The sequence below is a fragment of the uncultured Methanobrevibacter sp. genome (assembly GCF_905235195.1).
Taxonomy (GTDB): domain Archaea; phylum Methanobacteriota; class Methanobacteria; order Methanobacteriales; family Methanobacteriaceae; genus Methanarmilla.
In genome coordinates this window covers 1-46,696 of sequence record NZ_CAJOKH010000014.1, presented here as the reverse complement: position 1 = coordinate 46,696, position 46,696 = coordinate 1, and the positions used below count along the sequence as shown (strand labels likewise).

General features: G+C 27.0%; 57 protein-coding genes and 2 pseudogenes. 2 read left to right on the top strand and 57 right to left on the bottom strand.

Going from position 1 to position 46,696, the window contains the following annotated elements:
- Nucleotides 1-254: 254 nt before the first annotated feature.
- Complete coding sequence (locus QZ146_RS02350; protein WP_295722035.1) at nt 255-1,226, bottom strand: zinc metalloprotease HtpX; 972 nt, start codon at nt 1,224-1,226, stop codon at nt 255-257.
- 175 nt (nt 1,227-1,401) lie between these two features.
- Nucleotides 1,402-2,127, bottom strand: a complete 726-nt coding sequence (locus QZ146_RS02345; protein ID WP_295722034.1) for a hypothetical protein — start codon at nt 2,125-2,127, stop codon at nt 1,402-1,404.
- A 327-nt stretch (nt 2,128-2,454) separates the two neighbouring features.
- Between QZ146_RS02345 and aroD the strand changes: the two genes are divergently transcribed.
- The gene (gene aroD, locus QZ146_RS02340) at nt 2,455-3,144 is read left to right on the top strand and encodes a type I 3-dehydroquinate dehydratase (protein WP_295722033.1); all 690 of its coding nucleotides are present in this window, start codon (nt 2,455-2,457) and stop codon (nt 3,142-3,144) included.
- A 126-nt stretch (nt 3,145-3,270) separates the two neighbouring features.
- Here the strand turns inward: aroD and QZ146_RS02335 are convergent, their stop codons facing one another.
- The 32 genes and pseudogenes from QZ146_RS02335 to QZ146_RS02180 form a co-directional block, all read right to left on the bottom strand.
- Nucleotides 3,271-3,609, bottom strand: a complete 339-nt coding sequence (locus QZ146_RS02335; RefSeq protein WP_295722032.1) for a P-II family nitrogen regulator — start codon at nt 3,607-3,609, stop codon at nt 3,271-3,273.
- A gap of 70 nt (nt 3,610-3,679) precedes the next feature.
- Nucleotides 3,680-4,888: an ammonium transporter gene (locus tag QZ146_RS02330; RefSeq protein WP_295722031.1), complete on the bottom strand. Its 1,209-nt coding sequence runs from the start codon at nt 4,886-4,888 to the stop codon at nt 3,680-3,682.
- Nucleotides 4,889-5,236: 348 nt separating this feature from the next.
- Nucleotides 5,237-5,641, bottom strand: a complete 405-nt coding sequence (locus tag QZ146_RS02325; protein WP_295722030.1) for a thioesterase family protein — start codon at nt 5,639-5,641, stop codon at nt 5,237-5,239.
- Between the two features lie 150 nt (nt 5,642-5,791).
- Nucleotides 5,792-6,193 (bottom strand): hypothetical protein, encoded by a 402-nt coding sequence (locus QZ146_RS02320; protein ID WP_295722029.1) that lies wholly within the window; start codon nt 6,191-6,193, stop codon nt 5,792-5,794.
- A gap of 233 nt (nt 6,194-6,426) precedes the next feature.
- Nucleotides 6,427-7,299 carry a cation diffusion facilitator family transporter gene (locus QZ146_RS02315; RefSeq protein WP_295722028.1) on the bottom strand — a complete coding sequence of 291 codons (873 nt, stop codon included), beginning with the start codon at nt 7,297-7,299 and terminating at the stop codon, nt 6,427-6,429.
- Nucleotides 7,300-7,624: 325 nt separating this feature from the next.
- The gene (locus QZ146_RS02310) at nt 7,625-8,521 is read right to left on the bottom strand and encodes a PfkB family carbohydrate kinase (RefSeq protein ID WP_295722027.1); all 897 of its coding nucleotides are present in this window, start codon (nt 8,519-8,521) and stop codon (nt 7,625-7,627) included.
- A 64-nt stretch (nt 8,522-8,585) separates the two neighbouring features.
- Complete coding sequence (locus QZ146_RS02305; RefSeq protein ID WP_295722026.1) at nt 8,586-8,768, bottom strand: hypothetical protein; 183 nt, start codon at nt 8,766-8,768, stop codon at nt 8,586-8,588.
- Nucleotides 8,769-8,899: 131 nt separating this feature from the next.
- The gene (locus QZ146_RS02300; protein ID WP_295722025.1) at nt 8,900-9,583 is read right to left on the bottom strand and encodes a HisA/HisF family protein; all 684 of its coding nucleotides are present in this window, start codon (nt 9,581-9,583) and stop codon (nt 8,900-8,902) included.
- A 615-nt stretch (nt 9,584-10,198) separates the two neighbouring features.
- Nucleotides 10,199-10,381 (bottom strand): hypothetical protein, encoded by a 183-nt coding sequence (locus QZ146_RS02295; RefSeq protein ID WP_295722024.1) that lies wholly within the window; start codon nt 10,379-10,381, stop codon nt 10,199-10,201.
- 109 nt (nt 10,382-10,490) lie between these two features.
- Nucleotides 10,491-10,640 carry a hypothetical protein gene (locus QZ146_RS02290; protein WP_295722023.1) on the bottom strand — a complete coding sequence of 50 codons (150 nt, stop codon included), beginning with the start codon at nt 10,638-10,640 and terminating at the stop codon, nt 10,491-10,493.
- A 244-nt stretch (nt 10,641-10,884) separates the two neighbouring features.
- Nucleotides 10,885-11,169 (bottom strand): DUF3194 domain-containing protein, encoded by a 285-nt coding sequence (locus QZ146_RS02285; RefSeq protein WP_295722022.1) that lies wholly within the window; start codon nt 11,167-11,169, stop codon nt 10,885-10,887.
- Between the two features lie 54 nt (nt 11,170-11,223).
- A complete protein-coding gene (locus QZ146_RS02280) occupies nt 11,224-11,574 on the bottom strand; it encodes a prefoldin subunit beta (RefSeq protein WP_295722021.1) in 351 nt (116 codons plus the stop codon).
- A 182-nt stretch (nt 11,575-11,756) separates the two neighbouring features.
- On the bottom strand, nt 11,757-12,026 hold the full coding sequence (locus tag QZ146_RS02275; RefSeq protein ID WP_295722019.1) for a KEOPS complex subunit Pcc1: 270 nt from the start codon (nt 12,024-12,026) through the stop codon (nt 11,757-11,759).
- A gap of 272 nt (nt 12,027-12,298) precedes the next feature.
- Nucleotides 12,299-12,814 carry a ribonucleotide-diphosphate reductase subunit beta gene (locus QZ146_RS02270; RefSeq protein ID WP_295722018.1) on the bottom strand — a complete coding sequence of 172 codons (516 nt, stop codon included), beginning with the start codon at nt 12,812-12,814 and terminating at the stop codon, nt 12,299-12,301.
- Nucleotides 12,815-12,921: 107 nt separating this feature from the next.
- Nucleotides 12,922-13,053 carry a DNA-directed RNA polymerase subunit P gene (locus tag QZ146_RS02265; RefSeq protein WP_295722017.1) on the bottom strand — a complete coding sequence of 44 codons (132 nt, stop codon included), beginning with the start codon at nt 13,051-13,053 and terminating at the stop codon, nt 12,922-12,924.
- Complete coding sequence (rpl37A, locus tag QZ146_RS02260) at nt 13,054-13,317, bottom strand: 50S ribosomal protein L37Ae (protein ID WP_295722016.1); 264 nt, start codon at nt 13,315-13,317, stop codon at nt 13,054-13,056.
- Between the two features lie 523 nt (nt 13,318-13,840).
- Entirely contained in the window at nt 13,841-14,638 is a 798-nt protein-coding gene (gene rrp42, locus QZ146_RS02255) for an exosome complex protein Rrp42 (protein ID WP_295722039.1), read from the bottom strand.
- A gap of 6 nt (nt 14,639-14,644) precedes the next feature.
- The gene (rrp41, locus tag QZ146_RS02250) at nt 14,645-15,352 is read right to left on the bottom strand and encodes an exosome complex exonuclease Rrp41 (protein ID WP_295722015.1); all 708 of its coding nucleotides are present in this window, start codon (nt 15,350-15,352) and stop codon (nt 14,645-14,647) included.
- A gap of 38 nt (nt 15,353-15,390) precedes the next feature.
- Nucleotides 15,391-16,473 (bottom strand): exosome complex RNA-binding protein Rrp4, encoded by a 1,083-nt coding sequence (rrp4, locus tag QZ146_RS02245; RefSeq protein ID WP_295722014.1) that lies wholly within the window; start codon nt 16,471-16,473, stop codon nt 15,391-15,393.
- 63 nt (nt 16,474-16,536) lie between these two features.
- Nucleotides 16,537-17,238: a ribosome assembly factor SBDS gene (locus QZ146_RS02240; RefSeq protein ID WP_295722013.1), complete on the bottom strand. Its 702-nt coding sequence runs from the start codon at nt 17,236-17,238 to the stop codon at nt 16,537-16,539.
- Between the two features lie 27 nt (nt 17,239-17,265).
- On the bottom strand, nt 17,266-18,054 hold the full coding sequence (gene psmA / locus QZ146_RS02235; RefSeq protein WP_295722012.1) for an archaeal proteasome endopeptidase complex subunit alpha: 789 nt from the start codon (nt 18,052-18,054) through the stop codon (nt 17,266-17,268).
- Between the two features lie 448 nt (nt 18,055-18,502).
- A complete protein-coding gene (gene nifU / locus QZ146_RS02230) occupies nt 18,503-18,874 on the bottom strand; it encodes a Fe-S cluster assembly scaffold protein NifU (protein ID WP_295722038.1) in 372 nt (123 codons plus the stop codon).
- A gap of 1 nt (nt 18,875) precedes the next feature.
- Nucleotides 18,876-20,084 carry a cysteine desulfurase family protein gene (locus QZ146_RS02225; RefSeq protein WP_295722011.1) on the bottom strand — a complete coding sequence of 403 codons (1,209 nt, stop codon included), beginning with the start codon at nt 20,082-20,084 and terminating at the stop codon, nt 18,876-18,878.
- 46 nt (nt 20,085-20,130) lie between these two features.
- Nucleotides 20,131-21,428, bottom strand: a pseudogene (locus tag QZ146_RS02220) (O-acetylhomoserine aminocarboxypropyltransferase/cysteine synthase family protein).
- A gap of 250 nt (nt 21,429-21,678) precedes the next feature.
- On the bottom strand, nt 21,679-22,038 hold the full coding sequence (locus QZ146_RS02215; RefSeq protein ID WP_295722010.1) for an Rpp14/Pop5 family protein: 360 nt from the start codon (nt 22,036-22,038) through the stop codon (nt 21,679-21,681).
- Nucleotides 22,039-22,776: a ribonuclease P protein component 3 gene (gene rnp3 / locus QZ146_RS02210; RefSeq protein ID WP_295722008.1), complete on the bottom strand. Its 738-nt coding sequence runs from the start codon at nt 22,774-22,776 to the stop codon at nt 22,039-22,041. It lies immediately after the preceding gene.
- 123 nt (nt 22,777-22,899) lie between these two features.
- Nucleotides 22,900-23,352: an RNA-binding protein gene (locus tag QZ146_RS02205; RefSeq protein WP_295722007.1), complete on the bottom strand. Its 453-nt coding sequence runs from the start codon at nt 23,350-23,352 to the stop codon at nt 22,900-22,902.
- A gap of 200 nt (nt 23,353-23,552) precedes the next feature.
- The gene (locus QZ146_RS02200; RefSeq protein ID WP_295722037.1) at nt 23,553-24,104 is read right to left on the bottom strand and encodes a 50S ribosomal protein L15e; all 552 of its coding nucleotides are present in this window, start codon (nt 24,102-24,104) and stop codon (nt 23,553-23,555) included.
- Between the two features lie 338 nt (nt 24,105-24,442).
- Entirely contained in the window at nt 24,443-24,919 is a 477-nt protein-coding gene (locus QZ146_RS02195) for a ferredoxin-thioredoxin reductase catalytic domain-containing protein (protein WP_295722006.1), read from the bottom strand.
- A gap of 18 nt (nt 24,920-24,937) precedes the next feature.
- Complete coding sequence (locus tag QZ146_RS02190; RefSeq protein ID WP_295722005.1) at nt 24,938-25,216, bottom strand: glutaredoxin family protein; 279 nt, start codon at nt 25,214-25,216, stop codon at nt 24,938-24,940.
- Between the two features lie 321 nt (nt 25,217-25,537).
- On the bottom strand, nt 25,538-27,160 hold the full coding sequence (locus QZ146_RS02185; protein ID WP_295722004.1) for a right-handed parallel beta-helix repeat-containing protein: 1,623 nt from the start codon (nt 27,158-27,160) through the stop codon (nt 25,538-25,540).
- A 195-nt stretch (nt 27,161-27,355) separates the two neighbouring features.
- Nucleotides 27,356-28,555, bottom strand: coding sequence for a glycosyltransferase (locus tag QZ146_RS02180; protein WP_295722003.1), 1,200 nt, complete (start codon nt 28,553-28,555; stop codon nt 27,356-27,358).
- 118 nt (nt 28,556-28,673) lie between these two features.
- Here QZ146_RS02180 and QZ146_RS02175 point away from each other — a divergent pair, with 118 nt between their 5' ends.
- Entirely contained in the window at nt 28,674-29,087 is a 414-nt protein-coding gene (locus tag QZ146_RS02175) for a DUF3795 domain-containing protein (RefSeq protein ID WP_295722002.1), read from the top strand.
- Nucleotides 29,088-29,297: 210 nt separating this feature from the next.
- Here the strand turns inward: QZ146_RS02175 and QZ146_RS02170 are convergent, their stop codons facing one another.
- From QZ146_RS02170 to QZ146_RS02060, 23 genes and pseudogenes are all read right to left on the bottom strand, one after another.
- On the bottom strand, nt 29,298-30,296 hold the full coding sequence (locus QZ146_RS02170) for an NAD-dependent epimerase/dehydratase family protein (protein ID WP_295722001.1): 999 nt from the start codon (nt 30,294-30,296) through the stop codon (nt 29,298-29,300).
- 203 nt (nt 30,297-30,499) lie between these two features.
- A complete protein-coding gene (locus QZ146_RS02165) occupies nt 30,500-31,135 on the bottom strand; it encodes an HPP family protein (RefSeq protein ID WP_295722000.1) in 636 nt (211 codons plus the stop codon).
- A 297-nt stretch (nt 31,136-31,432) separates the two neighbouring features.
- Nucleotides 31,433-32,281 carry a 4Fe-4S binding protein gene (locus QZ146_RS02160; protein ID WP_295721999.1) on the bottom strand — a complete coding sequence of 283 codons (849 nt, stop codon included), beginning with the start codon at nt 32,279-32,281 and terminating at the stop codon, nt 31,433-31,435.
- Nucleotides 32,282-32,470: 189 nt separating this feature from the next.
- Nucleotides 32,471-33,454 (bottom strand): carbohydrate kinase family protein, encoded by a 984-nt coding sequence (locus QZ146_RS02155; RefSeq protein WP_295721998.1) that lies wholly within the window; start codon nt 33,452-33,454, stop codon nt 32,471-32,473.
- A gap of 14 nt (nt 33,455-33,468) precedes the next feature.
- Entirely contained in the window at nt 33,469-34,362 is an 894-nt protein-coding gene (locus QZ146_RS02150; RefSeq protein ID WP_295721997.1) for a formylmethanofuran--tetrahydromethanopterin N-formyltransferase, read from the bottom strand.
- A 14-nt stretch (nt 34,363-34,376) separates the two neighbouring features.
- Entirely contained in the window at nt 34,377-35,462 is a 1,086-nt protein-coding gene (locus QZ146_RS02145) for an HAD hydrolase family protein (protein ID WP_295721996.1), read from the bottom strand.
- 68 nt (nt 35,463-35,530) lie between these two features.
- Nucleotides 35,531-37,117, bottom strand: a complete 1,587-nt coding sequence (locus tag QZ146_RS02140; protein WP_295721995.1) for a 4Fe-4S binding protein — start codon at nt 37,115-37,117, stop codon at nt 35,531-35,533.
- Nucleotides 37,107-38,162 carry a 4Fe-4S binding protein gene (locus QZ146_RS02135; RefSeq protein ID WP_295721994.1) on the bottom strand — a complete coding sequence of 352 codons (1,056 nt, stop codon included), beginning with the start codon at nt 38,160-38,162 and terminating at the stop codon, nt 37,107-37,109. Before QZ146_RS02135 ends, QZ146_RS02140 begins: the two co-directional genes overlap by 11 nt.
- A 31-nt stretch (nt 38,163-38,193) precedes the next feature.
- Nucleotides 38,194-39,312, bottom strand: a complete 1,119-nt coding sequence (locus QZ146_RS02130; RefSeq protein WP_295721993.1) for a nickel-dependent hydrogenase large subunit — start codon at nt 39,310-39,312, stop codon at nt 38,194-38,196.
- A 12-nt stretch (nt 39,313-39,324) separates the two neighbouring features.
- A complete protein-coding gene (locus tag QZ146_RS02125) occupies nt 39,325-39,792 on the bottom strand; it encodes an NADH-quinone oxidoreductase subunit B family protein (RefSeq protein WP_295721992.1) in 468 nt (155 codons plus the stop codon).
- A 165-nt stretch (nt 39,793-39,957) separates the two neighbouring features.
- The gene (locus tag QZ146_RS02120; protein ID WP_295721991.1) at nt 39,958-40,335 is read right to left on the bottom strand and encodes a DUF1959 family protein; all 378 of its coding nucleotides are present in this window, start codon (nt 40,333-40,335) and stop codon (nt 39,958-39,960) included.
- 29 nt (nt 40,336-40,364) lie between these two features.
- Nucleotides 40,365-40,688 (bottom strand): energy-converting hydrogenase subunit EhaL family protein, encoded by a 324-nt coding sequence (locus QZ146_RS02115; protein WP_295721990.1) that lies wholly within the window; start codon nt 40,686-40,688, stop codon nt 40,365-40,367.
- A 19-nt stretch (nt 40,689-40,707) separates the two neighbouring features.
- Nucleotides 40,708-40,965, bottom strand: a complete 258-nt coding sequence (locus tag QZ146_RS02110; RefSeq protein WP_295721989.1) for a hypothetical protein — start codon at nt 40,963-40,965, stop codon at nt 40,708-40,710.
- Between the two features lie 34 nt (nt 40,966-40,999).
- Nucleotides 41,000-41,863, bottom strand: coding sequence for a respiratory chain complex I subunit 1 family protein (locus QZ146_RS02105; protein ID WP_295721988.1), 864 nt, complete (start codon nt 41,861-41,863; stop codon nt 41,000-41,002).
- 69 nt (nt 41,864-41,932) lie between these two features.
- Nucleotides 41,933-42,148: an SND2/TMEM208 family protein gene (locus QZ146_RS02100; RefSeq protein WP_295722036.1), complete on the bottom strand. Its 216-nt coding sequence runs from the start codon at nt 42,146-42,148 to the stop codon at nt 41,933-41,935.
- An 11-nt stretch (nt 42,149-42,159) separates the two neighbouring features.
- Nucleotides 42,160-42,823 (bottom strand): annotated as a pseudogene (locus QZ146_RS02095) (hypothetical protein).
- Between the two features lie 154 nt (nt 42,824-42,977).
- A complete protein-coding gene (locus QZ146_RS02090) occupies nt 42,978-43,658 on the bottom strand; it encodes an EhaG family protein (RefSeq protein WP_295721987.1) in 681 nt (226 codons plus the stop codon).
- The gene (locus tag QZ146_RS02085; RefSeq protein ID WP_295721986.1) at nt 43,658-44,251 is read right to left on the bottom strand and encodes an EhaF family protein; all 594 of its coding nucleotides are present in this window, start codon (nt 44,249-44,251) and stop codon (nt 43,658-43,660) included. The genes QZ146_RS02090 and QZ146_RS02085 overlap by 1 nt, the downstream gene beginning before the upstream one ends.
- 27 nt (nt 44,252-44,278) lie before the next feature.
- Nucleotides 44,279-44,539: an EhaE family protein gene (locus tag QZ146_RS02080; RefSeq protein ID WP_295721985.1), complete on the bottom strand. Its 261-nt coding sequence runs from the start codon at nt 44,537-44,539 to the stop codon at nt 44,279-44,281.
- Nucleotides 44,532-44,810: an EhaD family protein gene (locus tag QZ146_RS02075; RefSeq protein WP_295721984.1), complete on the bottom strand. Its 279-nt coding sequence runs from the start codon at nt 44,808-44,810 to the stop codon at nt 44,532-44,534. Before QZ146_RS02075 ends, QZ146_RS02080 begins: the two co-directional genes overlap by 8 nt.
- 2 nt (nt 44,811-44,812) lie before the next feature.
- Nucleotides 44,813-45,067, bottom strand: a complete 255-nt coding sequence (locus QZ146_RS02070) for a DUF2109 domain-containing protein (protein ID WP_295721983.1) — start codon at nt 45,065-45,067, stop codon at nt 44,813-44,815.
- Nucleotides 45,068-45,116: 49 nt separating this feature from the next.
- Nucleotides 45,117-45,620 carry a hypothetical protein gene (locus tag QZ146_RS02065; RefSeq protein WP_295721982.1) on the bottom strand — a complete coding sequence of 168 codons (504 nt, stop codon included), beginning with the start codon at nt 45,618-45,620 and terminating at the stop codon, nt 45,117-45,119.
- On the bottom strand, nt 45,613-45,936 hold the full coding sequence (locus QZ146_RS02060) for an energy-converting hydrogenase A subunit A EhaA (protein ID WP_295721981.1): 324 nt from the start codon (nt 45,934-45,936) through the stop codon (nt 45,613-45,615). The genes QZ146_RS02065 and QZ146_RS02060 overlap by 8 nt, the downstream gene beginning before the upstream one ends.
- Nucleotides 45,937-46,696 lie beyond the last annotated feature (760 nt).

Below are 46,696 nucleotides of genomic sequence, written 5' to 3'. Positions count from 1 at the left end.
AATTGTATTTTTACAAACAATTATAAATGAATATGATAAATATAAAAAATAAGAGATTTCAGCCCGAATTTTATTCAGAAGATTTCAGACCCCTAAATTGTTTGTAAAAATACAATTTGATTTTCATTATTTTACTTAAATAATAATTAAGAATTTGAAAAAAAAATTAATAATACGATAAATTTAATGAAATTTAATAAAAGTTTTAATATTTTCAATAAATAAAAAAAGAGTATTAAATAGCATAAAGCTATTTAATTGTTTTCTTGAATTTCAGCTAATCTTTTAACTCTGTTTAACATATCTGGATGAGTGGAAAGAAGTTCCATGATTTTATTTGTTGAAGAAATTTTAACATTAGAATTTGATAAGATTCTTAATTCTTCAGCTGCAATAACCCCATCCTCATTTAAATCAAGCTGAGATAATTCTGAAATATCCCTTCCAGCATTTGAAACATCATTTAAGAAAAATGCCTTAGACCCTTGAATATCTTTAATTTCAGATTCCGGTGCAGCAGCTGCACCGTAAACAAGTTTATATAAAGCAGATGCCAAGTGTTCAGGTTTACATCCAAGTTCTATACTACCCTCATCAGCATAATATTCTCTAATTCTTGAGACAAATAATACTAACAATTGACCAATGAAGTAGAATAATAAACCAATCATACCAATAATTATCCCTGCATTACCATTTTCATCATTTCTTGAAAATATTGTTGCTACTGCAATATAATAACAAACAACTGGAATAACACCAATGATTGTTTGTATTGCACAATCACGATGTTTAATATGAGACATTTCATGGCCCAATACTGCTTTAAGTTCATCATGATTTAATAAACCTAAAATTCCTTGAGTCACGGCAATATGACCATCTCTTCTAGTTCTACCATATGCAAATGCATTTGGAACTGAAGTATGAGAAATACCAATAGTAGGAGTTGGAATTTCAGCTTTTTGTGCTAATTCCTCAACCATTTGATGAAGTTCAGGAGCTTCTTCTCGAGAAACTGGTCTAACATGCATAGTCATTTCCACTAATTTTGGACCAGCTAAAAATTGAATCAACGTAATACCTAGAGTTATAATAAGATAAAAACTAGGTCGTGCATGTAGACCAAAAAAAGAACCTATTAATGTACAAATAGCATACAATAATACAAACATGACAATTGAAGCAAACCACATTCTTAAATGTAGTTTCCATGTTCCTTTCATAAAATCATCTCTTTTTTAGTTTTTAATTATATAATAATAGTTTTTAATATATACAATATAATAATAATTTTTAATATATAATATATATAATTATATTAAAATTTATTAAATAATTATATTTTGATAATTTAACTTTAACTACCTACTTAATATTTTACTAATTCTTATACTAAAATTATCTTAAAATTCTTGTTTTATTTTCAAAAGGTACAGCAAGATCCAATACATTTCCATTCATAAATGCACTTGCAGAAACTATTACACTACCTGGAATAACATTACATGGAGTATGGCTTTTAACAAGATAAGTATTTTTACTTGCAAGTGCTGCACCAATCATAGCAAATGCAATATTACTAACATTTTCAAGCTTATTGATAGTAACACAAATTACTGGATCATCAGTTTCATTAGATACATAACCAACACCAGGTATTTCACGAATTCTACCTGTAACCGGCCGGCATATATCAAAAACCCCCTCCATTGAACGAGCTGCAGAAAGAGCCGCATTTGCAACATCTTCAACAAATGGTTCTCCACCATAAGTATCAAAATGTAGAATTACACTATCATAAAAAACATCCGAATTCACATCTGCAAGAGCATAAGATACACCCTCACCTGCATTTTCTTTATCCTCAGAAATACCTTTAAGATCACCTAAACTTTCAGCATTATCCTTCATAATTTGAATAATTGCTCTGTTAACATCTTCAAGTAAATCATCTTCAACATAAGCAGCTATAACTAAATCATCTCCTGTAACATTAGTTAATGCGGCTTTATATGCACCTATTTTTTTAAGATTTGGAATATCTTTTTTAATATTATTTATCAAAGATTGACTGCAGGAAACATCATTAGAAGATATATCTGCACCAAATACTGTAAGTTTCACTTAAGACACCTTCTAAGCCCTATTAAATTAATAATTTTAAATAAATAAAGAAAATTTACATAAATAAAATTAGCAATATTTATTAAAATTAATATAGAATTATAAAAATTAATACTAATTAATATTAATTAGATAATTATTAATATAAATTATTTTCTTATTTGAATTTAAAAATAAAAAATACACATAAAAGGCCAAAATATTATCTAGAAAACATAGGATTAGACATTATATAAAAAATTATATAATTAATAAAATTAATAATATTAATAATATAGTTAAATATAGTAAAACTACTAAGTTAAATGAAAAAATTATTGATTTAAAATGTATTCACAAACTAAAATAGCAATACCTATTGCTCAAAAAGATAAGGATTCTGTTATTGAAATAGCAAAAGACTGTATTCGTAAGGGTGCAGATATTTTAGAGTTTAGAATTGATGCCATGGAAAATCCTAATAAGGAAACCATAGTTGAAATTGTAAAAAAACTTGATTTCCCAATCATTGCTACATGTAGAATCAAAGAAGAAGGAGGTTCATTTGAAGGTAGTGAAGAAGATCGTGTGAATCTTTTACTTGCATGTGCACCATATGTTGAATATGTTGACATTGAACTTCAAACACATGATGAATACATTGAAAAAATTAAATCAACTGGTGTTAAAACCATTATATCATATCATGACTTTGAAAAAACACCAGAACTTAGTGATTTAATATATATTGTAAATAAAGAAAAATCACTTGGAGATATTGCAAAAGTTGCAGTAACCCCTGAAAAATTAGAAGACACACTTGTTGTACTTGCAGTATTATCAAGATGTGATGAAACAATTGCTATTTCTATGGGAGAACTTGGATCATACACTCGTATTATGGCATCAAAATTTAACTCACCAATAACTTTTGCTGTTGGAAGGGATGTAACAGCACCTGGACAATTAGATATTGAAACTATGAAAATGTTATTAAACATGAATTTAATCGAAACTGATTTAAATTTAGATAAATAAAATACTTGTTTTATATAAATTGGAATTGTATATTTAAAGACAGTTTCCTAAGTAACTAAAAAAAAGAATTAGAAAAAATTAAAATAATAATAAAAAAATAATGAGGAATTTTAAAAAAAAATCTAATTATATTGCATCTTCTCCTCTTTCACCAGTTCTGATTCTAACTACTTCTTCAACAGAAGATACAAATATTTTACCATCACCAATTTCACCAGTTCTTCCACCTTCACAAATGGCTTCAATAACACTTTCAACTTGACTATCTGATACAACTAATTCTACACGTGTTTTTGGAATAAGATCAATACAATAACTAGAACCCCTATATGATTCTTTTACACCTAATTGACTCCCTCTGCCCTTAACTTCTGTTATAGTCATACCTTTACATCCTGTAGATTCTAAGCTTTTTTTAACATCCTCATATTTTTCAGATCTAATAATAGTTATAACTCTTTTCATTTTTATTCCTCATAAAATTTTTCTAAAAAATTTTTAAATTTAAATAATAAAATATCTGTTTTTAAAGGTATTAAATTCTATAACCTGATTCTTCATGAAGTTGAGTATCCAAACCTTTGATTTCAGTTTTTTCATCAACCCTCATACCCATTGTAGCTTTAATCACTCTTGCAATTATATAACTTACTATAAATGCATAAGCCATTGTTGCAATAGATACTATAATTTGTATTGTTAATTGATTTGGATTACCATATAATATTCCTGCTGCACCGTTAATTACAGGTGTTGCAAATATACCCGTTGCAATTGCACCCCAAAGTCCAGATAAACCATGTATTCCAAATACATCTAATGCATCATCATATCCAAGTTTAGGTTTAAGATAATAAATTGCAAAGTAGGATACAAAGGCAGTGATAATTCCTATGACAATCGCCCCTAAAGTATCAACAAAACCTGCAGCAGGAGTAATAGCAACTAAACCTGCTACACCACCAGATATAGCACCTAATACAGTAGGTTTTCCTTCTTTTATTCTATCTATTATTACCCATGTAATCAATGAACTTACCGCTGCAATATTAGTTACAAGAATTGCTGATGCTGCAAGACCATTAGCTGCAAGAGCAGATCCTCCATTGAAACCTAACCATCCAAACCATAAAAAACCTGCACCGAGTACTGAATATCCTAAATGATGAGGACGTAGTGATGTATCCTTACGAGAACCTAAAACTAAAACAAGTGCAAGTGCAGATATACCAGAGTTCATGTGAACAACTGCACCTCCTGCAAAATCAAGGGCTCCCATACCCATTAACCATCCTCCACCCCATACCCAGTGAGCAATAGGGATATAAACTAAAGTAGTCCATAATATTAAAAAGACAGCCCATGCAGAAGTTTTCATTCTGCCAACAACCGCACCTGAAATAAGTGCCCCAGTTAAACCACAAAAGGTTAATTGGAAAATAATAAATAAATATTTTGGAATTGTACCATATAAACTATTTACACCAATTCCCGTTAATAGGAAATGTGTAGGAGAACCAATTATTCCCCCTATTGTTTCTCCAAAAACAAATGAGTATCCGTAAGTTACCCATATTAAACTTCCAATTGCAAATGCTATAAATGATAAATATAATGTATTTAATACATTTTTACTTTTTACTAAACCACTGTAATAAAATGCAATACCTGGAATACACATTAAAAGAACTAATACTGTAGCACCTAGTACCCATGCAGTATCACCTGAACTTAAAACTACCATAATATCTTTCTCAATTATTTATAAATTTTATTATAATTTTTTTCCGACTATAATAAATTTTAGTCTTATTTTTAATTGTATCTAATAAATTTTTTAAAAGGGTTTTAATGATTAAAAATCTATATAAAGGAAGAGATTTTAAATTAAATTCTTATATTTCAATCCATATAAAATCTAGAATTATTTTTTTAAAGAATTTGTAAAAAATTTAAATTTATTATAGTCGGAAGTCGGAAACCATGTTCCGATATATTAAGATTGTTTTTGTAATATATAAATGTTTCCAAAAAATAAAAATATACAAAAATAAAAAAAACTTAAAAAAAAGTTAAAAAAGATTATAAAAAATCAATCAAGATCTACAAGATGTTTTTCTAATTCCAATCTAATATTATCTGGAATAGTAACAGATTTCTGATTATTATAATCAAAATGAACCATAAGAACCCTACCTTTACCACATAATTTTCCGTTTTGCCAAGCTTCATGATATGTAGTAAATGAACTGTTACCTATTTTTAAAACATAAGTTCTAATTTCAACATCCTTACCATAAAACATTTGATTGACATATTCATATTCAGTTTTTAAAATAATCAGAGGCCAATTATTTAAAATGACCTCTAGATTAGGATTAAAAATTTTAAAAATATCATTCCTTGCAAGTTCAAACCATAAGCCTAAAACATTATTATTTATATGGCCTAAAGCATCTGTATCTCCAACTAATGGACTTACTATAGTTTTAAACATAGTATCTCCTAATAAATAAATTCAAAAAAAAATATAAAATAAATCAATGAAAAAATAATACAACTAAAGATAAAAAATCTAATAAAACCAAATCTAATTAAATAATATCTAAAATAATAAAATGAAATAAAAAAATTGTATAAAAATATATTAATTATTATAATAGCTAGTAGTTACATAGCCATAATCATAATTATCATGACCATCATAACCATCATAACCATCATAACCATCATAACCATCATCTGTAGTGTTATTTACAATATCTTCATTAACATTCTCATAAACTTTAGTTGTAGTAGTATTATTTTTTGTAATATTGGTATCATTTACAGGAGGACTTATAACATTTATCTCAACAGTTTTAATTTGTTCAGGTGAAAAATTACCATCAGCTATAACACCTAATTTATCCGTTTTATGAGGAACAAATTTAGTCAAATACGGATCCATTACTGAACCAGTCATAGATTCGCAAACTGATGCTACAGACAAAGCTAAAATAGCTATAGTTAAAAAAATCATTAAATTAGCTTTAACTTTTGATTCCATATTATCACAACACTAATAAATAATTAATTCAAGTTTTAACTAAAAATAATTTATAATAAATCTGATTATTACTTAATTAATTTTATATCATTCCTATTATTTAAGCCTACTTAAAAAAAATGTTCTATTATATTAAAATATTTAATAGAATTTAAGATTAGTCAAATCTAATATAACTTAAATTAATAAATCTAATAAAACTTAAGATTAGTCCCATCTAATAAAACTTAATTTTAGTCAAAAATAAATTCAACTGTCTCTTCACTTATATCATAATCTAGTGATAATTTTGATAAATCATCTCTAATTTTAGTAATGTCCTCTTTTTTATTTGAATTAACCTTAAGTTTACAGGTTAATATTAAATCAATACCGTCTAAACTCCAAAGGTGAATATCTAATATTTCACTAACATTATCAATTTTTAAAATATCTTCTTTTAACTTCCTAAGGTCATATTCATCAGGGACCTTTTGAAGTAAAATCCTAAATGATTCTATTAATGTTTTACCTAAAGCATATATTAACCAAATTGCAATTACTAATGATATTAATGGATCTAAAATAGGTATATTGTAAAACATTAAAATTATGCTTAAAATCAATATAGCAAGCCATCTAAAAACATCTCCTAATAAATGGAAACTAATAGCTTTTTCATTATAGGTTTGACCATTATAAACTTTATAAACGGATATACCTTTAAAAATTATACCTAATATTGCAAAGAAAAACATTCCTTCAGGATCAGGACTAACAACTGAAAATATTCTTGTTAAAGATTCATATACAACAAGTAAGGATGCTCCTATAACAAATACTGAAGTAATGATTGCACTCAATATGGATAATCTTTGATAACCATAAGTATACTTATCATTTTTTCCCTTTAGAGAAGCTTTTTCAAGTATCCATGAAATCAAAAGACAAAAGGTATCAGCCATATCATGAATTGCATCTGAAACAATAGCTATACTATTTGTGTATAATCCTCCAAATATTACTAAAATATTAAATAGAAAGCTTAAAAGTAGTGTAATTGAAATATTACTACTTGCTTGTTTATGATAATTTTGGGATTTTTCTGTTGTACATTCTTTTACCATGGTATAATATTTAATAATTTAATTTAAAAGGATTTGTATGAATAGATTTTCATATGTTAAAAAAGACATGATTTATATTAATTTAGGTTCTAACATTTAAATTTACGCATTAAAAATGATTTATTAATATTTTTTTAAAATAAAATAATTGAAAAATAATTTAGCTTGAAAAATAAAGTATTTATAAAGTTTTAATATTTTCTACTTTTAAATGAATAAAGAAATAAAAATAAAAGATTCTAAAATTTTAATATAAATTTTTGTATCACTTGTACATTAATACTAAAAAATGTATTATAAAGAGTTTTATAAAATAATAAACTTTCTAGAGAATATCCTCATTTATAATATCTAAAACATCATTTAAAGAGTTATTAAATGGACCAATAGATTCTATTTTTAAGCTGGATATGACTGATGCAAATTTACCACTATCTTCTATATTTCCATTATTTAAACGTTTAGCAGAATATGCAGCCATATATGTATCACCAGCACCTGTTGGAGATAATATTCTTTTGACCACATACGGTTTAATATCATAATAAATGTTTTTATTATTATCATAAACAATTGAACCTTTATGATTTCTTGTAATTATAACCTCACAAATATCAAAAACATTAAAAATTGAAGAAATGTTATTAATCTCTGCTGAAGGATATATGAACTTAAATTCAAATTCATCTAAAAATAGGAAATCAATATATTTTAAAATATCGCCTAAATTTAAAGGAACTTTATATTCAACACTACCATTTAATGAAGAGTATCTTAAACTTCCTTGAAGTGATAATAGTATTGGAATATTGAATTTGGACAAGTACCTTAACAAATCCAAATCCAAATCAGTGAATACTAATGGGTTAAATAAAATTCCATCATAATCCTCAACATTAATATTTGAATTTTCAAAATCTTCAACTGTTATAGGAATATTAGCAAAATTAGATTTTTGTGTTCTTGTAGAATCATTTAGATAAATATTTTCAAACTCTAAAGTATTTTCTTTAAATACTTTAATGATCTTTTCTTTATCTGGAAATTCATCTAAAAGATATTCATCTTCTTTTTTAAGTGTAGTTAGTACAGTGTAATTTAGGTTCAAGTTTTCAAATACAAAAGATTCATAATATACAGGACCACCAATTGATATAGAAACTTTAGCTTGAAAACTATTAATATCTTTTGTAATAGGTCCTATAATTAGAAAATTCAACATAAACAACATTACCTAATATTAAAAATTAAAAAAAATAGTTTAATACCATAAGCTTATAAAAAATTTATAAAACAAATGGACGTAAGAAAATAAATGGAGTAACAGCTGCAAAAATAAATAGAAAAGCACCTAAAATAGATTTATATCTATTATTATCCATAACTCCTGAAATTAAAAAGATAATTCCAAAGAATCCAAAAATTACCGGTAAAATATGTGAAAATATTAATGATCCTCCAACTGCCATAAAATCCCATATTAAATTTATTAATAAAATTATAAGTCGAATATTAAAGTTATTATATTCAATTGTAATTATATATTAAAAATTAAGTATATAAAATTTTTCAAAAAAAATACTGTAAAATTGGAAAAACCTTATAAATTTATTGAACCATTATGTAATGATGTACCAACTAATGCTTTATTTATTCCAATTGATTCTAAATAAGCTAAATCTTCACTTTTAATTCCACCAGCAATAATAATTTTATCCTTAAATTCATAGAAAATATTTAAAAAACTCTTATCATATCCCTTATCAGTACCTACATCCGATATGTTTAACAGTATAATTTCATTTGGATTTAACTCTCTTAAAACGTCCCTAAACTCATCAAGACCCATATCGAGATTCTTTGAGTAAAGTTTTCCATCTTTTATATCAACACTTATTACAATCCGATCTTTTGGAAATGTATTGAAAATCTTTTCTATCTGGCTAATTGATTCAATTGTTTCTGTTGGAATAATTAGTTTATATGCAAATTCAAGATAAAACTTAAAAGAATCAAAATCCTTTATACCACTGTCTAAGATTACAGGTAAAATCCTATTAATATCTTTAATGGTATGTAAATTATGTCCCTGTTTTTCAATAAGATCCAAATCTGCAATATATATCTCATCGGCACCATTGATTTTAAGACCATTTGCAATTTGTACAGGATCTGAATTAGAAGCATAAATAGTATTTAAAGGAGTATAAGTTGATCGATTACCACTTTTTCCACTTACTGCCTGATTATTCATTAAATCTAAAACTGGAATTATCTTTAACATCTAATCGCCTAATAAATTATAATTAAATATATTAATTAACCTTTATTAATATTTTTCTTATAAAAAATAAAAAATCTAAACAAGATTATTATTACATTTAAAAACAGAAACAAATATTGAAACTTAAAAAAAAATTCAAATAAAAATTAGAAAAAAATTAGAGAAAAAACTACTGTTATAAAGGGGAAATAAAACCCTTAATTATTTGCCCTTTAACAATAATTATAAAAACTAAGGTTGGACCCTAACTAATAATATTCAATTCATCATATATAAATGTTACTTGAAATAAATTAAAGTTAAGTTGATAAAATTAAAAAAATTTTTAATAAAAATCAGAAAAATTTGATAAAATGAAAATCAAAAAAATATATAAAAAATTTTAAAACTCAATAAAAATAATAAAATTTATATTAAAATAAAATTATGAAACATATTAGTAGTTTTTTAGTAAAATAAATAAATATACGTATTTTTAGAACAAATAAAAATCATTAAACAAATATTAAAAAATCAAAGAAACTTTATAAATAGAAAATTTATTTAGGGGTTTGAATTTTTCACTTTCCAAATATTATCGTATAGCTGTTTTTAAGTTAAATCCTTGTAATGTAGTTAAAATTTTAAACATGAATTAAATATATGTTTTTTCAACCTATTGTATAATAATGTTAGGTTAGGAAGTTTTGATAAGACTACTGGAATAATGTCAATAGCAGCATTAGAATTTAAGCCCCATATTTGCCTTAATTGAATGGCTTCGGTATTTAACTGTTTGTCGGTTTTCAAACTAATCATCCATTTTGTTATTTAGATATATTCTATTCATACCAGCAATGCCCCTAAGTCATTAGCTTCTATACTGCTACTTCTAAGTGCAAATGTTGCTAGATCAAATTCATACTTCTCAAAGCAAATAACTTTCACTGCATCTAAAAAATGAACATAATTTATTTAAAATGGATAAATTAATATTTTTCTTACCCTTTTCCATATCAAGCAAATCTTCAAATAGAATTTCTAAATATGAAGATACTGCTTCATGAGTTAAATTCATATTATTTCTGATTTTTTCCCAAAAGATAATTTCAAAAGAACCAAAGTAAATGAGAATTATTCCATCTATTACACTATTTATGAAAAGTAAATTAAAAAGAAAAAAAAGATTTTTTTGAAAATATAAATTGCATTATTAAAAAAATTAACAAATAAAAAAAAATTCAAATAATTAGAGGCAAAATAAAGATTTATATATGAAACTTAAAAAAAATATAAAAAATAATTGAAAAAGAAGAAAAATATTATTGTCTGTAATTTTCATCAATACAAACATCTAATTCTTCATAAACTTCATCAATAATTCTTTGAACATCATCCTGTGAAAGATTTGAAAGTGCATCAACATCAATATCAATATCCAAATCAACATCAAGTTGACCATTCTCATAACTAATATCAGTTATAATATTTTGATTAATAACTTCTTTACTAGTAACATAATTTGATAATTTACGCTCTACAATATTAGATAAAAAATTAGTTATATTATCTAAATCATCTTGAGATAATTCTTTAAGTTTACTCATAAAGTCACTAAAAATATTTATTTAAAAAAAAATTAAAAAAAGCTTGAAAAATTATTAATTCATTCCTAAACCTTTCATAGCACTTTCAATACTGGTTTGCATTTCTTCAAGTTTTTTCATAACTCTTTCTTCTTGACGTTCCATTGTTTTTTGTCTTAACTGAAGAGTTTCTAAATTTTCTTTAGTTTCTTCATAGATGTCATCACGATTAACTTTAATAAGTAAGTTACCAGCAGATTTAAAAACTTCACTGTCAGAATCTGTTTTTTCAAGTTCAGCTATAGCTCTTTCAGTTTCATTAATTTGAATATCAAGATTTTGTTTTTGTACCGCTACAGCCTGAGCTTGTTGTTGTAAATTTTGAAATTGATTTAATTGTTCTTGAACATTTTGTGGAATATCCATAATATCACCTTAATTATAAATTTTTATGATTATATTAACATTATATTTTAATATTTACTATTAATCTATTATAAATTTAACTTTAACATTTTAAAATATTAAATTTTTTTAAATTTTTAAAACTACTTCTTAAATTTAATTATATTTAAATATTTTTTGAGGAATTTAGAAAAGAAATGAGATTATTCAACTAAATTATTCACTTCTAAAGCTAATTTAATCCATTTAATAGCAGAATTTATAGAAGCTCTATAACTTGTAGCATCATTTGCTTTTATATTAATAATAATATTATCTCCATCTAAATCTAAATCCATATGCGATCTGTAATCAGGGGACGTTTCAAATTCGAGTAAAACAGAATCATATATTATTTTAGCCTGATTAATACTGTCAAAATGTATTTTAATATTATGTTCTACATAATCAAGAATTTTACTCTCATTTTCCATAAAATCAACTAAATATTTTTAAAAATTAGAATCCTTAAAAAAATTGTTTAACATGTAATATATTGAAATATAATTTAATTAATATTTGAATTAACTGTAAATTAATATAAATTAAGCCTTTAAATAATTAAATAACTTAATAATATTTGAAATAACTGTAAATTAATATAAATTAAAGCTTTAAATAATTAATGCCTTAATTAAAATTTGAAATAATAATAAATTAACTATTATATTATATATTTTTGTTTAAAAAAAAGGAAATTAATCAATTAAATGTCTAAAATTTTCCTAACTGCTATTTGTAACTCTATCTTCTGACCATGTTTATTGTAAAAATCTATAATAGCAATTTTATAATCAACATAATCCTTTTCAATATATTCTTCTTCATCAAGTTGAGTATACTTATGAATATATAGATAATTTTCCTTTGGATTATCCTCTAAAGTAGCATCTAATAAATCAGCAATCATAGATAATTCTGGAACTTCACATTTCACTTTAAGATTTTCTGGATTAATATGAAGACGAGTATTTTGAGTTTTTACAGTAACAAGTATTGATAATACTTCTTTTGCTCTTGAGTAAAAGGTGATTTTACTAGGATTACCTTTTATTTCATATACAAATGCAGTTGAATCATTTCCTAAAACTGCAGATTTTAAAAGAACATCACGTATACTGCTTTTTCCTCTATTAACATACTCGCAACCTGTTGCATGCATAAGATTTTTACAAAATTTACGAGTATTTTGAGAAGGTTTACGTGATGTTGAAATAAGCATAATAATCACTAAGATTAAATATTATTTAAATCACCAATTAAACGCTTAAAAATTATTTATCAATAAATTAAATAATTTAAAAAAAAATAGAAGATAATATTTAAATATTATCTAGCTTTAACTGTCCTTTTTACAGCAGGAGTTTGTTTAAATAAAATTCTGTATCTGCATTTAGGACATTTGTTTTCTTCATAACTTTTGTGGTCCATTACATTACCACAATTAGGACATTTATACAATTAGTTTCCCCCATATCTAACATTACGTTTAGCAGTTTTCGCCATAGGAGTTTCAGGAATGTAAGCTCCACCAGTAAATACATTACCACATTTTTTACATTTCCAAATACCTGCAGCAATTCTTTTAACTCCAGGTCTGTCACATTGTGGACAAATGTGTTTTTTATTTTTGTTTTCTTCAATGATTTTAACTGATCTTTTAGCTTTTCTTCCGTATCTTGCACCGAATCTTCCAGTGATACCTACTTTTTTAGTTCTAGCCATTATATTTATCTCCAATAATTATTATATTAAAATTCATTAATCCGTATATGGACTAACTAAAACTATTAAAATAATCAATATAATCATATAAATAATTAATTAATCTTAATAGAAAAAATACTTCTTTTAAATAATAAAAGAATAATTGTAATTAAATGTAAAAAAATTTAATGAATAAGTAAATTAAACATAAAATTATCTAATATGATAATATTAGATTTAACAGTATTTAAACTTAATGTTTTTTTAAATATTTTTAATAAAAAAAGCCAAATTTAAAATAATATTAAGTTTAGCTAAATTAAATTTTCAAAAATTTTTAAATGAAAAAATCCAATAATATTAATTTATTTATGAAAGATTAAATTAAAAAAAATTATTATACTCTTAAAAGATTAAATTAAAAAAAATTCTATATAATCTTAAAATAGTGGATATTGATTAAAATTAAAATTAAAATTTAAAATATAATTGAATATAAAAAAAATGATAAAATAAAAAAATTATATAATTGTTTGAACTTTTATTCAAAGTTTAAATTAGCTAAAATTTCATCATTTTTATTCAATGCAGTTTTTACAGCAGCAAACAAATCATCTTTAGTGATAGGTTCATCACCACCTTTTTGCATTGAACAAATACTACCTTCTTCTGTAATACCAACAGACAATCTTGCAGATAAAACTCTCTCTTCATCAAGTGAAGGGTCAAGAACCATTTCATCTCCAATTTTAACAAATGTTGATAAAGCAACATTATGATTTAAAGGTACATCAAAAGTTTCCTCTTCATCATAAACAATTTCATCATCAACAACTGATGCTTTTGGTAATTTACATGATTTTAAAGCAGCATTGACAGCTAAACTTGCACAATCAAAAAGATTACCACAATTATCTATTACATGAAGATCTATAAAAAGTATCCATACATGTTTACCCTCTTCAATACATAATTCATTTAAATTAACCATTTCACTTTCACGAATTCCACGGTCTACAACACGTGCAAGTTCAATTGATTCAAGGGAAGGTGGACCTGGTTCAAAACTAGGATCCGCCATTGGAAGTAATTCACAGTTAGTCATCAATACACCAACATCAGGTGTATCAGGGAATGGTTCACCTACCGAAGGCTTAATTCCAACAATTACTTTAGTTCCTCCAAGTTTACATAAAGCTGAACCTTCAGCTTTTGGAATTACTCCAGTTTCAATATTAATTTCCCTATATTCATCAAGAGCTCTTCCATCTGCTCTTTGATTATTATTAACAAGATTTCTAATATTATCCCTTGTAATTTCTGGTGTTACGTCCATAATATCCCTCTATTCTTGACTATAACAAGTTTTAAGAGCTTCTTTTTGTACTTCACTAACTTGCATACATCCTTCTATAGCTAACTCAATAGCTTCTTCAAATTCTTCATCAGTTAAATTACCATCAGCTTGTAATAGAGTAATTTCACCAGTTCTAGGCATTATAACAAGTGGTACATCTGCTTGACCATTTTTATCTTCAATTTCAGATAAATCAAGTACTACTTCATCATCCATTTTACCAGCAGCACAACCTGCAGGTATATCTTTCATAGGTATACCAGCATCTGCAAGTGCTACAGCAGCTGCAGTTACACCTGCACAACGAGTTCCTCCTTCTGCTGCTATAACTTCAATAGATACCTCAACCATAGATCTTGGGAATCCTTCTAACATTAATGCTGGACAAAGTGCATCTGCAGTAATTTTTGAAATTTCATTTGACCTTCTATCTGGACCTGGTCTTTTCCTTGTGTCAACTGAAAATGGTGCCATATTATATCTTACTTTAATTACACCAGTATCTGGACGTAAAAATCTTCTCATATAAGATTCTTTAGGCCCATACACACAAGCTAAAATTTTATTTCCACCTACTTCAACATAAGCAGATCCATCAGCTCTCTCTAATACTCCCGCTTCAATTTTAATAGGACGGAGTTCATTATATGCCCTTCCATCAGCCCTTATCTTCCTTTCTTCACTAATAAAAATCACCTAGTCAAAAAATATCTTTTTATAAAAATAATTTGCATTTATATGTCATCATCTTTTAAAATAGAAAAGCCTGTTTTCTTTTTACCAATTTCTAAATGTTTTTGATGTGTTTTCTTCTCTTGGTCAATATTTTCTAAATTACTTATAAAATCATTATTTCTTTTATCTTCATTCTTTTTAGCTTCTAACTCCTCTTGTTCTAATTCTTCTTTAAAATTTTGAAGTTGAGGTTTTTCTAATTCATACTTATTAGAACGAGATTTTTTATGGAATTTTTTATTATGATTAAAACGTTTATTATTAGAACGTTTACTTCTTCTAAAACCTTCTTTTGGTAATGAATCCTTGGTATTTTCTTCTTCTAATTTTTCAGATTTTTCAACATCTTCAAAATCAAAATTAGGACTTTCTACATATTCTTCATCTTTGTAATCCAAATCTTCAGGAATTTCACCATCAATATCAAGATATAATTTATCACGAATTCTATCAGTTAAACCAGAGGTATGAGCTTGTTCTTCAATAACATGGATAATATCTCTTGTAATTTTTTCCATGTCAGAATCTCCCCTAACCCATACAAGACCATTTTGACCAACAACAATTTTACAACCTGTTTTCTCTTTAATCATATTAATCATGGAACCTTTTTTACCAATCAAACGTGGCACTTTAGTTGGAGCAATTTCAACAATAATTCCTCCTTTAAACTTACCCATTCCACGACCTTTAAGTCCAAGTTTTGCTTTTTTAACTTCATCAACATCAACGACTCTTAAAAATAAAACATCACCTACACCAAAAACCTTATTTAAACTTTTTTTGTCACGGCCAAAAACTTCAGAAGATGGTAGTATACCTTCATAAGGTGAGTTAATGTCAACTCCCCACATTGAAAACCTAACATCATTAATTTTACCAATTACTACATCCCCTTTCTTTGGAACATATTTACTTTTTAAAGGAATAACACTTATTTTCTTATTCCTTAAGGAGACTAAACCCATTAAAGAAGAACAGATTTTACCATCTTCTTTAAAGGTTCCCCTTCCTGAATAGAAGTCATCTTCAGCAAGGACTTCCCCAGGAATAACCAAATCTTTATTTTCTACATAAATCATCTATAAACACCGTATAATTAAATAAAAATAATTGCCAATGACTGACTAATTTACTATTACTAATTATTTAATTAATTTAGTTTCACCATCACCATTAGATATTTCAGCCATTTTACCTGAAAATTGGTCTTGAAGACCACCTGGAAGTTCAACAATTCCAATCCAAGAACCATCTTGTTGCCATTCTTCCTGTAAAATTTCACCAAAAGGCCTAATTGCAGAATAAGCTTGACCCGCAATAGTTCCAGGTAATCTTACAGCCATTTTAACTTTTTCAAATTTAATTGGAATAAGTGGCCTAATTGCTTTAAGAGTAGTTTGAACTTGTTGGTCTACAGAGATAAAAGGGTCAACTTTAACTTTTGCTTCATCCATTGCATTTTCAATTCTAAGAGGAGGATGTGGAAATCCTGTTTGAGGATTAATTGATTCTCTTGCAATCTTATTAATAATTAATTTACGTTTATCTGCCTGCATTTGTCTTTTCTGTTCTGCAGTAAGTTGTATATTACCTTTTTCAAGAATTTGTTTTGCACAATCTAATGGATCAGTTGTTTCAAAAACTTTCTCCATAGCTTCATCTGAAGCTTTATCTCCTTTTTTAGAATCTTTAAATATTTCCTCAATAGCTAAAATATCTTCAATAGCCACATCCTGACCATCAGGATTTCTAAACTCTGCAGCTAAATCTGGATCAACCAATATTTCAAAATGTTCTCCATATGACTCTAATTTAGCAATAATTGCCTCATCAACATTTACCATTTTAAGACTCCAATTTAAATAATATTATTAATCATCATCAGATTCAGATTCTTCATTAGCTTTGTCTTCTTCCCCATCGCCTTTATCTTTATTACGTTTTAAAAGAGATTCAACAAAATTTGTTACTTCTTCATCAGTAAGTTTTTTATATTTACCAGTTGATTTTTCTATTACAGCAATTTCAACACTGTCTTTTGAAGTCTTACCTTCAGTTGCTTCATATACTGCATCTAAAGCTAAATCAATAGCAGCATCTAATGATAAATCACTATCATATTTTTCTTCAAATACTTCCATAGCTTCAGTTCTACCAGCACCAATTGCAGTAGCTTTATATTCAATTAATGCTCCACTAGGATCAGTTTCAAATAATTTTGCTTCACCTTTATTTATTCCACCAATAATAAGTGCAGAACCAAAAGGCCTTACACCACCATTTTGGGTGTACATCTGTTTCATATCACAAATATTTTTAACTAATGATTCAACTCGAATTGGTTCGGAATAAGTAATTTTATTAACTTGAGACTCAACTCTAGCCCTATCAACTAAAGCTCTTGCATCAGCTACTAAACCTGATGAAGCAGCCCCAATATGATCATCAATTTGGAAAATCTTTTCTATAGATTTAGGTTCTACTAACCTACTTGTAGATCTTTTATCCACTACTAAAACAATACCATCTTTAGATTTAACTCCTAAAGAAGTAGTTCCTCTTTTTACAGCTTCTCTTGCATATTCAACTTGAAAAAGTCTTCCATCTGGGCTAAATACTGTAATTGCCCTATCATAACCAGCATTTTGCAAAGGTTGCATATTAATTACCTCACTTTAATTTTATATAAAAATTAAATATTTTATAAAAATATTTTTTAAAAAATAATTAACTATAAAATTTATTTTGCATGAAAAAATAAAAATCAAATCTCCATGATTTGACTAAATAGTTTATTACCCTAATGTCCGATTAATAATTTATTAGTTTAATTTTATAAACTTAACTATTTTTTTATATTTTATGTAAATAAATTTATAAAATAAAAATAATTAAATTGATAATAATATTTTAAACTTAATATAAAAATCATAAATAAATTGAATACTTAAAATTAATAATAAATGAAATTTTTTCTAAATAATACAATTAAATTTAAAAAATAGTAATAAAATCATAAAAAGAATAAAAAAATAAGTTTTTTAAATATAATAGTAGTTGTTATATTTAAAAAAAAACATATAAGATAAAATTAAAAAAATATAAAAATTATTGATTCTTTTTTTGATAATCTTCTATAGCTGCTTTAAGTCCATCAGCTGCAAGATTAGAACAGTGCATTTTGATTGGAGGAAGTCCATCTAATTCATCTGCAACATCATTACGAGTAATATTTAAAGCTTCTTCAATTGTTTTACCAACTGCTATTTCAGTAATCATACTGCTAGTAGCAATTGCTGCTCCGCATCCAAATGTCTGAAAACTAATATCAGTAATTTTATCATCATCAACTTTAATATAAATTGTCATTAAATCCCCACAAGTAGGATTACCTACTGTACCTACTCCATCTGCATCTTCAATTTTTCTGCAGTTACGTGGGTTTGCAAAATGATCCATAACTTTTTCTGAATAATCCATTTTAACATCTCCTACATCTATTTCTTTTTCCATTACACATTACAGCTTTATAATCAGTATCCTGATTCCAAAGAGGTGACATTTCCCTTAATCTAGATACTGCATCTGAAACTACACTAACAAAATCATCAACATTAAAGTCATCAGTTTCCGGAGAAAGTGAAATTCTTAAAGACCCATGAACATCCACAGGATCAAGTCCAAGAGCAGTTAATACTGGAGAAGCTTCTAAGGTATTAGAAGAACATGCAGAACCAGTGGAAGTCTGATAATCTTTTGCATCTAAAAGTAAAATTAATGATTCCCCTTCAATTGCATTAAATCTAAAGTTTACTAGATTCGGCAATCTTTTTTCCCGATCGCCATTTAGATAAGATTCAGGAATTGTACTTAATATTTTTTCAATTAATTCATCTCTAATTGCAGATAATTTTTTAGAATTGGAATCTAAGTTTTGACTTACAATTTCACATGCTTTAGCAAATCCTACTATTCCTGCAACATTTTCAGTACCAGAGCGTATACCATTTTCCTGACCTCCACCATGAATAAGAGGTTCTAACCTAATTCCTTTTTTAATATATAATGCACCAACCCCTTTAGGCCCATTAATTTTATGTGAAGATAAGGATAATAAATCTACATTTAATTTTTCAACATCCACATCAATTTTACCAAAAGTTTGAACAGCATCAGTGTGGAAAATAATATTATTTTCACGTGCAATTTTTCCAATCTCTTCTATAGGTTGAATAGTACCTATTTCGTTATTACCGTGCATAATAGTAATTAAAATTGTCTCATCTTTAATTGATTCTTTTAAATCTTCAATTTTAATTATACCATTTTCATCTACAGGTAAATAACTTACTTCATAGTCAAGTTTTTCTAAAAAGTGTAATGTATTTTTAACTGCAGGATGTTCAATATTAGAAGTAATAATATGCTTACCCTTATTACGTAGTTTAAATGCAATACCTTTAATTGCCAAATTATCTGATTCAGATCCACCACTTGTAAAAATAATTTCACCAGCATCTGCATTAATTGCATGTGCTACCTTTTCTCTAGCTTGATTTAAAGCATTTTTGGAGGAACGACCTAAGCCGTAAAGGGTAGACGGATTACCAAATTCTTCCCTAAAGAAAGGTTCCATTTCTTTTAAAACTTCTTCATTTACTTGAGTAGTTGCTGAATTATCTAAATACATATTATTACTCTCCAATATTATTTATATTTATTATATTATATTAATATTATATACTATTTAAAGCTTGGTTTAAGTCATCAATTAAATCATCTGCATCTTCAAGACCTATTGAAAGTCTAATAAAGTCAGGGGTTACACCAGTTGCAGCCTGTTCATCAGGAGTTAATTGTTGATGAGTAGTACTTGCAGGGTGGATTGCTAAACTTTTTGCATCTCCAATATTTGCAAGAATAGAGAATAATTCTAATTTTTCAATGACTTTTCTACCTGCATCTTCTCCACCTTCAACACCAAAACCAATAATACCTGCAAAATGATCTTTTAAATATTTTTTATTAATTTCATATGTTGGATGGGACTTTAAACCTGGATAACTAACCCATTTGACTTTAGGATGTTCTTCTAAGAATTTTGCAACTTTAAGAGCATTTTCAGAATGTCTTTTTACACGAACATCTAAACTTTCAAGCCCTTGTAAGAAGATGAAACTGTGAACTGGTGCTTGTGTTGCACCTAAATCCCTAAGTAGCCTTGCCCTTATTCTTACAGTAAATGCAATATTTCCAAGTTCAGGTACATCGCCAAATGCATCCCAAAATACTAAACCATGATAACTAGGATCTGCTTTGTAAAATTATTAAATTTACCATTACCCCAATTAAATTTACCTGAATCTACAATATATCCTCCAACTGCAGTTCCATGTCCTCCAACATATTTAGTTGCTGATGCAGTAATAACATCTGCACCATGTTCTAATGGTCTAACTAATCCTACTCCCACAGTATTATCTACAATCAATGGAATATCATGACGGTGTGCAATTTCAGACATAGCTTCAAAATCAGGCACATCTAATTTTGGGTTTCCAATGGATTCCACATAAATTGCTCTAGTTTTATCATCAATTGCATCTTCAAAAGCCTGTAAATCCTGTGAATCAACAAATTTAACTTCTCTTGCCAAGTCTTTAAAGGTATAATTAAATAACTGATAAGTTCCTCCATAAAGGTTATCTGCAGATACAATATTATCTCCAGGTTCAGTTATATTTAAAATTCCATATGTTATTGCTGCAAGTCCAGAAGCTGTTGAAATTCCAGAATTACCCCCTTCAATAGCTGCAATCCTAGCTTCAAATACATCACTTGTTGGATTTGTTAATCTTGAATATATTTGTCCAAATTCTTGAAGTGCAAAACGTCTTGCTGCTTCGTCTGAATCATTAAATACATATGATGTAGTTTGATATATCGGAACTGCTTGAGCCCCAGTTGTAGGGTCCGGATTTTGACCTGCTCTTACACCTAAAGTTGCTAATTTATATTCTTTATTCTTTGTCATTAATAATCACCTAAATAATCTAATTTTATAATAATACAATTTCAAATTTTGATTTAAAAAATATTACACCTGTTATATTATATCATATAACAATTGTTATTTTTATATATATAAATATTTTGATAAAAATCATAAGTTCAGAAAAAATAATATAACATGTGTTATATAATTTATAAGATTTTTTTAGTATATAAAGATTGTTATATTTTAAAGAAAAAATTGAGAAATAATTAATGAATATAGTGTATTATTAAATAAACTTTTCAATAGAAGAAGAAATAGTTCCAGATAAACCAATAGTACTAATTGCAATTTCTTTACCATTAAATTTAGTTATACAACAAAGAGCACTTCTTACCTTATCTTCATATGATCTTTGACACCTTAAAATAGCTTTCATATGTAAACAATCATTTCTATCATCTAATACATAAGTTCTCATAATCCAAAGATTAAAATTACTGGTTTCCATTTCACCATATAATCTAATACATGCATCCCATACAACTAAAACCAAATCATCTTTAGAAAAAGGCTCTTTTGTTCTAATATCCAATGTAAGATATCTATTATTTTTTCTAAGTGTTGGTGGTAAAACCTTCATCTTCATTTAATCCACCTTATCCTCTTTTTTAACAATCTTAACACCTTCGAAAATATACTCCCTCCTATGTTCATTAAAATCGACTATACTTTTAGGTGTAGTGTAAAAAACATTTTCTAATTCATCATCACTTAATCCTAATTGTCTAAAAAAGGAAGCAATATCTCTTGGAGAACGTATATCAAAAACATCTTCACTTGAAGTACTAATAATAAGTGGGAATTTGAATTTTCTTTGAAGTTGTATAATATCCCTAAAGTGAGATAGAACTTTTGATCTATAAGATAAAAAATTAGTTAAAACATCTCTAAATGATAATTCAATAGCAACTTGATTTTTTAGAGCTTCTTTTGATAGAACATGATTTATTCCACAGTCATTTCTTCTATAATAAGGTCTTGATAATACATCAATATGACGATTTTCTAAAACTACCCTATTAATCTCATTTTTTCCACCGAAAACACTTATAAAATCAGCTTTATTTCTAAACTTATTAGTTATTTTTCTAATTTCATTAGGATTAGAATCATAAATATATATTCCCATACCAATTTCAGTAGTGTTTTGGGATATATCATATGAATCTTCAACAAGTTTATCCTTATAGTCAAGGGCATTGAAATAATCATCAGGACTATATAATAAATTAAGATAATTCCATCCTAACTGATTTGCCTGTTTGATTAAATTATAATCATTTTGATAAGTGGAACCTTTAAGATTTAAATCATAATATATCATGTAAATAGCCTAAAATAATTTAAAATTTAATAAAATAATAAAATTTAAATTTCAAAATTTAAATTAAATTCATATATCATTATATTTTATATTAATATATATTGTATTATATTATTAATATATTCAATATCCATTATTATTAGATTTATTCTCAATAAATTCCTTCATATTTTCAAGGGCAATTTCTTTTTTAGCAGGAAAAGCTGCAATTTTTATTTTTAAATGAATACTGTCTCCACCATCAACTATTTGCCATTTTTCATCTAAAATTGCTTCTTTAGATAATCTTAAAAATAAATTACACTGATCATCTGTTTTTTTATCTAACTCATCATATAATTTATCAATATCATCTCTAGTTAAATTTTCAAATAAATTATTTAAGAATTCTTTAGTATGTCTTTTTTTACTTACAATACCTGAATATATAATAATCTCATCTGCTTCACCAAATATTCCTTCAGCCTCTTCTCTTTCAGGTATCTCATCAGGAAAAATAAAGTTTAATCCTTCTATAAGTTTTTCTTCATCTTCATTCTCATAGACAAATAGACGATATTTAATATTGTGAATCATATAAATCCTAAGCCTTAAAAAATTAATTAATTAGTAAAATTTTAAATTAATATAAATGAAAAATAATTGAATTAATAAAAATAGTATTATATATAAAAAATAAAATTTATGAAAGAAATTTAAATAAATTTCTAAACATAAATATCACATTTAGAATTGAAGATTCTGAATTTTTAAAATAAAAGAAAATAAAAGAAGAATTATCTTCTTCTTGCTTGTTCAGATCCTTTTCCTCTAAATCTGAGTCCACGACCTTTTTTACCAGCACTAGTTAAACCTCTACCAGCTCTGTCTTTGTGTTTTCCACTACAAATCCAGTTGATTTTAGGATCGTTTTTAATAGAAGGACTTTGTGGGTCTACTAAAATAACTTCATAGTATTTGAATTTACCATCAGCCCATACCCAGTAAGAGTTTAATACTTCCATATTAGGGTATTTTTTAGAAACACGTTCTTCAGCAATTCTTTGGATAGATTTAGCAGCAGTAATTTTATTTACTCCCATTTTAGATGGTTTACGACCTGAAGTGAAACGAGATTTTCTTCTAGAACCACGTCTTACTCTAGTTCTTACTACAACATATCCTTTTTTAGCTTTATAACCTAAAGATCGTGCACGATCTAACCTAGTAGGCCTATCAATTCTAGTTATAACTGGTTGTCTCCTCCATTTAGGAGCTCTTTGCCACATGAGTTCTCTGACATAAGATTCATCTGGTTTTTTCCAAGCATTTCTTATATATTTGTACATCATAAATAAACACCTTTTTTTGTTCAGCTTTACGCCACATCCAGGGAATATATCCCAAAAAAGTTTATCGTTGAACTATAAACTCATTAATATTCTATAAAATAATTAAGTTAATATTAAAATCATAGTAAAAATAGTAAATTTACAACGATAATTTAATTATAGTTTGTATCATTTATAAAGGTTTTGTTAAAAGAAGTGTTTTTAGAATACTCTGCTTATACAAAAAATATTTAAGTATATTCTCAAGTAAAAAAAAGGAATTTATATAATTTCTTTTTTAGTTAAAATTATAAAGAAATGATTATATTTATATATTTAAGATAATAATCTGATTATTAAAACAATCTTTCAAACTTATCTTTTTCTACTTTACAAATAGGACAAATCTCTGGAGGATTATCTCTTGCACATAAATATCCACAAACCTTACATCTGTAAATTGGATATTTTAAATCTGTAAAACTTAAGTCTTTAGATTTATTTTCTTCCTTATTTATCTCATCAAATCTTCTATCTGGTATGGATTTAAGTTCTTGTTTACCTTCAGCTATATCCTTATTAACATATAAAGCACAGTAACATGCACCATAATCATTTAAATCCATATCCCTATAATCACAAGGACAAATCAAATCCAAATCTTCCTGTTTTATACCACTTGACAATCTACATGGACAAGATCCATAGCCATATCTTTCCATATTTGTTTTTATGTTTTCAAGCAAAAATTCAACAAATTCAACATCTGGATTAACAAAATATCCTCTACTTTCAGCCTCATTCTTAAAATCATCATATATTTTTCCCATCATAACACCCCTAAAAAAAAATTAAGACAATAATTCTTTAATTTCATCAGGACTATAACCAATTATAGTTTTATCTTTATTTATTACAAGTGTTGGAAATGATGTTTTATTATTGTACTTTTTTAATTCTACAAGTAATTCCTGCCTCTCTTCATCTTGAGTTAAGTCAGCATAAATATAATCATATTCAACATTTAATTCATCAAGTAAGTCTTTAACTTTCTTACACCATCCGCAAGTACTTAATGCAAATAGTAATATTGAACCTTTATTTTCTCCATTCATATGTGTTAAATTCATTAAATATCCCCATAAATTTTATTAATAATAATAATATATTTTAGATAAATAATATATTTTTTTATTTAAGAAAAATATGTAGAAAACTGTGAAAAATAGTTAAATAGATATGAATTATTTTAAAAGAATTTTTAAAGTTAAAAAGATAAAGGATTAAATTTGTATTAAAAAAATAGATAAAAAAGTATATTGAATTAAAAAAATAGATGTTTAATTAAATTAGTATTAAAAATATAGATAAAAAAAAATTAATGAGAGGTATGAAAAAATAAATATAAAAACAATTATTCCATAATATAAGACTTAATTTATTAAATAAATTTAAAACTTACATTTATAATATTTAACTCTTTTTGAAGAATAGACATTTTTACATCTAACAGTTGCTTTGTTTTTAGAGAAAACAGATCTTGAAAAAGCAGCTTTTTTATTTTGCAGGTAAGCTACACCTCCAATTTTTGCCTTATTACCAACAAATTTAGATTTAGATACATTTAAAGTACCTTGTCTTGTATAAATTGCTCCACCATATCTTTTTCCATAGTTAGATTTGAAATAACTGTTTCTAATATGTACCTTTCCATAAACCGCACAAATTGCTCCACCATCTGTTTTTGCAATATTCTTAATAAATTGACAATTAACAATATTAACATTAGATCTGTATTTATTATCAAAAACTCTTACAGTAATAGCTCCACCATTATAACCTTTATTATTCTGAAATACACAATATTTTACCCAACTGGATAATGAGGCATCTAAACTTACAATTCCCGAATCTTTTAGACTATAATTTTTTCTAAATACAGAGTTCAAAATAGTTGCTCTACCTAACTCATCATCATATATTACTCCAGAATAATAGGATGTATTGTTTTCAAAAATACATTTATAAATATGCAAATTACTTGTTTTTCTTTTACCTTCAGAATAACTTACAACAAGTATTGTACTCATATATGCCTTATTTTGTGTGAAATTAGAATTATATATTTTTACACTACAACCTATAGTAGTTTTAATAGCACTGCCCATACCTCTTTTAAACTTCTTCCAAGCTAAATTACTAACACGTATACATGTATTATTTTTAAAAAATGAAGAATGAATTTCAAGAGCAGAACCCTTATTTGAATATATTGCCGCACCATTAGCATTATAAACCTTATTATTACGTAATACACAATTTCTTAAAACAAGTTTAGATTTTTCACCTAAAAAGATTCCAGCACCCCTACTTTTAGCATAACCAGAATATATTTTAAAATTCTTTATTGTTACATTTAGATTTGGTCTAATTCTAATACATTTAACAAGACCTCTACCATCAATATAATGGCCACCACCATCAATAACAATACTTTTTGTGATACGTACACCTGTTTTAAAACCAGAATCTGTTTTTGGATTATATACACAATTTTGAGTTAATTTAAAAACTTTTTTACTATCTGCAGATTTTATTAAATTATAAAGAGTCCTATAAGAAAAGGTAGGAGCTTTATTAGAGTTTAAAAATTTATTAGCCTTAGATGATGAAATAATTTTAGAATTTGAAACAACTAATGCATTCTTCTTAACTTTATTAGAAATTGTTAAATTATTATTATTTTTCTTAGAACTAGCTAAATTCTTATCATCATTTATAGAACTACTTAAATTCTTATCATCTTTTACAGAACTACCTAAATTCTCATAATCTTTATTGGAACTATTTACTTTCAAATTATTTAAAGCAGATTGATTTTGATCTGCATTATTGGTTTTTATATAGTTTTTGCCAATATTCTTATTATTATCATCATTTGATTGCTCTATTGAAGAATCTGGACTAAATACCTCATCATCTTCACTTTGAACATTATCATTCTCATAAACAACTGACTCAGTTAAAATTGAATCTTCACTGTCAGCTGCTGTGATAGCCGATAATGAAAACAATAATACACAACTAATGATTATAATATATAAATAATTTTTCAAGAATAAATTCACCTTAATTACATTTTGTTAAGTTTATTTAAAAAAATTAAAATTTTTAAAAAAAAATAATAAATTAGGCATAATTTATTAATATTATAATTTTAGTAATTCCTCATTTATATATTTGATTATCAAATAAGAATTTATAAAAAATTAATGATTTTTAACTAAATCATTTAAGACTTTTTCAAATTTATCGGTAATAACTTCCCAATCATTATCTTTTACATATTCACGTGCGGTTTTTGCAAGAACATCATATTCACCACTTTGAATTATAGACTCTGCTTTATCTAGAACTTCATCTGCCCCTTGAACATATTCAACACCATGATTATATCCAAATTCCGTTGAAATTCCTGGAAGTTCACTAGCAATAACCACTTTTTCCATTGCCAAATATTCATATATCTTAATTGGCACAATATCCTGCATAATCTCTTCGTCAATATATGCTGGAAGAAGACAGAATGTAGCAGAAGATAAAAATTCAGGTATCTTATCAAAGGGTTGACGACCTGTTAAAATTAGCTGGTCATGGAGGTTGTAATCCTGTTTTATTTTAATCAAATCATCATATGCATCTCCATCTCCGACAACAAGAAGTTTATAGTTAGGATATTTCTCTTTTTCTTGACCTAACTTAATTGCAAGTTCTTTTATACCTGCAAAATCATATATAAAACCCATAAAGAAAAGTACAATATCATCATCCTTAATATTATATTCAGATTTAATTGCACTTGAGTCGAGATTTGGATTATAGGAATTGAAATCAATACCTGCATCTATAAGGATCGTATCCTCTCTTTTAGCACCAAGTTGAACTGCAAGTTCTGACAATTTTTGATTAATAGTGATAACTTTTGTAGAATTTTTTATTGCCTTTTTATTAATATATTTGCCAAAGGATTGGAAGGTTTTCTCAGGAATCAGTGCATATAATACATCAATCAAGTAATATACAAAAGGAATATCATATTTTTGAGCTAATTTTGATGAGGTATATGCATTAAGTAGTCCTAATGATACAATTACATCAGGTTTAAAATTTTCAATTTGATATTTCACTTCATTTTTATGAGAACAATACAATGAAAGATAGTTAAGTAAAGGTTTTTTAATAAATGAAGGCCTTATAACCTGAACATTTGCACGCTCATCAATTTTAGAAACATTATCTATAACTTCTCTTTCAAACTTAAAACCCCCATTATCATCTTTAGGCCAATCAATAGGATAATCTATAACCTTAACCTCATGACCTCTAATAGACATCCTATCCATAAGATGATGTTGCTGATGAGGATTCCTTTTTAACCAATCTGACTCTTGAACAACTAAAATTTTCATAATAATCAATAAAAATAGTTTATTATTTAAGTTTTATAAAATAATAATATTTAAAATTATACCCAAATCAATTTATAGAAACAAATAAAAATTCACATAAAATAATACAAGTGATAATATGAAAATGCCTGAAAAGATTAATAGTGAATTATATGCCCCCTGCGGTATAAATTGCATTAGCTGTGAAGATTATCTAAAAGAAAATAATCCCTGTTCCGGATGCCTAATCAGTGACAGGGGCAAAAAGAAAAGTGCACTTAAATGTAAAATCAAAGGATGTTATGATAAAAAGAAATTTAAATACTGTGGAAGATGTAGTGAATTCCCATGTAAACTAATAAAAAAACAAGATAAAAATTCGATTAAAAGATATGATTTTTCTACATTAGAAAGTGCTAAAAGAATACAGTACATGGGAATTGGAAAAATCATAGAAACAGATAAGACAAATTGGACTTGCCCAGAATGTGGAGGTATAATAACTTACCAAAAGAAAAAGTGTAGTGACTGTGGATTTGAGAAAAATATATAAAAATTAAACTAATGTAATAAAACTATTTAAATTTAAAAAAAAGTAGGTAAAACTAATATTAGAGCATAATAAATTTAAAAAATTAAATAAAAGAATAGAATGAATATTTAAATCAGACTATTAAATCAATAAATAAATTAAATTAAGTTAAATTAAGTTATATAAAATAATAAATATAAATAAAAAAAATATTAAGGAAAACTTGAAAATCTAATCGAATTCAGCTGATTCTTGAATATTATCCCAATTTTCACTAAACCAATCATGAACCTTAACAAGCCCATCATCAAATGAAACAGTTGGTTTATATCCTAAAATATCTTTAGCTTTTTCAATTGAAGATAAAAGTTTAGTTTTAGCGTCCCAATTACGCCTCTGTTTAAACTCAATTCCTGCAGGATTATCTGACAATTCATTAACTCTGTTTGCCATATCTATTACACGATGGTCCTGACCTGAACCTAAGTTAATAGCTTCACCAATAGCTTCCTCTTCAATACCCATAGCTATAAGACCATTACAGATATCTCCAACAAAAGTCCAATCTCTTGTTTCAGTACCTTCACCAGTAATAGGTAATGCCTGATGATTAATAGCCCAATAGAAGAAGTTAGGAATAACATTTCTATATTTACCTGGAACCTCACCTGGACCAAAAACATTAAAGAACCTTGCATTAACAATAGGCATATCATATAAATTATGGAAGTAATTGGTATATAATTCACCGAGTAATTTAGTTAATTGGTAAGGAGTGTGTAAAGAAATAGAAATATCATGTTCTTCAAATGGCATTTTAGAATCTAAACCATAAACTCCACAACCACTAGATGAATAAACAAATCGATCAACACCTGTTAATTGAGCATGTTCTAATGTTTTAAGAATTCCTAAACCATTAACCATTAAATCGGTTTCTGGTTGATCTACACTATTTTGATTTGCAAAATGTGCTGCTAAATGATAAACATAATCTGGTCTTTCTTTAAAGACTCTTTTTAAATCCTCATCATTAAGAATATCTCCTTTAATAAATTCAATATTGTCTTTTTCTGGAATATTCCAATGATAAGCAGATGACATATTATCAAAAATAATTACCTTATCGGCACCTAAATCAGCAAGTTTACGAGATAAATTACTACCAACACAACCTGCACCACCAGTTACTAAAACAGTTTTTCCTTCAAATTCATTATATGTTCTCATGAAATCCCTTAAAAAATTTTTATAAGAATTAAATATAAAATTAAAAATTTAAACATAAATAATATGATTATTTATTTATATCTTTACATTAATATAATTAAGTTTCAAATTGAATTTTTATAAAAAATAATAAATCATTAACAATAGGTTTAAAAAATTAAAAATAAAAATAAAAAAAAGTTTATAAAACTAGGATTTATTAATTATTTACGTCTTTGTCCAATTTTACGAGCAATTACTAACTCACCAACAGATATTAAACCTACAAAGAAGTTTTCAAGGCCACCAGTTGCCCAAACAGCATTACCAAATGTTGCTTCATGAATGTTTTCATCATACTCTTTGGGAGTAATTTTAATACCAGTATTACGAGTAGATACAATTGCAGATGCTTTCATAAGCTCATCCCATGTAACACCTTTTAATTGATCTTGCATAGCCTCATATATTTTATAAACTTTTGTTTCATATAATTCAGAAAATGTATCAATAATATCAAAAGAACGTATAATACCTTTTAAAATTTCATTATCATCAAATACAGGAACATCTAAAACTCTATCTTCACTTACTTCAAGAACTGCTTCTCTTACAGAATCTTTTTCATATAAGGCATGTGTTTCCTCAGGATTATGCATTATTTCAGAAATTTTATCATTATTTTCTCTTAAACCTTTTGTAATATCTAAAGCTGTTACCCATCCTATTAACTTATTATTATCATCTACAACAGGACAAGTAAATCTTTTATGGTCTTCCATAATTTTAGATACTTCATCTATAGAATCAAATGCTTTAACACTTAAAAAATTTTTATCCATCATATCTTTTGCTTTCATAATAAACCCTTCATTTTATTCTATAAACCCTTTTTATTTTATTTATGAATCTGATTTTATTTAATATAATTTTAACTTGATTTCAAATTTAAATTTGAATATGAATATGAATTCTAATTTGTAGTTTAAATTTGAATTCTAATTTAAAATTTGAATATGAATTCAATCTAATGTGAATTTTATAATAAAGTTATGAATTTAACTTATTTAATTGATTTAATTACTTATGGGAATTTAAATTAATTGAACCATATACTCATAAAGGAATTTTAATGGCATATGATAAATTATAAAAAGCTAATCATAATTAAACTCTACATCCTCAAAGTTTAATGCTCCAACAGGACATTTCATTGTACAGACATTACATCTAATACATTTATCATCATCAAGCTCTGGAATATTATTTGAATTTAATACAATAGCATTTGTTGGACAGTTTTCTTCACATAAAAAACATGACACACATGTATCTTCATCTATTATAAGATTTTTCGTTGGAATTACAGGACCTAAATATCGATCTAATATGTAAACATCCTGAGCACATATATTTACACAAGAACCACAGCCAAGACATAAATCTTTATTGATTATAGGATATAATTCCCCTTCAATAAGAGTATCATAATTTTGAGATTCTACATCTTCAATGTATGATTTTGATTTTAATTTATTTGCGTTAGTTGGACAAAATTTAACACAATGACGGCATCCTATACATTTAGATCTATCCATTTCTATATTATTTAGTCTTATAACCCTGTGAGGAATATTAAATTCATTAAATGTATAATCTATTGTTTGGTCTTTAATTTCTTCCGCCTCATTATTTATAATGGCTTCAGATTCAAAAATGTAAATTGATGAAATTGGACAAGTTTCCACACATATTTCACATTTTACACAATTATCCAATATTCTTGCACGTTTAGAATATGTTGAATCACTTATAGCACCGACAGGACATTCTTCAACACAAAGATTACACCGTACACAACGAGGAGATATTGCTATAAATCTTTCTTTAGATTGAAAATCTCCTATGTCCACTTTAAAATCTTCAATATCATCATCTAATTCTACAGATTTTAAAATGACTTCTTTTTCTAAAAGGTCCATCTTTTTTTGAAATTTAATTTCCATAAGCTACCATCCTATATGTGTTAAATTATATACTTTATTAATAATAAAATTTTTTCATAATTTTGCTTTTTTAATAAAAGTTATAAAGTATTTTTGAAGAATTATCAAATTTAATTAAATAAATTAATTAATGTTTTAAAAAATAACTTTATAAACAGTATTTAGAATTTTTTAAACAATTGTAATTTATCAATCTCCATAATATTCCTGTAAAAACATATCCAATTCTTTTTTATCTGGAAAATTGGAGGTACCAATACCAGAAACTGACCTTGAAGCCACCCAATTACCTATAGTAATTGATTTTTCCAAGCCAAAACCATTAACATAAGAATATAAAAATCCTGCATTAAAAGAATCACCTGCAGCTGTTGTATCAACAGGTTCAACTTCAAATATTGGAACTTTTACTTCATCATCATCTGAATTAATACCATATGCCCCTTTAGATGATCTTTTAACAACCACTGTTTCAATACCATCATCCCGTATTTTAAGGGCTAAATCTCTAAAGCTTAAATCTTCATCTTCGGCAATATTATCTCTTTTTCTATAATACTCTTCAAATAATACAAAGAGTTCATTTTCATTAATAAGTAAAATATCTGTTCGATCCAGTATAACTTTTAGTGCATCAACACCTAATTTTGCATATATAAGACCGGGATCAAAACTTAGTTTTAAGGAATCTGGAAGTAATTTAATTAATTCTTTTTGAGTTTTAAAGCTTTTTGCGAATAGTGAAGTATAATGTAAGATTTTACCTCTTGAAAGTTCTATTAAATTAATCTCACCTAAATCTATGTCTTCATTAACACCAGTCTGAATATATAGTGCTCTTTCACCGTTCTCGTCAACAAATCCTAATGCCTGACCAGATACTCCCTCATCAGCATATATTAAGTTATTTAAGTATACATTATGTTTTACAAGATTATATTCAAGAATTTCTCCTTCTTTATCATTTGCTATTTTACCAATATATGAAGTGGTTAGGTTTAATTTTGCAAGACCAATTATTGTATTTGCTGCAGAACCTCCAGGACTATATTCTTCCTTTAAAATTGCACTTTCTTCATCATGACATGCAATTGAATCAACAGTATATAACTTATCAAGATTTAATGCACCAAATCCAATAACATCATATTGAATATCATCAGCAATTTCCATAATAACACCAAGTATTAAATACCTAAAATATCATGTAAATAGAAGGTATCTTCTCCTAAATTACCACCAAAGTTACCTGCAGAAATTTTTACTATTCCTTCAACATCTAAAATACTATCTATTCCAGCTTTAACTGCATTTCTCATTGACTCTTCATCAACTGCATCTATAACAATTTCAGGAATATAATTTACTTTATCAGGAACCTTAGATTCATCACCTAAACGATTTTTAAGTGATGGACAATATGGATGATTAGTTGAAGGACCTATTTGAGGAAAATTAGTTTCAGGTTTACTTGCAGCAGAACATATACCAAATGGTGCACATGCCCCTGGAACTTCTAAAATAGCATTGACTATTTTTCTACCTGCTTCAAGAACAGCCTCTTTAGTACTACACATATACCAGAAATTAGCCCCCATAATCCCATTTCCATATCCTAATTTATTATCGATTAAAAAGTCAGGTACTGCTATAGGAACATGAATCATTTCACGACCATATATTTCTTCTTCCCATTCATAACCATCACCACAGTGACCTACCTGCTCCATCATAGGAATATAACCTACTGGATTAACAGTATATGAAAACATTGATGTAAATGGTTTAACTAAAATATCCTGGCGAATCCTATAAGATAATTCTAGTTCATATTTTTTTAAATCATCAATACTATACCAGTAGTGAGTAATATAACCAGGTCTGCCATCAGGTGTTTTATCTTTTGAAAGAGGACCTTCCACACCCCCTTCAATTCTTCCAATAACCGAACTTGGAGTTGAAGTTGAATCATAAGCTGCCTCTTTTGCGGTTAATTCATCTTCAGCTGTAATTAATGCTCTTATATATTTTCCTCTAAAACTTTCAAAGAAAGTATCTTCAACTAAACTATAATCTGTCATATTATCACAAAACATTACATTATAGAAGCTACATCATCACCACGGACTTTATGCCTCATCTCAGTACTTTTTTTAATTAATTCTTCCCTATTCTCATCGGTAATTTTAGCAATAATAGGGTACTGTTTACCATCAAAGTGTTCTTTAAAGTAATCTAAGAATTTATGACTAATTCTAAATCCTTCATACATCCCTTCAGGTAAATATTCATATTGATCTATAAATCCCAAAGTATAATATTTTCCAAGTCTTGCAAATAAATCAAGTATAACTGCAAATGCAATTGCATCTTCTGTAATTATTGCAATATCTGCATTTTCTACTGCATATTTATTTCCATTAAATGAAATAGCTAAACCTCCATTTGATTTAACATAACTAAGAGGTTCTAAATCAGTAATGCTATCTCCAACATACATAACATTACTTAAATCAACATGATTTTTTGATATAATATCTTTAACTGAATTTTCTTTTTCCACGCCACCAACAGGCTTAATTTTATTCATAATTTTATATGAATCCAAGTTTTTTATTTGATTAAAAAATATATCATTTAAGGTATTGAAATCTTCTTTAAGTTGTTTTGAATCTTCATTGCCCCTAAAATCAATAATAGATTTACATTCTAAAATCTTTACTCTAAATTCTTCAATTTTTTCCTTTTCATCTTCTGTTATTTCATATTCATCTAAGTCTACATTTGTTTTATATGTATTTTCAAAGGAAAAATCATATTTATCACATAAAGCATGAATATATTGACTATAACTTGTACTTACAATATAGGAATCTATGAAATTATTACTTAGAAAAAAGACATTTTCGATTCCGCAAACAGCATTAATATTTTCTTTAGAATAATTAATTAAATCCTGATTTTTAATACCTGCTGCTTTAAAAAATGGAGTTATAAATGCTAAAGTTCCACCAATATGATAACCTTCCTTTTTTTCAACTTCCACCAAATAATCATCAAAACTACTTAAAATTTTATATAATTCTTCTCCATCTTTAATAAAATGTGAACACATTTCAAAAGCATTATCATTTAAGGCTAATGGACCTTCACAATCAGTAATATAAACTTTATTTGTCAAATTATCTCTCCTGGCCAATATAATTTTTAATGAATAATAAATATTTTTTATAAAAATAAATAAAAAAATTAATTCTCATCTTTATTATTTTGATTATCTAAAGACGAAATATCTTGTGAGATGTTTTCAAAATCATTTTCTTCACTAAAATCTTTTTCACTAATATTAGAATTTTCATTATCTATATCAGCAGAATTATTTTTATTATTATCTTTTTGTTCTTCTAAAGGAGTATTTTCATTAGAATTATCTTCAGAAGTGCTTAATATAATATTGATTGCATTTACAGGACATAAATATTCACATTCCCTACAATAAATACAATCATCTTCAATAAAATTAATATGATCGTTTTCATTTAATTTAAGTGCATCTGTTGGACAATTGTTTACACATACCCCACATCCTTGACAAGCCATATTAGATATTTCTAGTCTTCCACTTCTTGGTTCATGAATTTCACTAGAGATATAAAATATCTTATCATCTTCAGATTCAAATGATTCTTCAAGTAAAGTAATATAATCAAACCTACATGCCTCAACACATTTTGCACAGTAAACACATTTATCAGTAATATGTACAGGAGCAGGATAATCTAAATATATTGCTCCTTCAACTGGACATACATTTATACACTCACCACAACCAATACATCTAAATTCATCTACAAAAATTCTTCTTTTTGGAGGGAATGAATCTATAAGATTTTTGACTTCAGCAATATGATAATTTGATCCTGTAATATCATCAAATTTTTTATTAATTAAATCTGAAGCATTAAATTTAAGTTCAAGTGAACATTTAAAGTCATGAAAATCATCAGGTTGAACTTCACTTTCACATTGTTCATCTAATTCATTTGAAAATTGTATTGCAAGATCAGATACTATTCTATCAATTCTTGAAATATTATGAGATAAGATTGAAATATCTTTTTCTACAATTTCATTAATTGTATCAGATGTTCTAATTTTACTATACTCTGCATATGCTCTTTTACGTGAAGAAAATTTAATTGCTGTTGATGGACAAGCATGCATACATTCTTCACATCTTGCACAGTAACCAGGATTAATATATGGTAATTTTAATGTTTCACTAATTAAAATAGAACCTTTAGATGGACATACTCTTGTACATGTCATACAACCAATACATTTTTTATGATTAACAACAATAGCTTTACCCCCTTTAACTGTACGAGGTAATATTTCACCATATTTTATAGCATCAGTTGGACATACTCTATAACAATATCCACATCTCATACATTTATCTTCATCAATTTCACTAAATGTATCTGAACCGACTGATTTAAGATGAATAGCACCTGTTTTACAATTTAAAACACAAGCCCCACATGAACGACATAAAGCTTTATTAATATTTGGAATATTTTCCTTAATAGGTTCTGCAATTTTTGTTTCCATAATAATTGCATCATAAGGACATGCATTCCTACATAAAACACATCCAAAGCAGGATTCATGTAATCTAATATTACCATTAGGATCCAAATAGATTGCATCAATAGGGCATGATTTTATACAAGGTTTATCCATACAATGAGCACATTTATTATCATCAATATCCCATTGAACTTCTACTTCACGAATGGATTTTCCAAAACGCTCATATTCTTCATCCTTCATTGTGCTCACCTTTTATAAAATCATAATCTAATTGAGATGGTTTAACTGTTATATACATATATTCCTCTCCATCATCATCTATATCTAAAACAAATTTAGAAAGGAAGTATTTTATAACACCGAATGGACAAGTTTGATAACAAATACTACATCTACAACATTTATCTTTATCCCTTACTATAGTGTCTTTTTCATTATCAAAACTTATAGCTCCAATTGGACATTCTGGAACACACATTTGACATTTTTTACACATATCACTATTCCATGTAACAATTCTAACCTTTAATCTGTCCACTGCATTTTCTATAATCTCATGTGCAATTTCTGCATCAGGAATAATTTTTAATGCATCATCCCATATTTCAGATAATGGGATTTTTAACTGTAATAATGATTCTCTTTGTAATTTCTCCAAGTCTTCTTGCTTTGATTCAATATATTTTTCAAGAGTAGATACAACTAAATTGATTAATTTCTTTTGATCTTCCAAATTATCAACAAATACTCCTTTCATTGCACCTTTAACCTTACAGGCATCAACACAATCCCCACAAGTAATACATTTAAGTTGGTCCACTACTATTTTACTATTCTCTTCTTTGATTGCATTTACAGGACATGCTTTAATACATGCCTTACATTTAATACATAAATAATCATCAACAATATAACGTCTTTTAGATGGTATAATACTAAATTCTTCTTTAATAAAGTGGTTTTCACCACATTCTAAAGTTTTTGGATCAGATGGACAAACTTCTGCACAGAACCCACATCTAATACAACCACTTTCATTAATAACAGGATAAGTTAATCCTTCAGCTTCCTCAGTAGTTTTATCTCTAACTAATTTAATTGCAGTTGGAGATGGACAACTTGCAGTACATGATCCACATGCTATACAATTTTCCGGAATAACTTTTGGAAAATCTCTAAATCGAGGAGGTTTATCAATAATAGATTCCTGTGATTTAGCATCTGCAAATCTAGTAATCCATGCTTTTCTTGCAAATTCATACATATACCAAATAATAGAACTCATAATCCATCATCTTTTAATAATAATCATTATATTAATACATTTCTTTTACTTCAACTGTTTTAGCAGCTTTATCGGTTATTTGAACACGTTCTGCACATGCAATACAAGGATCACATGAAGCATAAGTTGACATTGCATCAGCAATTGTTGCAACTCCAGGCAGCATATATTTTGCACAGGAGTCAATATTATTTATACTTGGAGTACGAATAGATATATTTTTAATCAAATTACCATTAGTCTCACACATATACCTTACTTCTCCACGTGGAGCTTCATTTCTCCAATCATAGTAACCTGTCTTAATTTCAATAGGTTTTCTAATATCTCCTTTAGGCATATTTTCAATAGCTTGTCTAATTAAATCAATAGATTGAGGTATTTCATCAAATCTATTCATAGTACGAGCATAATTATCTCCTTCTTTTCTCCAAATAGGTTCAAAATCAAAATAATCTTTATAAGTATGGTGAAACTCACGACAATCATGTTTTAATCCAGATGCCCTACCTATAGGCCCTACAGCACGACCCTTTAATGCTTCATCTCTTGACATTAGACCTACACCTTTAGATCTAAGTCCAATTACAGGTCCTTCTGAAAACATGTCAACAATTCTTTGATGATTGTCTTCGATAACTTTTAAATTGTCAAGGATTTTTTTAAAATGGCCTTCATCTGCATCCATTCTAACTCCTCCTACAACATTCCAGCCCATATTTACACGATTACCTGAAATTAACTCAAGTGAATCCATAGCATATTCTCTTAGTTCCAATACCTTCATAAATAACATTTCATGGTCTAATGTTTTAAAGTAGGTTGAATTAGCAAGATAATGGGATTGTATTCTATCTAATTCATTTACAATAACCCTTAAAAATTGAGCCCTAGGAGGTACCACTTCACCAGCCATAAGTTCTAATACTTCTGCAAAAGATTGGGTGTGCTCATATGAACAAATACCACAAATTCTCTCACAGAGATAAATACATTTTTGCCAGGTTTTACCTTCCATAATTTTTTCTATACCTCTGTGAACATAACCATAATCAATTTCCGCTTTAAGGACTTTTTCTCCCTGAGTTTCTAATTTTAATCTTAATGGTTCTTTTAAACCAGGATGTACTGGGCCTATTGGTACTATCATATCTTAACACCTCTACTCATAATCTTCTATTTCCCGATTTGCCTGACTTTTAGCAAGCATAGCACCAGGCGCTACTTTTAGTACAGCACTTATAATTTCACTAGGCCTTGGAGGACATCCGCTAACTGCTGCATCAACCGGAATGAAATTAGATGCTGGGGCATTGACTCTTCCGCCCTCTTGAGCAAAAACATCCCCTGATTGAGGACAGTTACCAACAGCTAAAACAACTTTTGGTTCTGGAGTTTTAGCATATATTCTTCTTAATTTATCTTCCCATTGCTCTGTAACAGCACCTGTTAAGAGTAATATGTCTGCATCACGAGGATTATTTTGTAAGTATATACCATATTGCTCAAGGTCATATCTTGGTGACAAGCATGCAACAAGCTCAACATCACAACCATTGCATCCACCACAATTAATAATACACACATTAATTGAAGTTTTTCTTACAATATCCTTTAAGCGACTAAGCATTATTATTACCTCAAAATCTTTTAATTTATCTTTAATCTATTATAAACTTGATTTATCTATTTTTAATTTTAAAATGTTTTATAATTTAATATTTAGTTTTTCATTGATTTGAAAATATTATTAATAAAATAATCTAATTATACAAATATATTTTAATTATTTAAATTATCTAATCTTTTCCAGTATTAACTTTTTACCATCTTCCACTGCTTGATTATAATCATATCCATCCAAAACTTTTAAGCTTAATTGAACCTTTAAATCTGAAGCATCCTCTTTTGACATTAACTCTAAAATATCAACATACCAAAATAATTTTAAATCAATATCAAGTTTATTCATAATCATTTCAGGCATAGTTGATTCATAAGTAGAATGAAGTGAACTTAAAGATGACATATCCAAATGTTTCATAAGAATATCTTCAAACTCTTCTTGAGATATTCCTAATTCTTTTGATAAGGGAATTACTATATCTCTTTGCCATTTGAAACTTCTTAAAATCCTTAATTTATAAAGTTTCATTTTTTCTTCATTATCCATATGAATCACCAAATAATAAATTTATTACATTATATATGAGTAATTAACCATATAAATAAAGATACTACAAATCCTATAACAGTTTCTCTTCTACCATAACCAGGCCTCATATCTATTACAAAACCTATTAAAAACACACCAATACTTATTAAAATAAAGCTTGGTATAATATTTAATAAATTAAAGTTTAAAGCTAAAATCCAACCAATTATAGCCATAGCTAAGATAGGTATGTTGATTTTTTCTTTAACAACAAATGGTTCTAAATGTATTGAATAGCTATAGAGAAGACCTAAAGCAGCTCCAACTATAAATACTATTAGATATATTAAGAAATATAGTTCTTCCATCATAATACTCACATTTCATTAATTATATTGGTTTATAAGCTACTATCATCAATATACAAATTACTATAAATGTTACAAAAAATGCAATTTTTTCTATTTGTTCTGAAAGTTTAGCATTATTTTCTTTATTTTGATATAATATAAATGGGGTAATAATTATAGCTATAACTAATAAAGGTAATGTCACTTTACTTTGAAATATTATAACAAGTGCGCTAATGAATATTATACCAATAGCTACTAGTGATGTAAGAACTAAAAAGTCTTTCTCCCCACTCATTTTATCTCTCCTAATCTATTATTTTTAAATTTCTTTAAATCATTATTGGAATTATAGTGCCAATAGCACAAATTAGTGCAATAGATAATTGACTCATTACAGAATGATTCGGATTTAACATAGGGGTTATTGCACTTATAAAACCTGTTATAATTGTAATTATAATCATTCCAATAAAAATCCAAAGTAATGATATTGGACCAAAAAATATGGTCAAGAACAACCATAATAAAACATACCACATTATAGATTCTGAAAGCATAATATATCCTCTTAAGAATCCAAAATGTTCTGTTTCAAACCCTGAAATAATATCCTTACCTGTAGTTATTGAAAATGGTGAATATGGAGCCTTAGTAACAATAATCATAAAGAACATTAATGCAAGTAATGGAGCTTTATATATTAAAGGTCCATGAACCTGCTGATATGTAATAATTGCTCCAATATCCATAGTATGAGTTATAAGATAAAGTAATGCAACTGAAGCAAATAATAAAAGCTCTGAAGATGCAGAGAAAACTGCCCTTACACAACTTAATTTACCATAAGGTGAACCTGATGATGAACCAGAATTATGTTCTACAATCTTATGAACTGCATAAATACCAAAGATTATCATCAATGATCCTTTAAGTACAGGACCTACAATTATACCCGTAACCCATATAGCACATAATATAACTGTTATTGCTATATAAAATGGTTTTGAAATAGTTTTAGGCCATGAAGATTCTTTAAAGAAGAACTTTAAAGAATGTAATAAATATTGTATTAAAGGAGGTCCTGGCCTTAACTGAACACGAGCCATAACTTTTCTATGTAAACCTAAAAGTAAGCTTCCAAATAGAAAAGCTAAACATACATTTATTAGAATATCAGCCATTAAATTATACATATTTAATCGAATACAAATTTTATTGATTTAATTAGTAAATTCATAATTAAATCCCAATAATATTTGGATTTAATATCCAATAAATGGTTCTTGTATTCTTTCCTCCTTTTCGTCTTTTTTAGGTTTTGCCATTGAAAGCAAACCAAATGAAAGGATGAAAAATGGTATAAATATTATTGCTATTGTAATAACTATCCAGTCTGCAGGATTAAATATTAATCCATATAATATAGCAATTGTTGAGATAATAAGTAAAATTATACTTACAATTTTTAATTTATTCATTTTTTTCACCTTTATGTACAAATGATAAGTAATACTTCAATTACTCTTATAATAATAAATAATGAACTTAAGTGTACAATTAATAAGAAAGGAGATCCTGGTGTTCTAAACATTTCTGCCTTAGATGCAAAAAATGGTGCTATACCAGATTCACCACATGCTCCAATAAACATTAAAATTGCACCAAATATCATCATTGCAGTTGGTTTAATAGATTGAATTGCAAGTAAACTAACTGTTCCACATGCACCAAGAATTAATGCAGCACCACCAAATAATGGAAGTGAACACATCATAGCAATTAAACCATATTGGAAAACAGAATCTAGAACTTCTACCTGTTTAACAGATGATATAATACCTATATTTAAGATCCCTATTAAAGACATAAATAAGGTTAAATTATATAAATCTCCTGTAATCATTGCTCCTGCTGTTGCTATACCACATATAATAGATAAAAATCTTCTAGCTTTAAATTCCTTTAAATCGACTTTTTTGGTTTTATCATCCAATGTACCCAATTCTGCTTCAACTTGAGTTTCTGTTCGACCTATTGCAATAAGGAATGTGAATACTAGCATAGTTACAAACATGAACAAATGAAATGGATTAATATATAATACTATATCTCCAAAAGCCAAGTAAATCTCCACCTAAACTTGTTATATCCATAGTTTTCCTCTAAATCTTTTTATGCAATGATTTTAATATTAAATTTTGATTTTTTTATTTATATATTAATTATTAGTTTAATTTTAAATTTTCATATAATATTTAAAGGTTTAAAACCTTTTTAATTTTAAATGATTAAATAAATGTAATATAATTATTTTTTACCATATTCCTCCCTCATGAGAATACCTATAATTCCCATTTTCGTTGCAACTTTTAACATAAGTCCTCCCGCTGCAAGGAATAATGATAATAACCAATACTGAGGCATAAGGAAGAATATACAAAATCCAATAATCCACATACACCAGCCAAGTCCAGATATACCACTAATACCTTCAATTTCAACAACAGGTAATCCTCTTGTCTTTCTGGAGAATATATATAATAGTATACCTCCACCAGCAACTGCTCCACCAGTAAATCCGGTTAAAAATACACCGAAAGCCAATAAAACTAAAGCTATAAAGTTTGGAGCAGTGGTTAAAATTTCCATATCATAAGTCATATCCATAGGAGATAATGATTTATTCATATCTTTTGATTGAATTTTTCTCATTTCACGAGAGATTAAAATCTCACTTATTGCAAGTATTTCTGCAAGTTCTACAACCAAACCTGGAAGTATGAATGATTCTGCAAGGTCAGTACCTACACTTGCAACAATAAGTATCATAGCAAAACCTACAAGATCAGTTAAGATAAGAATATGAATATCTCTTTTTTCCATAGCAATTGCCATTAAAGAAAAGAAACCTATTATAAGTCCTGTATATATTACAGGTAAATACATATTTATATATTCAAAAGGGACATATGGTGGAACCACAGGCATTAGCTTTCCCTCCTCATCTGTTTTCTTTTAGCTTTCTGGTTACTTTTACTTATTTCATTAGCTACTCTATCAGATTCAGAAATGGCAATTTTAACATCTTTTTGAATATTTTCAACCTCATTCTTCCTATTCATAGTATAATTAATAGAAAGCCATGAAGCAATGATGAAAGCCATCATCAATATTGAGGATTCTAAAACCGTATCAAAACCTCTTGTATAATATAAAATCTCATCAATTAATCCACCAGGTGAGGAATATATACTTGTTCCAAAATATGGTGAAATAGACATTACAAACTGGGCAAGCGGCGAAACATAAGAGGTAATCCAACCTAATTTAGGTTCATATTGAGGATATTGTGAATCTGTAATGCCTGGACTATGAAGTACCTCTCCACCACGATCATAAGGAGCTGCCGGATCATTAGCTTCTATTTGAACTTGAGGTTCTAATCTTGGATATATTTGATCCGGATTTAATGCCATAGGCACTAAAAATCCTACTATTAAAAATAATCCCAGAATTAATGCAAATAATCTTGGAACTCTCTTTGGAGTTGCAAACTTATTGAATAAATCACCAATTCTCATAAGAAGCCCCTCCATATATAATTAACATTATACATCAGCCCCCATTTCTTCTAAACGTGAAATTGCTCTAAGTAATATTAATGTACATATAACTGATGTAGCAATCATTGTTAAAAGAGCCAATGTATGGTTATAACATAATAAAATCAATGAGACTCCAACAGAAGCAACTTCAGTATTTAAAGTCCTAACTACAGGGTCTTTAACACCAGGCCCCCAGCAAGTTCCAAGGGTACCGATAATAGTTAGAATGATTCCTGCAATTAACCATATGAAAACATTAAACATTAGGACCACCTTCATTTTGCTTTTTTCTAATCTCATTAATTTTTAAAATTGACATTAAGAAAATAATAGTTGATATAGGGCCTAAAATAGCCATGGCAAAAGCAACATCTAAATATTTAAATGAAACAACAGCAAGTAAAAAACCAGCATCTACAATACTAAATAAAATAACTTTATCTAAAGGTTTCTTTACAAGTATCATACCTAAAGAACCAATTATCATCAAAGCAATTGATATTGTAGTAATGTTAAAAAATCCTAGAAAATCCATACTTACTCTCCATCTAAGACTATTTCATTATCTAATTTATTCAATGTATATGCAATTGCATTAGCACTAATTGTAGATGTTACAAAGAATACTGCTGCAACAATAAGAGCAAATGGTGTATTAATATATAATGCAATTATAGCAGAAGTTGAAAAACCTATGACATTTATATATAATAGTCTTTCAGCTCTATTTTGAGTTACAACTGCTCTTAAAGCCATAAGGATAGTGATTATACCCAAAATTTCCATATACATTTTATCGCCCCATATTAAAAAATATGTAATAATCATTTAAATTAATTTTTTATTCTAATTTAGCGGATCTGTTAAATTTAGCCGCAATAGATCCTAATAGTTTAGAACTATACGGATGAGAAATTCCTTGAATGGTGAATATTGCAATTACCATACCTACAATAAACATTTCTGCAGTAAAACCAAAAAATTTAGTACAAATATATAATATTACAGTCATTGTTAAAGCACCACATGTACCTGCATATCCTGGATCTGCACATAATCTATTTCCAATATAAACTAAAAATCCTGCAAGAATTCCTCCATTAATACCTAAAACTAAAAACCCAATACTACTAAGTAAAGTTCCAGCTGATGCATCAGGAGAACATAATATATTTCCCTGGAAGAAGCCTCCAGATAAGTCTCCACCTCTATCTTTAATGGAACGACCTACAAGGTCTGCTCCTTTCACTCCAGGCTCTTCTGGAAGTGAAAAATAAGTATCAACAATTACGAAATTAAGCCATGAGATAATTGCTGCAAGTATAACTCCTATAATTTCATTCATCAATATCACCTTTTACACTTGGTGAATCTGGAAATACATACTTAAAGAAGTATTTAACAAAAATAGCAGCAATAATTCCCATAATTATTGCAAGTAATTTTCCATCATATAAATAATAAAAATTTATTGAAAAACAGAATGCTAATAGACCCATAGCTATAATAGTAGTGGGAAATATAGCACTTTTAGTCCAGGAAAACCGTCTAGGTTTTTCAGGAAGAAGTGGCAATCTTAAAAACAAAGCCACAATAATAGAAACAAATATTGTAATTAAATAATTTATTAATAACAATGTTCCACTAATTGAATAAATCATATTAATAATATAATAATTTAAATAATATAAAACTTTTGTCTTTAATTTATACAAATTAAAATCACTGAAAATAAATGTTTAAAAATTTTTTTATTTAGAAAAATAAATATTTTAAATAAAAATTAAATGAAATAAAACATTAATTATTCAGAAAAAAAATTAGAAAAAAGACTAAAAAATAATAAGATAATTATAAAAAAATAGTTAAAAAGTATTAAAATTTATTAAAACTAATAATTATTTTAAAATAAAGTTATAATAATTAAAAAAGTATTAAAAATTTATTAAAACTATAGGGGGCTAGATTTTTTAGTATGAGAAACTTGCATAAAAAACCTTATTTTTTCTAAATACAAATTAATTTATATTTATTTTATAACGATGTTTCCATAAAATTCATCAAATTTAAAATAGAAAAATTTAAATCAGCATATTTAAATATAACTGATAACATATATTTATTTGATGATAAAAATGTTACCGAATTTAAATTACGATTCAAAAGACCCAAAATTTAATTTGTTAGACAAAATATTTAAAATTAACAATTCTAAAAAAAAATTAAAGACACATGCAACCGTAAAAAAAAAATTACAAAACATCAAAATGATGGTAAATTCAATTAAAATTCAATTAATAACTATATATTTTAATTATACCGTTTCCGATGTAGTTAATGAGTTAAATCCTAGTACAAAATTGAGAAAAATATGCAGGACTTTCTAAAGAAACACCACCCACAGAGCAAATCTATAAATAC

What these genes read in the sequence shown, in the direction of transcription:
- QZ146_RS02090 (WP_295721987.1), bottom strand. Translation starts at nt 43,658, where the DNA reads ATGCCTGTGGTTCCACCATATGTCCCTTTTGAATATATAAATATGTAT.
- QZ146_RS02290 (WP_295722023.1), bottom strand. Translation starts at nt 10,640, where the DNA reads ATGAATTTAACTCATGAAGCAGTATCTTCATATTTAGAAATTCTATTT.
- QZ146_RS02305 (WP_295722026.1), bottom strand. Translation starts at nt 8,768, where the DNA reads ATGGCAGTTGGAGGATCATTAATATTTTCACATATTTTACCGGTAATT.
- QZ146_RS02165 (WP_295722000.1), bottom strand. Translation starts at nt 31,135, where the DNA reads ATGAAAGCAAAAGATATGATGGATAAAAATTTTTTAAGTGTTAAAGCA.
- rrp4 (WP_295722014.1), bottom strand. Translation starts at nt 16,473, where the DNA reads ATGATTTATGTAGAAAATAAAGATTTGGTTATTCCTGGGGAAGTCCTT.
- QZ146_RS02195 (WP_295722006.1), bottom strand. Translation starts at nt 24,919, where the DNA reads ATGATGGGAAAAATATATGATGATTTTAAGAATGAGGCTGAAAGTAGA.
- QZ146_RS02205 (WP_295722007.1), bottom strand. Translation starts at nt 23,352, where the DNA reads ATGATTCACAATATTAAATATCGTCTATTTGTCTATGAGAATGAAGAT.
- QZ146_RS02170 (WP_295722001.1), bottom strand. Translation starts at nt 30,296, where the DNA reads ATGAGAACATATAATGAATTTGAAGGAAAAACTGTTTTAGTAACTGGT.
- QZ146_RS02155 (WP_295721998.1), bottom strand. Translation starts at nt 33,454, where the DNA reads ATGGAAATTGCTGATGATATTCAATATGATGTTATTGGATTTGGTGCA.
- QZ146_RS02275 (WP_295722019.1), bottom strand. Translation starts at nt 12,026, where the DNA reads ATGGAAAATGAGAGTAAAATTCTTGATTATGTAGAACATAATATTAAA.
- QZ146_RS02335 (WP_295722032.1), bottom strand. Translation starts at nt 3,609, where the DNA reads ATGAAAAGAGTTATAACTATTATTAGATCTGAAAAATATGAGGATGTT.
- QZ146_RS02060 (WP_295721981.1), bottom strand. Translation starts at nt 45,936, where the DNA reads ATGATTTATTCAATTAGTGGAACATTGTTATTAATAAATTATTTAATT.
- QZ146_RS02105 (WP_295721988.1), bottom strand. Translation starts at nt 41,863, where the DNA reads ATGTATAATTTAATGGCTGATATTCTAATAAATGTATGTTTAGCTTTT.
- QZ146_RS02315 (WP_295722028.1), bottom strand. Translation starts at nt 7,299, where the DNA reads ATGGTAAAAGAATGTACAACAGAAAAATCCCAAAATTATCATAAACAA.
- QZ146_RS02175 (WP_295722002.1), top strand. Translation starts at nt 28,674, where the DNA reads ATGAAAATGCCTGAAAAGATTAATAGTGAATTATATGCCCCCTGCGGT.
- QZ146_RS02330 (WP_295722031.1), bottom strand. Translation starts at nt 4,888, where the DNA reads ATGGTAGTTTTAAGTTCAGGTGATACTGCATGGGTACTAGGTGCTACA.
- QZ146_RS02180 (WP_295722003.1), bottom strand. Translation starts at nt 28,555, where the DNA reads ATGAAAATTTTAGTTGTTCAAGAGTCAGATTGGTTAAAAAGGAATCCT.
- rnp3 (WP_295722008.1), bottom strand. Translation starts at nt 22,776, where the DNA reads ATGATATATTATGATTTAAATCTTAAAGGTTCCACTTATCAAAATGAT.
- aroD (WP_295722033.1), top strand. Translation starts at nt 2,455, where the DNA reads ATGTATTCACAAACTAAAATAGCAATACCTATTGCTCAAAAAGATAAG.
- QZ146_RS02125 (WP_295721992.1), bottom strand. Translation starts at nt 39,792, where the DNA reads ATGCTTAGTCGCTTAAAGGATATTGTAAGAAAAACTTCAATTAATGTG.
- rpl37A (WP_295722016.1), bottom strand. Translation starts at nt 13,317, where the DNA reads ATGGCTAGAACTAAAAAAGTAGGTATCACTGGAAGATTCGGTGCAAGA.
- QZ146_RS02135 (WP_295721994.1), bottom strand. Translation starts at nt 38,162, where the DNA reads ATGAGTTCTATTATTTGGTATATGTATGAATTTGCAAGAAAAGCATGG.
- QZ146_RS02100 (WP_295722036.1), bottom strand. Translation starts at nt 42,148, where the DNA reads ATGAATAAATTAAAAATTGTAAGTATAATTTTACTTATTATCTCAACA.
- QZ146_RS02085 (WP_295721986.1), bottom strand. Translation starts at nt 44,251, where the DNA reads ATGAGAATTGGTGATTTATTCAATAAGTTTGCAACTCCAAAGAGAGTT.
- QZ146_RS02150 (WP_295721997.1), bottom strand. Translation starts at nt 34,362, where the DNA reads ATGACAGATTATAGTTTAGTTGAAGATACTTTCTTTGAAAGTTTTAGA.
- QZ146_RS02295 (WP_295722024.1), bottom strand. Translation starts at nt 10,381, where the DNA reads ATGATTAGTTTGAAAACCGACAAACAGTTAAATACCGAAGCCATTCAA.
- QZ146_RS02325 (WP_295722030.1), bottom strand. Translation starts at nt 5,641, where the DNA reads ATGTTTAAAACTATAGTAAGTCCATTAGTTGGAGATACAGATGCTTTA.
- QZ146_RS02300 (WP_295722025.1), bottom strand. Translation starts at nt 9,583, where the DNA reads ATGTTAAAGATAATTCCAGTTTTAGATTTAATGAATAATCAGGCAGTA.
- QZ146_RS02130 (WP_295721993.1), bottom strand. Translation starts at nt 39,312, where the DNA reads ATGATAGTACCAATAGGCCCAGTACATCCTGGTTTAAAAGAACCATTA.
- QZ146_RS02070 (WP_295721983.1), bottom strand. Translation starts at nt 45,067, where the DNA reads ATGTATATGGAAATTTTGGGTATAATCACTATCCTTATGGCTTTAAGA.
- QZ146_RS02110 (WP_295721989.1), bottom strand. Translation starts at nt 40,965, where the DNA reads ATGAGTGGGGAGAAAGACTTTTTAGTTCTTACATCACTAGTAGCTATT.
- QZ146_RS02190 (WP_295722005.1), bottom strand. Translation starts at nt 25,216, where the DNA reads ATGAATTTAACACATATGAATGGAGAAAATAAAGGTTCAATATTACTA.
- QZ146_RS02240 (WP_295722013.1), bottom strand. Translation starts at nt 17,238, where the DNA reads ATGGTAAATGTTGATGAGGCAATTATTGCTAAATTAGAGTCATATGGA.
- QZ146_RS02215 (WP_295722010.1), bottom strand. Translation starts at nt 22,038, where the DNA reads ATGAAGATGAAGGTTTTACCACCAACACTTAGAAAAAATAATAGATAT.
- QZ146_RS02225 (WP_295722011.1), bottom strand. Translation starts at nt 20,084, where the DNA reads ATGTATTTAGATAATTCAGCAACTACTCAAGTAAATGAAGAAGTTTTA.
- QZ146_RS02065 (WP_295721982.1), bottom strand. Translation starts at nt 45,620, where the DNA reads ATGAATGAAATTATAGGAGTTATACTTGCAGCAATTATCTCATGGCTT.
- QZ146_RS02075 (WP_295721984.1), bottom strand. Translation starts at nt 44,810, where the DNA reads ATGGATTTTCTAGGATTTTTTAACATTACTACAATATCAATTGCTTTG.
- QZ146_RS02280 (WP_295722021.1), bottom strand. Translation starts at nt 11,574, where the DNA reads ATGGATATTCCACAAAATGTTCAAGAACAATTAAATCAATTTCAAAAT.
- QZ146_RS02320 (WP_295722029.1), bottom strand. Translation starts at nt 6,193, where the DNA reads ATGGAATCAAAAGTTAAAGCTAATTTAATGATTTTTTTAACTATAGCT.
- QZ146_RS02350 (WP_295722035.1), bottom strand. Translation starts at nt 1,226, where the DNA reads ATGAAAGGAACATGGAAACTACATTTAAGAATGTGGTTTGCTTCAATT.
- QZ146_RS02120 (WP_295721991.1), bottom strand. Translation starts at nt 40,335, where the DNA reads ATGGATAATGAAGAAAAAATGAAACTTTATAAATTAAGGATTTTAAGA.
- QZ146_RS02080 (WP_295721985.1), bottom strand. Translation starts at nt 44,539, where the DNA reads ATGTTTAATGTTTTCATATGGTTAATTGCAGGAATCATTCTAACTATT.
- QZ146_RS02140 (WP_295721995.1), bottom strand. Translation starts at nt 37,117, where the DNA reads ATGAAGGATGAAGAATATGAGCGTTTTGGAAAATCCATTCGTGAAGTA.
- QZ146_RS02115 (WP_295721990.1), bottom strand. Translation starts at nt 40,688, where the DNA reads ATGATGGAAGAACTATATTTCTTAATATATCTAATAGTATTTATAGTT.
- QZ146_RS02310 (WP_295722027.1), bottom strand. Translation starts at nt 8,521, where the DNA reads ATGTTGAATTTTCTAATTATAGGACCTATTACAAAAGATATTAATAGT.
- QZ146_RS02285 (WP_295722022.1), bottom strand. Translation starts at nt 11,169, where the DNA reads ATGAGTAAACTTAAAGAATTATCTCAAGATGATTTAGATAATATAACT.
- QZ146_RS02160 (WP_295721999.1), bottom strand. Translation starts at nt 32,281, where the DNA reads ATGGAAATTAAATTTCAAAAAAAGATGGACCTTTTAGAAAAAGAAGTC.
- nifU (WP_295722038.1), bottom strand. Translation starts at nt 18,874, where the DNA reads ATGGATTATTCAGAAAAAGTTATGGATCATTTTGCAAACCCACGTAAC.
- psmA (WP_295722012.1), bottom strand. Translation starts at nt 18,054, where the DNA reads ATGCAACCTTTGCAAAATGCTGGTTATGATAGGGCAATTACAGTATTT.
- QZ146_RS02270 (WP_295722018.1), bottom strand. Translation starts at nt 12,814, where the DNA reads ATGCTTATTTCAACATCACGTAAACCTTCTCAAAATACTCGTAAATTT.
- QZ146_RS02200 (WP_295722037.1), bottom strand. Translation starts at nt 24,104, where the DNA reads ATGTACAAATATATAAGAAATGCTTGGAAAAAACCAGATGAATCTTAT.